50 protein-coding genes (1 of these 50 running past the window's edge) are annotated in these 57,137 nt (G+C 71.8%); 23 read left to right on the forward strand and 27 right to left on the reverse strand.

All coding sequences use genetic code 11. The features are described 5' to 3' along the window. Positions 1-681: 681 nt before the first annotated feature. The 3 genes from ACIBG4_RS23930 (at position 682) to holA (ending at position 5,301) form a co-directional block, all read left to right on the forward strand. Entirely contained in the window at positions 682-1,236 is a 555-nt protein-coding gene (locus tag ACIBG4_RS23930; RefSeq protein ID WP_397203664.1) for a helix-hairpin-helix domain-containing protein, read from the forward strand. A gap of 70 nt (positions 1,237-1,306) precedes the next feature. Then, positions 1,307-4,093: a ComEC/Rec2 family competence protein gene (locus tag ACIBG4_RS23935; RefSeq protein WP_397203665.1), complete on the forward strand. Its 2,787-nt coding sequence runs from the start codon at positions 1,307-1,309 to the stop codon at positions 4,091-4,093. Positions 4,094-4,317: 224 nt separating this feature from the next. Next, positions 4,318-5,301, forward strand: a complete 984-nt coding sequence (holA, locus tag ACIBG4_RS23940) for a DNA polymerase III subunit delta (protein ID WP_397203666.1) — start codon at positions 4,318-4,320, stop codon at positions 5,299-5,301. 199 nt (positions 5,302-5,500) lie between these two features. On the opposite strand, the gene ACIBG4_RS23945 is transcribed toward holA, so the two are convergent. Then, the gene (locus ACIBG4_RS23945; protein ID WP_397203667.1) at positions 5,501-5,998 is read right to left on the reverse strand and encodes a MarR family winged helix-turn-helix transcriptional regulator; all 498 of its coding nucleotides are present in this window, start codon (positions 5,996-5,998) and stop codon (positions 5,501-5,503) included. Between the two features lie 56 nt (positions 5,999-6,054). Between ACIBG4_RS23945 and ACIBG4_RS23950 the strand changes: the two genes are divergently transcribed. After that, complete coding sequence (locus tag ACIBG4_RS23950) at positions 6,055-7,278, forward strand: MFS transporter (RefSeq protein WP_397203668.1); 1,224 nt, start codon at positions 6,055-6,057, stop codon at positions 7,276-7,278. Here ACIBG4_RS23950 and ACIBG4_RS23955 read toward each other — a convergent pair. The 6 genes from ACIBG4_RS23955 to ACIBG4_RS23980 all read right to left on the reverse strand — a co-directional run bounded on the left by ACIBG4_RS23955 (position 7,208) and on the right by ACIBG4_RS23980 (position 16,206). After that, a complete protein-coding gene (locus ACIBG4_RS23955; RefSeq protein ID WP_355451107.1) occupies positions 7,208-7,906 on the reverse strand; it encodes an ABC transporter ATP-binding protein in 699 nt (232 codons plus the stop codon). The genes ACIBG4_RS23950 and ACIBG4_RS23955 overlap by 71 nt on opposite strands. Then, positions 7,896-8,819 carry an ABC transporter ATP-binding protein gene (locus ACIBG4_RS23960; RefSeq protein WP_397203669.1) on the reverse strand — a complete coding sequence of 308 codons (924 nt, stop codon included), beginning with the start codon at positions 8,817-8,819 and terminating at the stop codon, positions 7,896-7,898. Before ACIBG4_RS23960 ends, ACIBG4_RS23955 begins: the two co-directional genes overlap by 11 nt. A 76-nt stretch (positions 8,820-8,895) precedes the next feature. Next, the gene (locus ACIBG4_RS23965) at positions 8,896-11,508 is read right to left on the reverse strand and encodes an FtsX-like permease family protein (RefSeq protein WP_397203670.1); all 2,613 of its coding nucleotides are present in this window, start codon (positions 11,506-11,508) and stop codon (positions 8,896-8,898) included. Next, positions 11,505-14,597: an FtsX-like permease family protein gene (locus ACIBG4_RS23970; protein ID WP_397203671.1), complete on the reverse strand. Its 3,093-nt coding sequence runs from the start codon at positions 14,595-14,597 to the stop codon at positions 11,505-11,507. Before ACIBG4_RS23970 ends, ACIBG4_RS23965 begins: the two co-directional genes overlap by 4 nt. A 219-nt stretch (positions 14,598-14,816) precedes the next feature. Next, the gene (gene rpsT / locus ACIBG4_RS23975) at positions 14,817-15,086 is read right to left on the reverse strand and encodes a 30S ribosomal protein S20 (RefSeq protein ID WP_310710404.1); all 270 of its coding nucleotides are present in this window, start codon (positions 15,084-15,086) and stop codon (positions 14,817-14,819) included. A 130-nt stretch (positions 15,087-15,216) separates the two neighbouring features. Further along, a complete protein-coding gene (locus ACIBG4_RS23980; RefSeq protein ID WP_397203673.1) occupies positions 15,217-16,206 on the reverse strand; it encodes a hypothetical protein in 990 nt (329 codons plus the stop codon). Positions 16,207-16,261: 55 nt separating this feature from the next. On the opposite strand from ACIBG4_RS23980, the gene lepA reads away from it, so the two are divergent. Next, complete coding sequence (gene lepA / locus ACIBG4_RS23985) at positions 16,262-18,091, forward strand: translation elongation factor 4 (RefSeq protein ID WP_310710401.1); 1,830 nt, start codon at positions 16,262-16,264, stop codon at positions 18,089-18,091. 72 nt (positions 18,092-18,163) lie between these two features. Here the strand turns inward: lepA and ACIBG4_RS23990 are convergent, their stop codons facing one another. Beyond that, the gene (locus ACIBG4_RS23990; protein ID WP_397203674.1) at positions 18,164-19,804 is read right to left on the reverse strand and encodes a DUF6297 family protein; all 1,641 of its coding nucleotides are present in this window, start codon (positions 19,802-19,804) and stop codon (positions 18,164-18,166) included. Further along, on the reverse strand, positions 19,801-20,427 hold the full coding sequence (gene ccmA / locus ACIBG4_RS23995; protein WP_397203675.1) for a heme ABC exporter ATP-binding protein CcmA: 627 nt from the start codon (positions 20,425-20,427) through the stop codon (positions 19,801-19,803). The genes ACIBG4_RS23990 and ccmA overlap by 4 nt, the downstream gene beginning before the upstream one ends. Positions 20,428-20,551: 124 nt before the next feature. Here ccmA and ACIBG4_RS24000 point away from each other — a divergent pair, with 124 nt between their 5' ends. Further along, positions 20,552-20,926, forward strand: a complete 375-nt coding sequence (locus ACIBG4_RS24000; RefSeq protein WP_397203676.1) for a hypothetical protein — start codon at positions 20,552-20,554, stop codon at positions 20,924-20,926. A 40-nt stretch (positions 20,927-20,966) separates the two neighbouring features. Here the strand turns inward: ACIBG4_RS24000 and ACIBG4_RS24005 are convergent, their stop codons facing one another. After that, positions 20,967-21,626: a TetR/AcrR family transcriptional regulator gene (locus ACIBG4_RS24005; RefSeq protein ID WP_397203677.1), complete on the reverse strand. Its 660-nt coding sequence runs from the start codon at positions 21,624-21,626 to the stop codon at positions 20,967-20,969. 22 nt (positions 21,627-21,648) lie between these two features. Here ACIBG4_RS24005 and ACIBG4_RS24010 point away from each other — a divergent pair, with 22 nt between their 5' ends. The 3 genes from ACIBG4_RS24010 (at position 21,649) to hemW (ending at position 25,155) form a co-directional block, all read left to right on the forward strand. After that, positions 21,649-23,067, forward strand: a complete 1,419-nt coding sequence (locus ACIBG4_RS24010; RefSeq protein ID WP_397203678.1) for an MFS transporter — start codon at positions 21,649-21,651, stop codon at positions 23,065-23,067. A 105-nt stretch (positions 23,068-23,172) separates the two neighbouring features. Then, a complete protein-coding gene (locus ACIBG4_RS24015; RefSeq protein ID WP_397203679.1) occupies positions 23,173-23,805 on the forward strand; it encodes an MOSC domain-containing protein in 633 nt (210 codons plus the stop codon). A 129-nt stretch (positions 23,806-23,934) separates the two neighbouring features. Next, a complete protein-coding gene (gene hemW, locus ACIBG4_RS24020; protein WP_397203680.1) occupies positions 23,935-25,155 on the forward strand; it encodes a radical SAM family heme chaperone HemW in 1,221 nt (406 codons plus the stop codon). A gap of 159 nt (positions 25,156-25,314) precedes the next feature. Here the strand turns inward: hemW and ACIBG4_RS24025 are convergent, their stop codons facing one another. After that, a complete protein-coding gene (locus ACIBG4_RS24025; RefSeq protein WP_355437886.1) occupies positions 25,315-26,121 on the reverse strand; it encodes a DUF3097 domain-containing protein in 807 nt (268 codons plus the stop codon). Positions 26,122-26,139: 18 nt separating this feature from the next. After that, the gene (locus ACIBG4_RS24030) at positions 26,140-27,171 is read right to left on the reverse strand and encodes a hypothetical protein (RefSeq protein WP_397203681.1); all 1,032 of its coding nucleotides are present in this window, start codon (positions 27,169-27,171) and stop codon (positions 26,140-26,142) included. Positions 27,172-27,322: 151 nt separating this feature from the next. Between ACIBG4_RS24030 and hrcA the strand changes: the two genes are divergently transcribed. Genes hrcA through ACIBG4_RS24045 form a run of 3 tightly spaced genes read left to right on the forward strand, consistent with a single transcriptional unit; the run spans position 27,323 to position 30,241 of the window. Continuing rightward, on the forward strand, positions 27,323-28,336 hold the full coding sequence (gene hrcA, locus ACIBG4_RS24035; RefSeq protein WP_310710390.1) for a heat-inducible transcriptional repressor HrcA: 1,014 nt from the start codon (positions 27,323-27,325) through the stop codon (positions 28,334-28,336). Between the two features lie 11 nt (positions 28,337-28,347). Continuing rightward, on the forward strand, positions 28,348-29,487 hold the full coding sequence (gene dnaJ / locus ACIBG4_RS24040; protein ID WP_310710389.1) for a molecular chaperone DnaJ: 1,140 nt from the start codon (positions 28,348-28,350) through the stop codon (positions 29,485-29,487). 28 nt (positions 29,488-29,515) lie between these two features. After that, positions 29,516-30,241 (forward strand): 16S rRNA (uracil(1498)-N(3))-methyltransferase, encoded by a 726-nt coding sequence (locus ACIBG4_RS24045; protein ID WP_310710388.1) that lies wholly within the window; start codon positions 29,516-29,518, stop codon positions 30,239-30,241. 165 nt (positions 30,242-30,406) lie between these two features. Here ACIBG4_RS24045 and ACIBG4_RS24050 read toward each other — a convergent pair whose 3' ends face one another. Continuing rightward, the gene (locus ACIBG4_RS24050) at positions 30,407-31,168 is read right to left on the reverse strand and encodes a hypothetical protein (protein WP_397203682.1); all 762 of its coding nucleotides are present in this window, start codon (positions 31,166-31,168) and stop codon (positions 30,407-30,409) included. Then, positions 31,165-31,644, reverse strand: a complete 480-nt coding sequence (locus ACIBG4_RS24055; protein WP_175595049.1) for a SigE family RNA polymerase sigma factor — start codon at positions 31,642-31,644, stop codon at positions 31,165-31,167. The genes ACIBG4_RS24050 and ACIBG4_RS24055 overlap by 4 nt, the downstream gene beginning before the upstream one ends. Positions 31,645-31,994: 350 nt before the next feature. On the opposite strand from ACIBG4_RS24055, the gene ACIBG4_RS24060 reads away from it, so the two are divergent. The 8 genes from ACIBG4_RS24060 (at position 31,995) to era (ending at position 37,988) form a co-directional block, all read left to right on the forward strand. Next, the gene (locus tag ACIBG4_RS24060) at positions 31,995-32,339 is read left to right on the forward strand and encodes a histidine triad nucleotide-binding protein (protein ID WP_310710386.1); all 345 of its coding nucleotides are present in this window, start codon (positions 31,995-31,997) and stop codon (positions 32,337-32,339) included. A 91-nt stretch (positions 32,340-32,430) separates the two neighbouring features. Next, positions 32,431-33,471 carry a PhoH family protein gene (locus tag ACIBG4_RS24065; protein WP_397203683.1) on the forward strand — a complete coding sequence of 347 codons (1,041 nt, stop codon included), beginning with the start codon at positions 32,431-32,433 and terminating at the stop codon, positions 33,469-33,471. Then, entirely contained in the window at positions 33,468-33,944 is a 477-nt protein-coding gene (gene ybeY / locus ACIBG4_RS24070; RefSeq protein ID WP_310710383.1) for an rRNA maturation RNase YbeY, read from the forward strand. Before ACIBG4_RS24065 ends, ybeY begins: the two co-directional genes overlap by 4 nt. Next, positions 33,941-35,245 carry a hemolysin family protein gene (locus tag ACIBG4_RS24075; protein ID WP_310710382.1) on the forward strand — a complete coding sequence of 435 codons (1,305 nt, stop codon included), beginning with the start codon at positions 33,941-33,943 and terminating at the stop codon, positions 35,243-35,245. Before ybeY ends, ACIBG4_RS24075 begins: the two co-directional genes overlap by 4 nt. A 338-nt stretch (positions 35,246-35,583) precedes the next feature. Next, positions 35,584-36,252 (forward strand): hypothetical protein, encoded by a 669-nt coding sequence (locus ACIBG4_RS24080; RefSeq protein ID WP_397203684.1) that lies wholly within the window; start codon positions 35,584-35,586, stop codon positions 36,250-36,252. Between the two features lie 10 nt (positions 36,253-36,262). Continuing rightward, positions 36,263-36,583, forward strand: coding sequence for a cytidine deaminase (locus ACIBG4_RS24085; RefSeq protein WP_310710380.1), 321 nt, complete (start codon positions 36,263-36,265; stop codon positions 36,581-36,583). A gap of 1 nt (position 36,584) precedes the next feature. Further along, the gene (locus ACIBG4_RS24090; RefSeq protein ID WP_310710379.1) at positions 36,585-37,061 is read left to right on the forward strand and encodes an NUDIX domain-containing protein; all 477 of its coding nucleotides are present in this window, start codon (positions 36,585-36,587) and stop codon (positions 37,059-37,061) included. Between the two features lie 18 nt (positions 37,062-37,079). Further along, entirely contained in the window at positions 37,080-37,988 is a 909-nt protein-coding gene (gene era, locus ACIBG4_RS24095; protein ID WP_397203685.1) for a GTPase Era, read from the forward strand. 73 nt (positions 37,989-38,061) lie between these two features. Here era and ACIBG4_RS24100 read toward each other — a convergent pair whose 3' ends face one another. Both ACIBG4_RS24100 and ACIBG4_RS24105 read right to left on the reverse strand, forming a co-directional pair. After that, entirely contained in the window at positions 38,062-38,532 is a 471-nt protein-coding gene (locus tag ACIBG4_RS24100; RefSeq protein WP_397203686.1) for a hypothetical protein, read from the reverse strand. A 9-nt stretch (positions 38,533-38,541) separates the two neighbouring features. Continuing rightward, positions 38,542-39,288, reverse strand: coding sequence for a Mut7-C RNAse domain-containing protein (locus tag ACIBG4_RS24105; protein WP_397203687.1), 747 nt, complete (start codon positions 39,286-39,288; stop codon positions 38,542-38,544). Between the two features lie 41 nt (positions 39,289-39,329). Between ACIBG4_RS24105 and ACIBG4_RS24110 the strand changes: the two genes are divergently transcribed. After that, on the forward strand, positions 39,330-40,229 hold the full coding sequence (locus ACIBG4_RS24110) for a TAXI family TRAP transporter solute-binding subunit (protein ID WP_310710542.1): 900 nt from the start codon (positions 39,330-39,332) through the stop codon (positions 40,227-40,229). Positions 40,230-40,235: 6 nt separating this feature from the next. Here the strand turns inward: ACIBG4_RS24110 and ACIBG4_RS24115 are convergent, their stop codons facing one another. The 4 genes from ACIBG4_RS24115 to ACIBG4_RS24130 all read right to left on the reverse strand — a co-directional run bounded on the left by ACIBG4_RS24115 (position 40,236) and on the right by ACIBG4_RS24130 (position 43,971). Then, positions 40,236-41,573 carry a sensor histidine kinase gene (locus ACIBG4_RS24115; RefSeq protein ID WP_397203688.1) on the reverse strand — a complete coding sequence of 446 codons (1,338 nt, stop codon included), beginning with the start codon at positions 41,571-41,573 and terminating at the stop codon, positions 40,236-40,238. Next, positions 41,570-42,235, reverse strand: a complete 666-nt coding sequence (locus ACIBG4_RS24120; protein WP_397203689.1) for a response regulator transcription factor — start codon at positions 42,233-42,235, stop codon at positions 41,570-41,572. The genes ACIBG4_RS24115 and ACIBG4_RS24120 overlap by 4 nt, the downstream gene beginning before the upstream one ends. Positions 42,236-42,244: 9 nt before the next feature. Next, on the reverse strand, positions 42,245-43,570 hold the full coding sequence (locus tag ACIBG4_RS24125; protein ID WP_310710373.1) for an MFS transporter: 1,326 nt from the start codon (positions 43,568-43,570) through the stop codon (positions 42,245-42,247). Positions 43,571-43,725: 155 nt separating this feature from the next. Next, positions 43,726-43,971: a DUF2630 family protein gene (locus tag ACIBG4_RS24130; RefSeq protein WP_397203690.1), complete on the reverse strand. Its 246-nt coding sequence runs from the start codon at positions 43,969-43,971 to the stop codon at positions 43,726-43,728. 38 nt (positions 43,972-44,009) lie between these two features. On the opposite strand from ACIBG4_RS24130, the gene ddaH reads away from it, so the two are divergent. Beyond that, the gene (gene ddaH, locus ACIBG4_RS24135) at positions 44,010-44,753 is read left to right on the forward strand and encodes a dimethylargininase (protein ID WP_310710371.1); all 744 of its coding nucleotides are present in this window, start codon (positions 44,010-44,012) and stop codon (positions 44,751-44,753) included. A 202-nt stretch (positions 44,754-44,955) separates the two neighbouring features. After that, a complete protein-coding gene (leuA, locus tag ACIBG4_RS24140) occupies positions 44,956-46,662 on the forward strand; it encodes a 2-isopropylmalate synthase (RefSeq protein ID WP_397203691.1) in 1,707 nt (568 codons plus the stop codon). 177 nt (positions 46,663-46,839) lie between these two features. Here leuA and ACIBG4_RS24145 read toward each other — a convergent pair whose 3' ends face one another. From ACIBG4_RS24145 to ACIBG4_RS24175, 7 genes are all read right to left on the reverse strand, one after another. Beyond that, positions 46,840-47,823, reverse strand: coding sequence for a DUF664 domain-containing protein (locus tag ACIBG4_RS24145; RefSeq protein WP_397203692.1), 984 nt, complete (start codon positions 47,821-47,823; stop codon positions 46,840-46,842). A 166-nt stretch (positions 47,824-47,989) separates the two neighbouring features. After that, positions 47,990-48,553 carry a hypothetical protein gene (locus tag ACIBG4_RS24150; RefSeq protein WP_397203693.1) on the reverse strand — a complete coding sequence of 188 codons (564 nt, stop codon included), beginning with the start codon at positions 48,551-48,553 and terminating at the stop codon, positions 47,990-47,992. Between the two features lie 23 nt (positions 48,554-48,576). Continuing rightward, on the reverse strand, positions 48,577-50,676 hold the full coding sequence (locus ACIBG4_RS24155; protein ID WP_397203694.1) for a hypothetical protein: 2,100 nt from the start codon (positions 50,674-50,676) through the stop codon (positions 48,577-48,579). Next, on the reverse strand, positions 50,673-50,915 hold the full coding sequence (locus tag ACIBG4_RS24160; RefSeq protein ID WP_310710367.1) for a hypothetical protein: 243 nt from the start codon (positions 50,913-50,915) through the stop codon (positions 50,673-50,675). Before ACIBG4_RS24160 ends, ACIBG4_RS24155 begins: the two co-directional genes overlap by 4 nt. 416 nt (positions 50,916-51,331) lie before the next feature. Beyond that, positions 51,332-52,888, reverse strand: coding sequence for a serine/threonine-protein kinase (locus tag ACIBG4_RS24165; protein ID WP_397203696.1), 1,557 nt, complete (start codon positions 52,886-52,888; stop codon positions 51,332-51,334). A gap of 77 nt (positions 52,889-52,965) precedes the next feature. Then, complete coding sequence (locus ACIBG4_RS24170) at positions 52,966-56,112, reverse strand: type I restriction endonuclease subunit R (protein ID WP_397203697.1); 3,147 nt, start codon at positions 56,110-56,112, stop codon at positions 52,966-52,968. Further along, positions 56,112-57,137: the 3' portion of a restriction endonuclease subunit S gene (locus tag ACIBG4_RS24175; protein WP_397203698.1), read on the reverse strand. It continues 249 nt past the right edge of the window; the window shows 1,026 of its 1,275 coding nt (coding positions 250-1,275); its start codon lies beyond the right edge, outside the window; it ends in the stop codon at positions 56,112-56,114. Before ACIBG4_RS24175 ends, ACIBG4_RS24170 begins: the two co-directional genes overlap by 1 nt.

The following is a 57,137-nucleotide window of genomic DNA, read 5'->3' on the forward strand; positions in this document are numbered from 1 at the left end:
GCGGGCCACGGGAGACACCCTTACCCGCCCCTCGGCACCGGCGGCCCAGACCTTGGCGACGCCCCTCCCGGAGAGGCCCCCGCATTTGAGGGCCGCACACGAGACGCCCATGCCCATGAGGCCCGCGCACGTGACGCCGATGCCCAGGACGTCCACTCCCATGACGCCTACTCCCATGACGCCCATCGCGAAGACACCCGTTCCCATGGCACCCGCCCTCGCGACGTGCGTCCTGGTATCGCCCGCCCGCAGGACACCTACCTGCAGAGCGCCTACCCGACCCACTTGCAAGGTCTTCACGACCGAGACACCCACGCCCACCTCGTCGGTGAAGCGGGACTCTCCCATGACGCGGACCTTGCCGGCGACTCGGACTTTGCTCGTGCGGCGCCCCCTGCCCGTCCAGCGCGCCCTGCCCGTCACGCGGAGCTGGCCCGTGACGCGGAGCTAGCCCGTGACGCGGAGCTTGCCCGTGCAGCAGTCCCTGCCCGTGAACCGAACATCCTCGCCCGTGAAAGCAACGCCGACCCCATGGCGGACCTCACCCCAGGGACGGTTCGAACCCCGCTGGCCCCAACCTTGCCCCCCTCCTTCCAAGCATTCCGCGCCGCCGTCTCCACCAAGGCGCCCGCCCTGGACCCAGGCCGCCCAGGCCTACGCGTACTCCTGACCCTGGCCGTCATGGCAGCACTGGCCGCCGGCATCTTCCTCTGGCGCTCGGAGCCGACCCCCGAGCCGCTCCCTGTTGCGTCCCCCGTCGCGTCCCCGCCCGCCCATCCACCCCGTCCGGCGGCCCCATCGGCAGCCACCCCCACTGCCGAGATCACCATTCACATCACCGGCAAGGTACGTAAGCCCGGCATTTACACCCTCCCCATGGGCGCACGCGTGGCCGACGCGGTGAAGGCCGCCGGGGGAGTGCGCCGACCCGAGGCCGCCGCATCGGTCAACCTGGCGAGGCGCCTGGCCGACGGCGAACAGATCACCGTAGGCGCCGCCGGTCCTGGCAACGCCCCCGGCCCGCCCCTGACCGACCCGGCCACCACGGTGCTCGACCTCAACACGGCCACCCCCGACCAACTGGACCAACTGCCCGGCGTCGGCGAAGTCCTGGCAGCACGCATCGCCGACTTCCGCACCGCCCACGGCGGCTTCACCAACGTGGAGCAACTCCAGGAAATACCAGGCATCGGCGCCAAAAAGTATGAAGAAATCAAGGACAAGGTCCGCGTCTGACATGCCCGCGACCCCTGAAGGCACGGGACTCGACTCCGCGGCATCGGACTCCCCGGCGCCCGGAGTCCAAATGATCGGCGGCCATACGTGGATCCTCACCTGCCCTGCCCTGGCCGTCTGGGCCGTCACCCTGGCCCTCCTGAGCAGCCCGCCCACAGCCGGCCTGACAGTGTCGGCGTTGTCGGTGCTGGGAGCCTTCGGCACAGCGGTGCTCGCGCACCGTCACCACCGCTGGCGGCCCTGGCGGAACGTGATCATCGCCGCCCTGGCCTGTACGGCCGCCGCCTCGGCGTCGGTCGCCACCCGCGTCCACGCCGTCACCACCGCTCCCGTCGCCGACCTCGCGAGGCACGGTGCGACGATCACCGCCGAGATCACTCTCGCCGACGACCCCAAAATCAAGCTCGGCCGTTTCCACCAAGAACAGGTCGTCGTCCACGCCACTCTCGACACCTACCGGACGCCCCACCTCCGCGAAGCCGTAAGCCTCCCCGTCCTCGTCCTCGCCCACGGGCCCGAATGGCGCCCTCTCCTCCCCAGCCAACGCGTTCAGGTTGTCGCACGGCTGGCCGAGCCAACCCCGGGCGAGCTGACCGCCGCCGTCCTCCTCGTCCGCGGAAGTCCCAAGGTGCTGACATCCCCGAGCCGCCTCCAAGCGATCGCGGGCACGCTGAGGGCCGGTCTGCGGACGGCCACCGATGTTCTCCCACCGGATCAGCGCGGCCTCCTGCCCGGGCTCGTGGTGGGCGATGTCTCCCGCATGGACCCCCAAGTCAGCGCGGACCTCAAGGAATCCGGCCTCAACCATCTCAATGCCGTGAGCGGCACCAACTTGTCCATCGTGGCGGGCGCGGCGCTCGCCCTCTCCCGCGTGGCCGGACTCCCACTCGCCCTGCGTGCCGGCCTCGCCGCCGTGGCGATGATCGGCTTCGCCGTGGTCGCCAGACCGTCCCCGAGCGTGCTGAGGGCGCTTCTCATGGGCCTGGTCGCCGCCATCGCCCTCGGCACCGGCCGCCCCAAGGACGGAATGGCCGCCCTCTCGGCAGCCGTACTCCTACTGATCCTCTTCTCGCCCGACCTGGCCATCTCGTACGGCTTCGCGCTCTCGGTCTGCGCGACGGCCGGCATCCTCCTCCTAGCCCCGCGCTGGCGCGACCGCCTGACCCACCACCCCCGAACCACCGCCGACACCCGACCAGCGGCCACCTCCCAAGCCGACACCCGACCAGCGGCCACCTCCCAAGCCGACACCCGACCAGCGGCCACCTCCCAAGCCGACACCCGACCAGCGGCCACCTCCCAAGCCGACACCCGACCAGCGGCCACCTCCCAAGCCGACACCCGACCAGCGGTCACCACCCCCTACACCGGCACGTCTCAATCCGACACGCGCCCGCCCCCCGCCCACACCCGTGATTCCGCCCCCGGCCCGTCAGGCGGGTCGTGCTCTGGCTTGTCAGGCGGCTCGTCGTCCGGCCTGTCAGGGGGCTCGTGCTCCGGCCTGTCAGGGGGACCGCCCTCCGGCCCGTCAGGGGGACCGCCCTCCGGCCCGTCGGGGGACCCGCCCTCCGGCCCGTCAGGGGAGGCGTCGTCCACGCGGAGAGGCCGGCTGCCCAGGTGGGTGGCCGAGGCCGTCGCCGTGCCCGCCGCCGCGCAGGTCGCCGTGACACCGATCCTCGTACTGATGGCCGGTCAGGTTTCCCTGGCCGCGATCCCCGCCAACCTGCTCGCCGGCCCGGCGGTGGCGCCCGCGACACTGCTCGGGTTCGCCGCCGCCCTGGTGGCGCCGTTCTGGCCGGAAGCGGCCCGGATCATTGTCATCCCCGCCGGCTACGCGGTGGGCTGGATCATCATGGTGGCCCGCTGGGCCGTGAACCTTCCACTAGCGACCCTGCCATGGCCCGGCGGCATCGCGGGTCTCGCGCTGCTGGCCCTGGCCGCCGTCGCAGTGACGCTCCTGGTCAGGCGCCGGTCCTGGAGGGCGGTGGCGCTGGCGGTGGCGGCCGGGGTCCTGGTCGCGGTGCTGGTCGTACGGCCGGTCGTCGCCCCCTGGCCGCCCAGGGCGTGGCTGATGGTGGTGTGCGACGTAGGCCAGGGCGACGGCCTGGTGCTCGCCGCAGGCCCCGGCCGAGGTGTCGTGGTCGACACCGGTCCCGATTCCGTCACCATGGACCGCTGCCTGCGACGCTTGGACATCACCGACGTCCCGCTCGTCATCCTCACCCACCCGCACGCCGACCACATCGACGGGCTGTCCGGCGTCCTGCGGGGCAGGCGCGTGGGCGCCGTCGTCGTCAGCCCGCAGCGCAGTCTCGACAACCAGGCGTCCCGCCTGACTGCGGACCTCGCCCGGCAACGCATCCCGCAGTGGACGGCGCCACCCGGCACCCACTGGCGGCTGGGCCCCTCCGAGCTGACCGTCCTGGCCCCCGAACCCACCCGCGCCCCGCCCAGCGGCCAAGGAGAGGGCAGCGCCGCGAACAACTCCAGCGTCGTGGTCCACGTACGCTGGCGAGCCGGGTCGGCGCTGCTGAGCGGCGACATCGAGACCGAAGCCCAGGACGCCCTGCTGCGCGGAGGCCTGTTGCCACCGGCCGACATCCTCAAGGTGCCGCACCACGGCTCGCCCAGGCAGGACCCCGCGTTCTTCGGCGCGGTGGGTGCCCGTGCCGCGCTGATCAGCGTGGGGGAGGGCAACGACTACGGTCATCCGGCGCAACCCACGCTGTCGCTCCTCCGGCGCCTGGGCGCGCGGGTCTACCGCACGGACCGCTCGGGCGACCTGGCCGTGGTGGAACGGGAGGGACGCCTGGCGATCGTGACCCGTGGTTCGCAAGGAGGTGATCGGCCTCCCTGATACCGCGACTTCGCGGCGCTCGTCCCCTTGCGCCGCGCGGGGGTGCGTGCGCGTGTCCATGTGGGTGTGTCTGGTCGCCGAGTTGGAGCGGCGGGGTTCGCCCGTGGACAGGCGCTTCCCGGGATGCACGTGTGGCGTCCGCCTGTCTGCGGAGCTTCCACGAGTGATCTGACCGGTGACCGCCAGGAGACTCCGCGAGTACCGGGTTGTCGGTGGAGCGTGGGATGCTGCTCGACATGGCGGGAAGCGATCCAGCACTCGTGACCTTGGTCGTCGGCGACGAGGAGTTGCTGGCCGAGCGGGCGGTCGGCGCCGTCGTGGCGGCGGTGCGGGCCGGTGACCCCGGAGCCGAGGTTCATGATCTCGTGGGGTCCAGGATGGGGAAGGGAGAGCTGCTCCAGCTCACCTCGCCGTCGCTCTTCGGTGACCGTTCCGTGGTGGTGATCAGCTCCGCGCAGGATCTGCCCAAGGAGGTCGCCGCCGAGGTCGTGGCGTACGCCTCGCAGCCGTCGGGCGACACCGTGCTCGTGCTGGCGCATCCGGGTGGGGCGAAGGGCAAGGCGCTCGTCGACGGGCTCAAGAAGGCCAGGGCGAGCGTCGTCACGGTGGTCAAGCCGACCAAGGCGGGGGAGCGGCTCGACTTCATCAGGACCGAGTTCAAGCGGGGGGGCCGTTCGATCGCGTCCGACGCCGCGCAGGCGCTGCTCGACGCCGTGGGCAACGACCTGCGCGAGCTGGCGGCCGCGTGCAACCAGCTCATGTTCGACACCGAGGAGAAGACGGTCACCGTCGCCGCCGTGGCCCGCTATCACAAGGGGCGGGCCGAGGTCACGGGGTTCAACGTCGCGGACTCGGCGGTGGAGGGGCGGCTCGCCGAGGCTCTGGAGCAGCTGCGCTGGGCACTCGGCACCGGGGTCGCGCCCGTGCTGCTGGTGAGCGCGCTGGCGGGCGGGCTGCGGTCGATCGCCAAGGTGGCCGGGGCTCCGCGCGACCTCCGGGGCGGCCAGCTGGCAAGCCACCTCGGCATGCCGCCCTGGAAGATCGAGCGCGTCAAACGGCAGGTCAACGGCTGGGGGCCGCAGGGGCTGTCGCGGGCCATCCAGGCCGTGGCCGAGGCGGACGAGCAGGTCAAGGGCGGCGGCGCCGACCCGGCGTACGCGCTGGAGCACGCGGTCCAGGTCATCGTGGCGAGCCGCACGGGCCGCTAGCTCGTGCCGTGACCGGTCATGTTCACCCCGGTGCGAATCGGGCATCAGCCTCGATCCTCGATGCGGCGGGAGAGCTCGGCTTGCCGGGTCACGAGGGCGTCACGTAGGTCGAGCTCGAGGTCGCCGGCCATCCTCCGCAACGTTCCGGGCTCGTGCGATCGGCAGATCGACCTGCGGCGACACGATGCCGCCGCACGGTTCAGCGGTGGGTTTCGACGTGGTGGAGCAGGCGTTTGAGGAGGGCGTCCAACGTCTCCTGCTCCGCCGTGTCCAGGGCCGACAGCAGGTCCGCCTCCACCTCCCCCCGGATGGCCATCGCGTCGGTCCACAGCTCGTGCCCCTTGGAGGTGAGCTCCACGTCCACCCGGCGGCGGTCGCCTTCGCCGCGGACCCGCCGCACCAGGCCCGAGCGCTCCAGGGTGTCGAGGCGGCCCGTCATGCCCGCCGGTGACAGCAGCAGCTCCGCCGCCAGCTCCGACGGCGTGGCGGAGCCGCCGGCCGCGACCAGCCGGTGCAGCGTCTCGAACTCGAAGTCCTGCATGCCGACCTGCGCCAGCGCCGCCTCCTTGGTGTGCGCCAGGTGCTTCACCAGGTGCTGCATGCGCGTGACGACGCCCTCCACCCGCTCCTCGTAGGGCGCCTTGCCACGCCAGCGCGCCAGATGCCGATCGACCGAGTCCTCCACGGGCCTGATCATACGCAGGAAAGTATTTCGTTGACGAAAGATTCGCTGACGAAATAATGTACCGAGCCATGATGAGTCGTCTGCTGATCGGGCGCGGCCTCTCCGCCCTGGCCACCGCTCTGATCCCCACCACCCTCACCCTTGCCGTCCTGCGCGTCTCCGGGGGCGCCGACGGGCTCGGACTGGTGCTGGCGTGCGAGCTGGTCCCGCTGCTGGTGTTCCTCCCCGTCGGCGGGGTGCTGGCCGACCGGCTGCCACCCGCGCGGGTGATCCTGCTCGCCGATCTCGTACGCTGCCTGGCCCAGGTCGCCATCGGCGCCGAGCTGATCGCCGGGTCCGGGCGCCTGGCCGTGCTCGCCGTGCTGTCGGCGGTGTCCGGCGTGGCCATCGCCTTCGGCATGCCGGCGGTGCCGCGCCTGGTGGCGGCCGTGGTGCCCGGGCCCGACCGGTTGCGCGTGAACGCGCGGATCGGCGTCGTCACGAGTGTGTCCGCCGTGGCCGCCCCCGCGCTGGCCGGCGGGGTGGCGCTGGTGGCGGGGCCGGGCTGGGCGGCCGCGCTGACGGGCGTCCTGTTCGCCGGCTCGGCCCTCACCCTGGGAGGAGTCCGCGCCGGTGCGAGCACGGTCGACGTGGCGCGCCTCCAGGGCGAGACGAAGGGGTTCGGGCGCGAGCTGGCCGAGGGGTGGCGGGAGGTCAGGGTGCGGCCGTGGTTCCTGCGCGGGGTCCTCGGCCACGGGGTCTGGCATCTCACCGCCGGTCTCTTCCTCACCCTGGGCCCCATGGCCGCCGTCCGGAGCCTCGGCGGCGAGGGCGCGTGGGTGCTGATCGCCCAGTGCGGCACGGCCGGCCTGGTCGTGGGCGTGCTCGCCGCGCCGCGCCTGCCGGTCCGCCGGCCGATCGTCGCGGTGCAGGTCGCCGCCGCCCTGTACGCCCTGCCGTTGGCGGCCCTGGCCGTCCCGGCTCCCGCCTGGGCCGTCGCCGGCGCGTACTTCGTGGCGATGTGCGGTCTCGGCGTCCTCAGCCCGCTGTGGGAGACCGTCGTGGCGCAGGAGATCCCGGAGGCCGCGCTGGGCCGGGTGCGGGCGTTCGACCAGCTCATCTCGTTCGCGTCGCGGCCGTTCGGACTGGCCGTGGCGGCGCCGCTGGCGGGGCTCACGGGCGCGGCCGGGCTGCTGCTCGCGGGCGCCGCCCTCGTCGCCGCGGCGAACCTGGCGGCGATCGTCAGGACTCCTGGGGTACCACCTCGTGCAGCACTCCGTCGGCGATCTCCAGTACGCGATCCGCGAGGGTGATGAGTCCCGGGTCATGGGTGGCGACCAGCGCCGTCACGCCCTCGCCGCGTACCAGTGCCCGGATCAGCTCCATGATCTGCCGCCCGGTCTGCGAGTCGAGCTGCCCGGTCGGCTCGTCGGCCACCAGCAGCCGCGGCCGGTTGGCCAGGGCCCGGGCGATGGCCACGCGCTGCCGCTGCCCGCCCGACAGCTCGTACGGCCGCTGGTTGCCGTGCCGCTCCAGCCCCACGAGGGCGAGCAGCATCCGCACCCGCTCCTCCCGCTCGGCGGCGGGCGTGCGGGTGAGCCGCATCGGGACGCCGACGTTCTCCGCCGCCGACAGCACCGGCACCAGCCCGAACGACTGGAACACGAACCCGACCACGTCCCGGCGCAGCCCCACCAGGTCGTCCTCGGCCATCGCCGTGACCTCCTGCCCGGCCACGACCACCCGGCCGGCGTCGGGCCGGTCGAGGCCGCCGATCTGGTTGAGCAGCGTGGTCTTGCCGGACCCCGACCGCCCCCGGATCGCGATCAGCTCGCCGGGGAACGCCTCGAACGTCACCTCCCGCAGCGCCACGACCTCCTTCGGCCCGGTGCGGTAGACCTTGCGCAGCCCCTCGACCACGACCAAGGGCTCACTGCTCACCCGAGGGCTCCTCTCTCGCCGGCCATACGCCGATGTGGTCGGATTCGAGCTCCAGGCGTACCCGTCGCTCCATCTGCAGCGCGTTCATGAAGTCGCGCGGAAGCTGCAGCCGCCCGACCCGGTCGAGCACCGCGTACTCCTCGGCCACGACCTGGCCCTCCGCGCCCTCCCTGCGCAGCGTCTCGCTGCTGGTGCGGCCGTCGCGGATGCCGATCGTCCGGTCCACCTGCTCCGACACGAGCGGGTCGTGGGTCACGATGACCACGGTCACGCCCAGCTCCCTGTTGGCCTTGCGCAGGGCGTCGAACACCTCCTCGGAGGTGTCGCTGTCCAGCTCACCGGTCGGCTCGTCGGCCAGGATGAGCTGGGGGGAGTTGGCCAGCGCGACGGCGATGGCCACCCGCTGCTGCTCGCCGCCGGACAGCTCGCCGGGTGTGCGCCCGGCCCGGTCGCCGACGCCGAGCAGCTCCAGCAGCTCCATCGCCCGGCCGTGCTTGCGCCGGCCGGCCAGCCGTACCGGCAGCTCGGCGTTCTCGCGGGCGGTCAGGTACGGGAGCAGGTTGCGCGCCGTCTGCTGCCAGACGAAGCCGACCACCTCCCGCCGGTAGCGCAGCCGGTCCTTGGCCGTCATCGACAGCAGATCCATGCCCGCCACCCGGGCCACGCCCGCGGTGGGCACGTCCAGCCCGGACAGCACGTTCAGCAGCGTCGACTTCCCGGAGCCGGACGCGCCGACGACGGCGACCAGCTCCCCCTTGTCGACGAGGAGGTCCAGCCCCTGGAGGGCGACCACCTCGACGCCCTCGGTCTTGTAGATGCGGACGAGGTTGTCGCAGACGATGTGGGCGTCGCCGCCGAAGTCCGCCCTGGGCGCGCCGGCCCGGGCCTCCAGCTCGGACAGCGTGGTGTTCATGCCGGGATCACCTGCTCACGGAGAGGTTGTGGTCGGTCGTACGAGCACGGGTACGCCGGTCTCGTGGAACGCCGCGTCATGCGAGGTCGCCCCCTCGCAGGAGCGTCCCGGAGCCGCGCCGGCGGCCCGCCGCGGTGTGGACGTACGCGCCGAGCCCGGCGACGACGGCGAGCCCGGCCGCCAGCAGCAGTGGCACGGCCAGGTCGGGCGCGTACCCCTCGACGGCCACCCCGCCCGCGTACGACGACAGGTCGATGCCGGGCCCGAGCGCCGCGGGCAGCGCGAGCCCCAGCACCAGACCGGCCAGGGCGGTGACGAGCACGAGGGGCAGGATCTCCAGCGCGGTCAGCCCGCGCGCCTGCCGCTCCGACAGCCCGAGGGGGCGCAGGAACGCCAGCGCCCGCGTCCGGTCCGCCGCCCCGATCACCAGCATGACGACCACGGCGACCAGCGCGTACGCGGCCAGGGCGCCGGTGGTGACGCGCAGGACCACCCGCACGGTCCCGGTGAGCGGGGCGTCGCGGATCGCGGCCAGCTCGGCGGCCTGCGAGGTCACGACGGCCGTCGGCCGGCCGATGGCCCTGGTCACCGCCGCCGGGTCGGCGTCGCCCTTGATCAGCAACGTGTTCACGGAGGGCCGCGCGTTGACCTCCAGCGGCACCACGAGGAACTTGCCGCGCGTGAAGAAGCCGGGCACGGCCGTGACCACGCCTCGCTCGGTCAGCTTCGTCCGGGCCTGCCAGCCGATGTCCATCGTGCCGCGGCCGTGCAGCTCCGGGGACACCAGCGCGGGCACCCCGGATGCGGAGGTGGGCAGCGGGGGCAGGCTGACGGGGGAGTCGGCCAGCAGCCGCCGCCAGGCCGCCACGTCGACGGCGATGGCCTCGGCCCGCTCGCCCGTGTAGCCGAGCTGAACCTGCCCGGTCTGCGCGGGCAGCACCAGCTCCACACCGGGCACCGCCCGGACCCGGTCCACCACGCCGGCGGGCAGCTCGACCCGCGACGTCACCTTGATCGACGCGCCGGTGGCCTGCCAGGCGGCCAGCCGCTGCGCGGTCTCCACGCCACCGGCGATCACCGAGGCGAACACCGACACGGCCAGCGCCGGCAGCAGGATGAGCACCGGCAGCACGCTGGCGGGCCGCGCCCGCGCCGCCCGGGTCAGGCCGAGGTACGGCACGGCCGCCCGGCCGCGGGACGCCAGCCGTACGAGCAGGCGCAGGGGGTACGGGTAGCACCGGATCGTCACGAGGGCGGCGGCCACGGTCAGCGCCACCGGCACCACCAGCAGGAACGGGTCGTCGCCGGCCTCGCCCGCCAGGCTGCGGGAGCGCAGCAGGTACGCCCCGGCCAGCGCGAGCACGACGACCAGCGCCTCCAGCGTGACCCGGCGCAGCGGCGGCCGGGCGGCGGCCACGTCGTCGCGGCGCTCGCGCAGCGGCGCGCGGTGGGCGACGACCGGCCGCACGGCGGCGAACCCGACGGCCACGGCGAGCACCAGCGCCGGCCCGGCGTGGACGACGAACGTGGCGGGTCCGGGCACCAGCCACGACAAGGCGTACCCGGCGACGGCGGCCGGCACAGCGGCGAGCGCCACCGGCCCCGCCCCGGCGAAGGCCAGCTGCGGCAGCGACGCGCCGCGCGCCCGGGCGAGCGCCAGCGCCGGGTCGGCCCGTTCGGACAGCAGCCGCACGCCCAGCACGATCACGCCGGCGGACACGGCCAGCAACCCGCCGAGCACGAGGACCATCACGGTCCGCGCGGTGCCCTGCGCGGTGAGGAAGCCGTCGAGCAGCCCGGGCAGCCCGGTCACCAGCCGGTAGCGGCCGGAGGCCGGCGTCTCCACCGACACCGTCCGCTCGTAGTCGGCGACGGCGTCCTTCACCTCGGCGGCCCCGAGCGAGGTGGGCGCGGCCGGGTCCAGGCCGAGCACCCAGGTGTAGACGAGGTTGCGGTCGTCGCCGTTCAGCCGTGTCAGGCCGGCCTCGGAGATGAGGGCCGTGGCGCGCCGCTCCAGGTCGGTCTTGCCGGGCGGTTGCGTCTCGGTGACCCGCAGGACGTCGGCGTGGTGGGTCCAGTAGCGGTCGGCCGGGTCGTCCGCGGCGAACACGCCCACGACCTTGACGGCCGCGTAGTCGCTCTCGCCGAGGATCCGCGTGGCGCCGATCTCCAGCCCCATCTTGGCGCGGGCGTCCTCGGAGACGCCGACCTCGAACACGGGAATGCTCTCCCGCTCGTACGTCATGGAGCCCGGCGCGCCGGGCCGCCTGCCCTCGACCCAGCGCACCCGCCGGTCGGCGTCGGACAGCCAGCCGAGGTTGAGGTACCGCATGCCGCCGGTGCCGTGGACCGGCGTGTCGTACGTCGTGGCGCTGGCGTGGCTGGTGCCCCGGCCGGGCGGCAGCACGAGCGGCCGGAGCGGCGCGGGCAGGAGCGAGCGCAGCCGCTCCTCGCCGGCGGCGAACTGGGCGGGCTCGCGCAGGGTCGCCTCCGCCGAGGCCGGCTCCACCTGCGCGAGGAGGTCGGTCTGCAACGCCGCCGCGTCGCTCAGCGACGCGTGCAGGGCGTCGTCGAAGGACGCCTGGACGGCCCGCGGCAGCCCGCCGACCAGCAGGCAGGCGCTCAGCGTGAGCACGGCCAGCAGCGCCACAGGGCCGAGATGGACGCGCGCCGGCACCAAGGACTTCACTGGAGCTCCCCCAGGCGGGCGCCGCGCCCGCGCACCGCGCGCGCGAGCCCGGCGACGATGGCGAACAGCAGGGCCGTCACCAGCGCCAGCATGCCGGCGGTGGCGGCCCAGGGAACGTCGAGCACCACGTCCGGCGTGACGGCCGACGCCTGCCCGGTGAGCACGACGTGCGGCACGACGAGCACGTTCATGACGGCGGCGAGCGCGGTGCCCGCCACCAGCGACAGGCCGACGACGAACGCCTGCTCCACGGCCAGCAGCCCGAGCACCTGCCGCGAGCCGACCCCCAGCGCCCGCAGCACGGCGAACTCCGCGGCCCGCTCCCTGACCGCGACCGTGGCGTTGACCAGGAACCCGAGCACCGCGAACACCAGCGCCGCCACGAATCCGAGGATCAACGCCCCCTGCAGGCCGCCGGCGAGCGGGTCGTCGCGCAACGCGGTGGTCAGCTCGCGCCGGTCGACCGCGGTCACGTCCCACTCTGGTCGGCGGTCGAGGGCGGCGCGGGCGGGCGCGGTGTCGCCGCCGCGCACGGCCAGCCACCATTCGGTCGCGGGCCGCGGCTGCTGCCCGGCCGCCAGGGCGCGGGACTGGAGCGCCGCCCAGTCGGCGAGAACGGCCTGCTGGTCGCCGGCCGTCGTGGGCATCCGCTCGACGATGCCGGCCACCTCCACCTCGACGACGTCCCGGTCCAGCGTGACGCGCCCCCTCTGCCCGGCCCGCAGCTCGAGCGACTCGGCGAGCCCGGTCGTGAGCACCACGGGCAGCGGCCCGGCGGCCGGGACCGCGCCCGGCGTGAAGACGGCCGGCCGGATCCCGGTGGCCTCCAGCGGCCCGGAGCCGCCCGGCACGGCGAGTGGCCGGCCGCCGGCGCTCAGGCCGGTCAGCGTCACCTCGGCCCGGCCCTCCGCGACCGGCCCGGCGGTGACGCCGCGGATCCGCAGCGGGTAGGCGATCTTCCCGCCCCGCCCGGCCAGGCCGCTCAGGTCCGCCTCGAAGCGGTTGTCGCCGGCGCGCAGGGCGCCCAGGGGGAGGTCGCGCCACATGCCGAGCGCGTCGGAGACGGTCAGCCGCAGCGGCGCCGCGCCGTCCGACCGGACCTCGACCGTGAGCGTGGCGGGCCGGCCGGGGACCTCCAGGCCACCCGAGCCCGGCCCGGCGGGGCGCAGCGCGCGGGACAGCTCGCCCGCGTCCCGGTCCGACAGGTCCGGGCGCAGCCTGAACAGCTCGGCCAGCCGCGTGGCGTCGAGGCCGAGCAGCACGGCGTCGCCGCCGCCGAACTCGGCCTGTCCCCGGAACGCCGGGGAGATCGCCGTGACGCCCGGCAGCGCGGCGAAGGCCGTGCCCCGCCCGAGGGCTCCCAGCTCCGGCCCGTCGGGAGGCCCGGAGAGCCGCAGGTCGGCGCCCGCCCGGTGGTCCGCCTGGTCCTGCTGCGAGGTCCGCCAGGTGGCGGCTGTGGCCATCGACATGATCCCGATCGCGATGGCCATGGTCAGCAGCAGCGCGGGCCCGGAGTACCGCAGCGGGCGCCTGCTGACCTGCCAGGCGCCGAGCGCGGGGGCGAGCGCCCGGCGGCGCGCCGTCAGCCGCTCGGCGAGCCGGGACACGCGCGGCACCAGCCGCAGGCCCAGCATGCCGCCGGTGAGCAGCGCCAGCGCGGGCCCGGAGACGATCAGCGGGTCGACGCCCAGCTCGCCGGTGGCCGTGGCGGTGACGGGCGAGCCGTACCGGCGTAGCTGCCAGATGGCCAGCGCGGCGACCACGAGCAGCGCCACGTCGGCGCCCGCCCGCTCGACCAGGCCGCGCCCGACGCCGCGCCCGCGCGTCGCCTGCTCCTCGACGTACGTACGGCGGGCGCCCGCGAGCGCCGGCAGCACGAGCAGCCCGGCCGAGGCCAGCGCCACGCCCGTGGACACCAGGAACGTGCCCGCCCCGGCCTGCGGCGTCAGCCGCACGCCCGAGGCCGCGATCCACGGCAGCGACCCGATCAGCGACAACAGGGGCGGCCCGAGGAACGGCGCGACCGCCGCGCACGGCAACGCCACCAGCAGCGCCTCGCCGGCCGCCAGCGCGGCCAGCCGGGACGTGCCCGCGCCGCGCGAGCGCAGCAGAGCGACCTCCATCCGGCGGTGGTCGGCGAGCAGCCGCGCGGTGAGCATGAGCGCGTACGCGGCCAGCAGCAGAAGCTGGAGCACCGGGATGAGCATGGTGGAGCGGGCCACCAGCGCGGCCGTGCCGAGCTGGGACAGCAGCTCCGGCAGGCGGCTGGTGGCGGTGCAGGACCGGCAGCCGGCGTCCTGGAGGGCCTGGCGCAGCCCGGCCACCCGGCCGGCGAAGGGCCGCAGCGCCTCCGGGGTGAGGCCGCGCAGGTCGGGGACGGCGGTCCAGGTGGCGTTGACGCTGGTGGCGAAGCGGGTGAGGAACGTCTCACGGGCCACCATCAGCGGCCCGTACGTGGTGAACTGGCCGCTCTCCACGCCCCGGCTGAGCAGCTGCTCGCCGGTCCAGCGGTCGCCGAACGGGTCGTCGAGCTGGAAGACGCCGGTGAGCCGTACCCGTACCGGCCGGTGGTCGAGGCGGCCCTCGGTGGTGAACTCCTGCCCGGCCTTCCAACCGGCCGCCGACGCCGCCGACAGGGACACGGCCGCCTCGACCTGGCCGGCCCCGTCCGGCGCGGGCCGCGGCCAGGAGCCCGACACGAGCCTGGCGTGCCGGTCGAGCCCGTCGTGGGTGCCGAACCTGAGCAGGCCGGGCTGCTCGCGGCGCTCCTGGCCGGGCAGCACGTACGAGTCGGAGCGGATGCTGGTGGTGATCGTGACGGGGGTGCCGGTGTACGCGGCGCCGATCCGCTCACGCACGACCTTGTCCAGCCGGGGGAACGTCTCGGCCGTCACGGGCGTGGAGACGGCCGCGGCCACCTGGCCCAGCGGGGCGGTCTCCATCGCGCGCCGCAGGCCCGCCTCGGCCGTGGACGTGGCGTACATGGTGAGCGACACCAGCGTGGTCGTCGCCAGCAGGATCGACCCGAACGCCGCCAGCAGCAGCAACGGCTCGCTGAGCGCGCGCCTGACCACCCACGGCCCCCGCACGGTGCCCCCTTCCGCCGTCCTGTGTGAACTCTGGGGACTCACCGGGACGAGGGCAAGGGATCTTGGCAACGGTGACGCAGCCGATACGGTGCGGCGACGCCGATGTGATATCGAAACTGTGACACGGAACGGCTGGACATCGCCGTTCTCCGCGAATATGGGGCAGGGAACTGCAAACGCCGCACTTCACAGGTGAAGTGCGGCGCTCGAAGAACCAGGTTACTTGGCGGCCAGCGCGGCGGCCTGCTTGGCGATCGCCGACTTGCGGTTGGCGGCCTGGTTCTTGTGGATGACGCCCTTGCTGACGGCCTTGTCCAGCTGACGGGCGGCGATGCGCTGCGCCGCGGCGGCCTGCTCGAGGTCGCCCTGCTCGGCGGCCTCACGGAACTTGCGAACGGCCGTCTTCAGGGACGACTTGACCGCCTTGTTGCGCAGGCGGGCCTTCTCGTTCTGCTTGTTGCGCTTGATCTGGGACTTGATGTTCGCCACGAAGAAGCCTCGAAGTAAGTCTGGGTGATGGATGGGGCGCGCGGGCTCGAGAGAGGGCGCGCCACACGCAGTTGTACAGGATACCAATAACCCAGGTGGCTGCTCAAATCAACGACCTGGGTGTGCTCCGTCAAACGAGCCACTGTGCAGCGTACTCCCTCCAGTCCTCCGCCGTCGCCGCGAAGTCCACGTACAGTGCGAGGCCGAAATTCCGCCGCGGGCCGTGCTCCGACAGCGCCAGCTTGGCGGCGCGCGCCGCGTCCGCCACGCTCTCCGCGCCGTCGCTCCAGGAGACGCCGTGGTCGTGGTACGCGGGGGCGCCGATCAGCAGGTGGGTCCGCTCCGGGACCAGGCCGAGGGCCAGCTCGGCCTGGCGCGCGACGAATCCGCCGTAGAGCGACCCGGACGGCATGCCGGTGTCGTACGTCATGACCGCCACCTGGTCCACGCGCTCCGCGACCCGCCGGAAGTAGTCCTGCGACCAGTACTTGTCGTGGGAGATCGCCGCGCGGGCGGTCAGGCGCAGGAGCGGGTACGGCTCGACCTGCGGGGTCGAGGTGGACAGCAGCCTGGTGAGGGGCCTGGTCCGCGCCAGCAGGTCGAGGAACTCCTCGTCGCCGCTGCCGATGGGCTCGAAGTTGTAGTGGACGCCGTCGTAGCCGGCCGCGACCACGTCCCGGACGCCGTCGAGCACGTTGGCCCGGGACTCCGCGTCGTCGAGATCGAGGGTGCCGTCGACCTTCTGGCCGAGCCAGGCGGAGACGCGGACGCCGGGCAGGGCCTCGCGCACCCACGCCAGGAAGTCACGGGCGGCGGGGTACTTGGCGGGGTCCAGGCGGCCGTCGGCCGCGAACGGACCGGAATGGACGTACACGTCCTTGATGCCCGTGCCGCGAAGCCGTACCGCCAGATTCTGGACATCCTGCCGCGTACGGCGGCCATCCACCCACATGTGGCCCAGCCAGAGGGCGTCGTTGCCCGTGCTCTTCGCCCAGCCTGCCGGAGCGCCGGTAAACTGGACACGGAACGCGGCGGCCAGGAGGCCGACCAGCGCGACCACGACGACCAAGGCAAGCGCGAGCAGGCGCAGGCCGCGGCGGATGACGGTTCGGGGGATCACCCGGGCATGTCACCATGAAAGACGCTTGACCTCAACCCTGTCGAAACGGACTTCGGTGCGCACTCAGCCTGGCCAGACCGACCCCGCGTTGATCCGCAACTTCTGCATCATCGCGCACATCGACCACGGCAAGTCCACCCTTGCCGACCGGATGTTGCAGATCACCGGCGTGGTGGACGACCGCTCCATGCGCGCGCAGTACCTCGACCGGATGGACATCGAGCGCGAACGCGGCATCACGATCAAGTCCCAGGCCGTCCGGCTGCCGTGGGACGGTCACGTGCTCAACATGATCGACACGCCCGGCCACGTCGACTTCACCTACGAGGTGTCGCGCTCCCTCCAGGCGTGCGAGGGCGCGGTCCTGCTGGTCGACGCCGCCCAGGGCATCGAGGCCCAGACCCTGGCCAACCTCTACCTGGCCATGAACGCCGACCTGCACATCATCCCGGTGCTCAACAAGATCGACCTGCCCGCCGCGCAGCCCGAGAAGTTCGCCGAGGAGCTCGCCGGCCTCATCGGCTGCGAGCCCTCCGACGTGCTGCGCGTGTCCGGCAAGACCGGTGCGGGCGTGCGCGAGCTGCTCGACCACGTGGTCGCCTCCGTGCCGGCGCCGGTGGGCGACGCCGACGCCGCCGCCCGCGCGCTGATCTTCGACTCGGTGTACGACACCTACCGGGGCGTCGTCACGTACGTCCGGGTGATCGACGGCCACCTGAGCAAGCGCGAGCGCATCCTCATGATGTCCACCGCCGCCACCCACGAGACGCTGGAGATCGGCGTCATCTCGCCCGAGCCCAAGCCCGCCGAGCGCGGCCTGGGCGTCGGCGAGGTGGGCTACCTCATCACCGGCGTGAAGGACGTCCGCCAGTCACGTGTCGGCGACACCGTCACCTCCTCGGCCAAGCCGGCCGGCGAGATGCTGGCCGGCTACGAGCACCCCAAGCCCATGGTCTTCTCGGGCCTGTACCCGATCGACGGCGACGAGTACCCCGAGCTGCGCGAGGCGCTCGACAAGCTCCAGCTCAACGACGCCGCGCTGGTCTACGAGCCGGAGACGTCGGCCGCGCTCGGCTTCGGCTTCCGCGTCGGCTTCCTCGGCCTGCTGCACATGGAGATCGTGCGTGAGCGGCTGGAGCGCGAGTTCGGCCTGTCGCTGATCTCGACCGCCCCCAACGTCGTCTACCGCGTGGTCATGGAGGACGGCAGCGAGCTCACGGTCACCAACCCGTCGGAGTTCCCCACCGGCGGCAAGATCGCGCAGGTCTTCGAGCCGGTCACCAAGTCCACGATCCTCGCGCCGTCCGAGTTCATCGGCGCGATCATGGAGATCTGCCAGGGCCGTCGCGGGCAGCTCAAGGGCATGGACTACCTGTCGGAGGACCGCGTCGAGATCCGCTACACGCTTCCGCTCGGCGAGATCATCTTCGACTTCTTCGACCAGCTCAAGTCCCGCACCCGCGGCTACGCCTCGCTCGACTACGAGCCCGCCGGCGAGGAGGAGGCCGACCTGGTCAAGGTCGACATCCTGCTGCAGGGCGAGCCGGTCGACGCCTTCAGCGCGATCGTGCACAAGGACAAGGCGTACGCCTACGGGGTCGACATGGCCAAGAAGCTGCGCGAGCTGATCCCGAGGCAGCAGTTCGAGGTGCCCATCCAGGCGGCCATCGGCGCCCGCGTCATCGCCCGCGAGAACATCCGCGCCATCCGCAAGGACGTCCTCGCCAAGTGCTACGGCGGCGACATCTCCCGCAAGCGCAAGCTGCTGGAGAAGCAGAAGGAGGGCAAGAAGCGCATGAAGATGGTCGGCCGCGTGGAGGTTCCGCAGGAGGCGTTCGTCGCCGCCCTGTCGACCGACGCCGGCGCCGACAAGTCCAAGCGCTGACCCTCGCCCGCGTCCGACCATCGTCCGGCCATCGCCGCGCCCGGTTCCCCGGGCGCGGCTCTCCGCCGCTTCTCAGCTGATCGTCGGCTTCCGCGCCCTCAGCAGGTAGGTCGCGAGCATCAGCGGACCCGTGACGGCCTGCGCCACCAGCAACACGGCCAGGCCGTCCGGCGGGGCCAGGAGCGCGACGACAGCCGGCAGGCAGCCGGCCAAGGCGACGTCGACGCCGGTCAGCGCCCAGAGCAGCGGGCCCGTGGGGATGGCGCCGCCCGGGGTGTCGATGACCGGCATGGAGTGGTCGACAGGCCGCCTGCGTGCCATCCGGAGCGCCCCGGCGGCCACGGCGGGCGCGACTGCCGGGCCGAACGCCCACCACGCCCCGGCGGGCAACGCGCCCACCAGCGTCAGGCCGGTCAGCGCGGCGGCCGTCCAGGCGCCGGCGAGGAGCGCGGGCAGCATGGCCCGGGCGGCGAGTGCCGGTCGCAGGCCGACGGCGGCGAGCCTGGCCAGGGTGGGGTTGTCGCCGTCGCGGCGCGCCCCCGCCACAGCGGCCGCCGCCACGGCCACGGCCCCGGCCAGGACGGCCGCCGCCGTAGGCACTCCCGGTCCGCTGGTCGTGACGCCCAGGGCCTGGGCCAGGATGGCGGGGAGGGCGGCGGAGGCGGCCATCGCGATCAGGCGGCCCGGCCGGCGGGCGAGGCGGCGCCAGTCGTGCCAGGCCAGCGCCGCCGGCGCCGGAAGCGACGGCCACCTCCTGGACCGCAGCCTCCTGGCCTTCCAGTGGTTGTCCTCGGCGATCCAGGTCAGCGCCCCGGGATCGAGGAGCACGGCCGCCCGGGTGACGTGCGCGGCCCGCGTGGAGGCGGCCAGCACGGCTCCGGCCGGCATGCGGTCCAGGGTGGCCCACGCCTGCCGTACGAGGAGGGCGGCTGTCAGGGCGGCCGTCACAGCGACGCCGGCCACGACGGCGGGTGGAGCGGCGGCCACGGCGCCCACCGCTCCCAGGACCGCGTGGAGGACAGCAGGGACGAGCCCTGCCTCACCTCCCGTGACACCGCCGATCCCTGACACGTTTCCGGCACCCGTCATCAGGTCGGCTCCGGTGAGTGCGGGACGGGCTGTCCGGGCGCCCATCGCCGCCACGCTCAGCACCACGGCCAGCGTCACCAGCGCGCCCGTCGCGATGCCCAGCCAGCCGTCCCAGAGCCTGGACGCCTGCTCCAGAACGGCCAGGGCCATGGTGCTCACCGTCGCGCCCACGCCGACCACCAGGGCCCCGGCCAGCCGCCAGAGGAGCCGGTCCGGCGCGCCGAGCACGGCCAGCAGCGCCAGCCCGAGCAGCGCGCCCGCCATCACGGCGGCCACCAGCAGCAGGCGCGCCGTCCGGCCCAGGATCGCGCGCCGTCCCAGCGGCGCCGGCAGCAGCCATGACGCGTCGGGTGCGGACAGCGCCACGGGCCCGGCCGCCCGGGCGGCGGCGGTGAACCCGGCGAAGGCCAGCACGACCAGCGCCAGTCCCGCGCTCATGCGGGCCGTCGTGGTCGTCCCCGCCATGCTCGCGAGCAGCGAGGAGATGGGATGCGCGGCGATGACACCCACGAGGGCGACGCCGAACACGGTGACGTACCGGTCGAGCGCGCTCGTGGAGCCCTGCCGCCGCTGCCGCAGGAACCACCGCACCGCGGCGGGATCAGGGGAGTGCGGGGAGCTCATGCCGTCGCCTGGCCGGCGGGGGAGACCTGGCGTGCGCGGGCCGCCAGGACGGGGTCGTGCGTGGCCATGACGACGGTGCCGCCGCCGGCCGCGTACGCGTCGATCAGCTCGCCGAGCCGTACGCGGAAGGAGGCGTCCAGCCCGCGCTCGGGCTCGTCGAGAAGGAGCAGCCGGCTGGGCCGGAGGAAGGTGGCGGCCAGTGAGAGTCGCTGGCGCTGGCCGGTGGACAGGTTCTGCGGCGGCGCGTCGGCGCGCCCGGCCAGGGCGAAGACGCTCAGAGCCGCTTCGGCGGTCATGCGCGGCGCGCCGTGGACGGCCTGGACGAGTTCCAGGTGCTCGCGGCTGGTCAGGCCGGGGTACCAGGCGGGCTCGTCGGCCAGCAGCGCGACGTCCCGCCAGAACGCGGCGTCGTCGGCGGGTGGGGCCCCGAACACGGTGACTCGGCCCCCGCCGACCGGCTGGAGGCCGGCCAGGCAGCGGAGCAGCGTGGACTTGCCCGAACCGTTCTGGCCCACGACGGCGACGATCTCGCCGGGGGAGGCGCTCAGCGAGAACCCTTCGAGGACGGGGCCGTCACCAAGGGCGACATGGAGGTCTTCGGCGACGACGGTCTTTTCGTACACCGTTCGAGCCTAATCCGTAGATCGTCGCGCGCGGGTGGCTGATGTGCCTCCCGTGCAGCCGGATTCTGTCGGTGGCGCCGTCTAGCGTTGGTGTTCACGAACACCTGTGCGACTGGAGAGAGACATGCTTGCTGCTGAGAGGTTCGAGCGCGCGGCCGTGCTGGGGGTCGCGATGGCCGAGGAGATGCGGCGGCTGCTGCGGCTGCACCTGGTGCCGGCGGATCGGGCGAAGGACGGCGCCATTGTGATCGACGTGCCCTACCCCGACGCGGCCGTGGTCACGGCCGTGCTCGACGTCGCGGCCGACTGTTTCGGGGAGCGGGGCGCCACCCTGGAGGAGACCCGGCAGGCAGCGCTGGAAAAGCTGTTACAGCTCGCGGGCTTCGATGCCGAGTCGCAGCTCAACCTGGCAGGCGCGGTCGCACGTGACCGTGCCGGCAAGGCGACCCGCGACCGTGCGGACCGGTTCGCCGACCGGGCCGGCTGGAGCCGCCTGTGACCGTGACGGCACCAGGGGGTGAGGCCCCGCCGGGCGGAGCTCAGACCGGGGGAGGGCTCAGCAGGCCGCGCACCAGGGCCCGTACCCCTTTGGCGTAGGTGTCGCGGGCCGTCAGCTCCTCCCATCGGCCGCCCAGCGAGGCGATTCTGGGGAATTGCGCCGCGTCGAGGCTCTCGAACACCTGGCTCCGGTACGTCGGCCTGCCGTCCTCGCGCCGGCGCGCGGCGGCCGCGCGCGCGGCGATCTCGCCCGCCGTGTAGTGCCAGATGATCCGGTACGCGTCCACGGCGTCCTCCGCGGTCAGGCCTGCCTGGACGGCCGCGTCGATGATCTGCTCCGGGTACCACAGCGCGCGGGCCGACATCAGATCGTCGGCCCTGAGCACCTCGACGATCCACGGGACATCCATGAGCGCCACGCGCATGGCGACGGCGGCGGCCACGATCCGCTCGCCCGGATCCGCGGACCCCGCCTGCGGCTCGGGTCGCGGCACGCCGGCCGCGTAGTCGTCCAGAAGCAGCAGGAGCAGCTCGTCCTTGTCGCGCACGTGGTGGTAGAGGGCCATCGGCGTGGTGCCCACCTCGCGGGCCAGCCTGCGCATGGTCAGTGCCTGCGTGCCCTCCTCGTCGATGACGCGGTGGGCCGCGGAGACGATGTCCGCCTTGGAGATCTTGGGGGGTCTCCCCGTGCGCGCCGGCATCCTGCCATGTTACTTTCTATACATGTATAAAAAGTCGCCATGGGCGGCCGTGGGCGTGCTCGCGTTCGGCGTGGCCGTCGGCACCCTCCAGATGACGGCCGTGGTCCCGATGCTTCCCGTGCTGCAACGCGAGCTCCACGCGCCGCTGACCTCCGTCTCCTGGGTACTCACCGCCTCCCTGCTCTCCGGCGCGGTCACCATCCCGCTGTTGTCACGCCTCGGCGACCTGTACGGCAGGCGTCCCGTGGCCGTCGCCACCCTCCTGCTCCTGGTCGCCGGGTCGGTCATGGCCGCCCTGGCCGGCACGTTGTCCGTGGTCATCGCCGGCCGGGCGCTCCAGGGCGTGTCCGCAGCCCTCCTGCCCCTGGCCATGGGCATCGCCCGGCAGAAGGTGACGCGCGACCGGCTGCCCACGGCGATCGGCGTGCTGAGTGCCATGATCGGCGTCGGCAGCGGGGCCGGCATGATCCTCGCGGGCCTGGCCGGAGGCGGCTACCAGGCGCTGTTCTGGACCCTTGCGGGGCTCGGGGCCGCCGGAGTGGTGCTGATCATGCTGTTCGTCCGTGAACCCGGCCGTCCTCAGGCCGCCGGACGTCCGGACTACGCGGGCGCGGCGCTGGTGGCGTCCTGGCTGGTCTGCCTGCTGCTGGCCGTCAGCAAGGGCGCGGCCTGGGGCTGGACCTCGGCGGGCACACTGGGGCTGCTCGCGGCGAGCGTCGTGCTGTTCGCCCTCTGGGTGGTCTCGGCCCGGCGGGCCGCGTCTCCGCTCATCGAGATCCCGATGCTGCTGCACCGGGGGACCGTCGGGGCGACGGTGGCGTCGCTGCTGCTGGGGTTCGCACTGTTCGGCACCATCACCACGCTGTCGTCCGTGGCCCAGGTAAGGCTCGGCGCCTCGGTCCTCCAGGTCGGCCTGTACCTGCTGCCGGCGGCGCTGCTGATGCTGACGGTCTCGCTGCTCGCCGGCCGCCTGATGCGCCGGTTCGCGGCGGCGTCGCTGGTCGGCGCGGGGTCCGTGGTGGTGGCGGTCGCCGCCCTCTGGCTCAGCGTCTCGCACGGGTCGCCGGCGAGCCTGTACGGGGCGTCGGCCGTGCTCGGCGTGGGGATCGGGCTCGGGTACGCGGCGCTCGGCACGATGGCGGTCGAGCATGTCGAGCCGGCCAGGACGGCGGCGGCCGGAGGCGTGAACTCGCTGGTCAGGGTGGTGGGGAGCAGCCTGGCCGGCGCGGTCACGGGAGCGGTGCTGTCCGGCGCCGGGGCGGGGTGGAGCTTCGCCGTCTCGGCCATGGCGGCCCTGGTCTCGGCGATCTTCGGCTTCGTGCAGGGCGTGTACGGCGCCCGCCGTGCCGAGGACGTTCGCGGGGCCGCCGGCGACGGTGCGGCCGGTGCGGCCGGTGCGGACGGCCGGGCGACGGTGCTCGCGGTCGAGGAGCCGGTGTGATGGGCGAGGAGAACTGCCTCTCTCCCACGACCTCGGGTTCTGAAGCCGGGGAAGGGCCCGGAAAAGGGATCGCCGCCGGGGAACGGCTCGGTTACCGTCGGCGCTATGCGGGTCATCTCGGTAAATGTCGGGAAAGTAGTGGACGCCCCCTGGGCCGGTAAGACCGGGCGCACGGCGATCGACAAGGCACCGGTGCTCGACCGGGTGGAGGTACGCCCCGAAGGGGTCGCCGGTGACGGCCGGGGCGATCTGGTCAACCACGGCGGCGGTGACCACGCGGTCTACGCGTACGCGCGCGAGGACTACGACTGGTGGGAGGCCGAGCTGCGGCGTGGGCTGCGCGACGGCAGGTTCGGCGAGAATCTGACGACCGAGGGACTCGACGTCAACGGCGCGGTGCTGGGGGAGCGCTGGCGTGTCGGGTCGGCCGTGCTGGAGGTGAGCGGGCCACGGGTGCCGTGCGTGGTGTTCCGCAACTGGATGGACGAGCCGGGATGGGTGCGCCGGTTCACGGAGGCCGGGCGGCCGGGCGCGTACCTGAGGGTGGTGGAGACGGGCGAGCTGGGCGCCGGTGACGGAGTGCGGATCGTGCACCGGCCGCGCGACGGGGTGACGGTGGCCGAGGCGTTCCGGGCGTTCCACGGCGACAAGGAGCTGCTGCGGCGCGTGCTGGCCGTCCCGGGACGCTCCGCCTTCTGGGACGACGTGGCCGACCGGGTGCTCGGAGCGGCACGTTGACCTGAGCGAGCCGGCCCGTCGCGCCACCCGGCCTCCCCGGACCCGCACCGCCGTGGAGGGGAGCCGGGGAAGGCATGGTGCGGGTGGCCCGTGGTCAGGGTGGTCGGTGGTGGCGGGCAGACTGGAGGTGTGCCATCCACCCTGCCCGACGGCGAAGCCGCGCCCGCCTCGGGCGAGCTCCCCGAGAGCGCGCTGCGCAGCCTCGGCGAGCGCCCGTTCGGCTTCTACGTCCACGTGCCGTTCTGCGTGACGCGCTGCGGCTACTGCGACTTCAACACCTACACCGCCGCCGAGCTGGGCCCCGGCGCCTCGCAGCGCGACTACGCCGACACGGTCGTCGAGGAGGTGCGGCTGGCGCGGCGCGTCCTCGGCGACGCCGACCTCCCCGTCCAGACGGTGTTCTTCGGCGGCGGCACCCCCACGCTGCTGCCCCCGGCCGACCTGGTCCGCGTCCTCGCGGCCGTCAGGGACGAGTTCGGCCTCGCGCCGGGAGCCGAGGTCACCACCGAGGCCAACCCCGAGTCCGTCGGCCCCGCCTCGCTGGAGAGCCTGCGCGAGGGCGGCTTCACCCGCGTCAGCTTCGGCATGCAGAGCGCCCGCGAGCACGTGCTCAAGGTCCTCGACCGCCACCACACCCCCGGCCGGGCCGGGCAGGCCGTGAAGGAGGCGCGCGCGGCCGGGTTCGACCACGTCAACCTCGACCTCATCTACAGCACGCCGGGTGAGTCCGACGACGACTGGCGGGCCTCGCTCGCCGCCGCCATCGAGGCCGAGCCCGACCACGTCTCCGCGTACTCGCTCATCGTCGAGGACGGCACCCGCCTGGCGGCCCGCATCCGGCGCGGTGAGCTGCCCATGCCCGACGACGACGTGGCCGCCGACCGCTACCAGATCGCCGACGCGATGCTCGGCGAGGCCGGGTTCCGCTGGTACGAGGTGTCGAACTGGGCCACGTCCGACGCCGCCCGCTGCCGCCACAACCTGCTCTACTGGACCGGCGGCGACTGGTGGGCCGCCGGCCCCGGCGCCCACAGCCACGTCGGCGGCACCCGCTGGTGGAACGTCAAGCACCCCGCCGCCTACGCCCAGCGCCTGACCGCGGGCGTCTCGCCCGCCCACGCGCGGGAGGTGCTCACCGCCGACGACCGTGAGACCGAACGCCTCATGCTGGAGCTCCGGCTGGTGTCCGGCTACCCGCTGGCCGACGTCGCCCCCGGCGCGCGGACGGCCGTCGCCGCCGCGCTCGGTGGCGGGCTGCTGGAGCCGGAGGCGTTCAAGGGCGGCCTCATGGTCCTCACCCTGAAGGGCCGGCTGCTCGCCGACGCGCTGGTACGCGACCTGGTCAGCTGATCAGGCGGACGGAGACCGGAAGCGGTGGTGCGCGGCGGGCGCCGCCCGGACGTGGAGGGCCGGCGACACGATCCACACGATCGGGAACAGGACCGGCCGTGACCGCGGACCCGGTCACCCGACCGCGGGCCCGTGGCCGGTGATGCGGCGGGTCCCGGGTCAGGGTGCCTCCGTGACGAAGTCGATCAGTTCCTCCACCCGGCCGAGCAGTTCGGGCTCCAGATCCGCGAACGAGGAGACGGCCCCCAGGATGCGCCGCCACGCCTCGGCGGGCTCCACGCGCCACCCCAGGGCGGCGATCACGCCCTCCTTCCACGGCACCCCGCGCGGCACGTCCGGCCAGGCGGGGATGCGCAGCGCGGACGGCTTGACCGCCTGCCAGATGTCGACGAACGGGTGCCCGACCACCAGCACCTCCGGAGAGGTCACCCGGGCCGCGATGCGGCTCTCCTTGGAGCCGGGCACCAGATGGTCCACCAGGACCCCCAGCCGGCGCCCCGGCCCGGGGCCGAACTCCTCGACGATCGCGGGCAGGTCGTCGACGCCCTCCAGGTACTCGACGACCACCCCTTCCACGCGCAGGTCGTGACCCCAGATCTTCTCGACGAGGGCGGCGTCGTGCACCCCCTCGACGTAGATGCGGCTCTCCTTGGCGACCTTGGCGCGCAGCCCTTCGACCGCGATCGACCCCGACGCGCTGCGCCTCGGCCCGCTCGGCGCCGCGACCGGCCGCACCAGCGTCACGGGCCTGCCCTCCAGCAGGAACGCGGCCGGCGCCAGCGGGAACAGGCGCCGCCTGCCGAACCGGTCCTCCAGCGTGACGGCCTCCTTGTCGCAGGCCACGACCGCGCCGCAGAACCCGCTGTCGGCGTCCTCCACCACGAGGTCGGGTTCGGCGGGCACCTTCGGGATCGTGCCCTTGCCCGGCCGCCGCCAGTTGCCCGCGAGAACATCACCGTCATACACACCGGGGACCGTAGCAAATCACCCGCCTGCCGCGAGGCGCCTGCGGTGGCCGCTGCGCCGCGCCAGGACGACGACGGTCAGGACGACCGCGACCAGCACGCCCGCCCCGGGCAGCAGGAACAGCGCGGCCATGCCGCCCAGCAGCCCGCCGGCGTCCACGGCCGGGCCCACCGCGAAGCGCGCGCCCGATCCCGCGGCCGTGTCGCACTTGAGCTGGTAGCCGCCCGCCTTCGGCACGTTCAGGGCGAGGATGGCCCGCCAGGTGGTCGAGCCCTGCGTGACCGTCATGCTCCCGGGCATCCTGGCCAGCAGCGCCTTGCCGGCGCCGCCGCCGGCCGAGCAGGTGTACTGCACCGGCGAGGCGCTGGCCAGGTACACCACGGGCTCGTCGGCCGGGTCCACGTTCACGGTGACCGTCTCACCGGAGCCGAACGTCCTCGTCGGCAGCGCGCTCCGCGCCGTGTCCGCCACGCCGCTCGCGAACAGCGCCACCCCGGCCACCACGCACACCAGCGCGAGCCCCCAGGCGGCCCACACCCACCACAGCGGGGGCCGGAGCAGCTTGGGGTCCGCCCGGGGCGCGTACAGGGGGCCGCCGGCGTACATGCCGGACACCGGGAGGGGCCGGCTGCCGTACGGGCCCGTGAGCGGCTGGCCGCCGTAGGACCCCTGCTCGCCCGAAGGAGAGCCGTAGGGGCCCGGCTGGTACGGGACCTGCGGGTGGGCGGCCTGCTCGCCGGTCACCGGCCCCGGCCCGTACGACGGCCCGTACGGCGGCTGCGGGTACGGCGGCTGCGGGTACGGCGGCTGCGGGTACGGAGGCTGCGGGTACGGAGGCTGCCGCGAGTACGGGGCCTGCTGCGGCGGCATGCCGTGCGGCCCCGTCTGGTACGGCGGCTGCCCGTGCGGCGGCTGCTCGTACGGCGGCTGCCCGTGCGGCGGCTGCTCGTACGGCGGCTGCCCGTACGGCGGGGGAGGAGGGGGCTGACCGGGATGGGGGCCGGACCCGGGCGCCGGGTCGTTCGGCTGGGAGGGGGACTCGTCGGTCATGTCGGCAAGTCTGATCCCTGGAGGCGGGCCCGCGCCAGCGGCAGGATGGCCAGGTGTTATCGCACCTTGTGGGTGAGAGCCGTACACTTGGCACTCGGGAACACAGAGTGCTAGACGGTCGTTCCCCGAGGCAGACGCAGGAGGTGAGCACGTGCTCGACGAACGTAAGCTGGCGGTGCTCCGCGCCATTGTCGAAGACTACGTGTCCACCAACGAACCGGTGGGCTCCAAGGCGCTGGCCGAGCGCCACAATCTCAAGGTCTCCCCCGCCACCGTGCGCAACGACATGGCCGCGCTGGAGGAGGAGGGCTACATCACCCAGCCGCACACCAGTGCCGGCCGCGTGCCGACCGACAAGGGCTACCGGCTGTTCGTCGACAGGCTGTCACAGGTCAAGCCGCTGTCCGGGGCGGAGCGCCGGGCGATCGAGACGTTCCTGGCCGGGGCGGTCGACCTCGACGACGTGGTCACCCGCACCGTGCGGCTGCTCGCGCAGCTCACCCGGCAGGTCGCGGTCGTGCAGTACCCGACGCTGACCCGCTCGACCGTCCGGCACGTCGAGCTGGTGCCGCTCTCGGAGCGGCGCGTCATGCTGGTGCTCATCACCAACACCGGCCGCGTCGAGCAGCGCGTGGTCGAGCTGCCCGAGGTCGTGGAGGACACCCGCATCGCGCACCTGCGGGCCGTGCTCAACGCCTGTCTCGACGGGTGCGGCCTGAGCGCCGTGCCCGATCTCGTCGCCGACCTGCCCGAGCGGCTGCCCGCCGAGGACCGGCCGGCCGTGGCCACCATCCTGTCGGTGCTGCTGGAGACCCTCGTCGAACGCCACGACGAGAAGATCGTGTTCGCCGGGGCGGCCAACCTCGCCGGCGCCGACTTCACCGTCGGCCTGCGCGACGTGCTGGAGGCCCTGGAGGAGCAGGTCGTGCTCATGCGGTTGCTCGGCGAGACGTCCAGCGACATCCCGTCCGCGCTCACTGTGCGCATCGGCTCGGAAAACCCCTATCTGCACGGCACGTCCATCGTCGCGACCGGATACGGTTCTGGCGACAACCAACTGGCCCGGCTCGGCGTGCTGGGTCCCACGAGGATGGACTACCCCGTGACGATGGGCGCCGTACGCGCGGTGGCACGCTACGTCAGCCAGATCCTGGCTGCATCATAAGAGGTCGATAAGTGGCAAACAGCGACTACTACGCCACCCTCGGGGTGCGCCGTGACGCCAGTCAGGACGAGATCAAGAAGGCCTACCGCAGGCTGGCCCGGGAGCTCCACCCTGACGTGAACCCCGATCCTGAGACCCAGGAGCGGTTCAAGGAGATCACGCAGGCCTACGAGGTCCTGTCCGACGCGAACAAGCGCCAGATGTACGACCTGGGCGCGGACCCGTTCGGCGGCGGCGGGGCGGGCGCGGGAGCCGGCGGCTTCGGCGCGGGCTTCCCGTTCAGCGACATCATGGACGCGTTCTTCGGCCAGGCCGGCGGCGCGCGCGGGCCCCGCTCGCGCGCCCGCAGGGGCCGCAACGCGACCATCCGCGTCGAGCTGGACCTGCGCGAGACCGCGTTCGGCACGACCCGGGAGCTGGTCGTCGACACGGCCGTGCTGTGCGAGGTCTGCCAGGGCGCCGGCGCCGCGCCCGGCACCCACCCCGACACCTGCGACATGTGCAACGGCCGCGGCGAGATCTCCCAGGTCACCCGGTCGTTCCTGGGCCAGGTCATGACGTCCCGGCCGTGCCCCCAGTGCGGCGGCTTCGGGTCGATCATCCGGCATCCCTGCCAGGAGTGCTCCGGCGACGGCCGGGTCCGCACCCGCCGTACGATCAAGGTGCGCATCCCGGCGGGCGTCGAGGACGGCACCCACATCCAGCTCGCCGGCGAGGGCGAGGTCGGCCCCGGCGGCGGCCCGCCCGGCGACCTGTTCCTGGAGATCGTCGAGCGCCCGCACGAGATCTTCGAGCGGCGCGGCGACGACCTGCACTGCACGGTGCAGATCCCGATGACGGCCGCCGCGCTCGGCACGATCCTCACCGTCGAGACGCTCGACGGCTCCGAGGAGCTCGACGTGCGGCCGGGCACCCAGTCGGGGCAGGTCATCACGATGTACGGCCGGGGCGTGCAGCGGCTCAACGAGAGCGGCCGCGGCGACCTGCTGATCCACGTCAACGTCGAGACGCCGTCGCGGCTCGATCCGGCGCAGGAAGAACTGCTGCGGGAGCTGGCCAAGCTCCGGGGAGAGGAGCGCCCTCCGGGTAAGTTCGCACCGGGGCAGCAGGGTTTTTTCTCACGGCTGCGCGACGCGTTCAACGGGAGATGAGGCCGCCGCGGGGTAGAGACGGGCGGACGTGAGCGTCCCCGTCTTCCTGTCCGACGCCCTCGACGGGCCCGAGCTGCTGCTCGACGGGCCCGAGGGGCGTCACGCCGCCGCCGTGCGCCGGCTGCGCGCCGGTGAGCGGGTGGACGTGACCGACGGCGCCGGCGCGGTGGCCGAGTGCGTCGTGCGCGAGGCGCTGAAGGACTCCCTCCGGCTCGACGTGGTCGCCCGCCACGACGTGCCGGCGCCGCGGCCCCGGATCGTCGCCGTGCAGGGCCTGCCCAAGGGCGACCGGGGCGAGCTGGCCGTCGAGATGATGACCGAGGCGGGCGTGGACGTGATCGTCCCATGGTCCGCCTCGCGCAGCATCACCCAGTGGAAGGGCGACCGGGCGGCCAAGGCGCTGGCCCGCTGGCGCTCCACCGCGCGCGAGGCGGGCAAGCAGGCCCGCCGCTTCCACCTGCCCGAGGTGACCGAGCCAGCCTCCACGGCTCAGGTCGAGGCGCTGCTGCGCGGCGCGGCCCTCGGGCTGGTGCTGCACGAGGAGGCCGCCGAGCCGCTGTCGCGCCTGGAGACTCCGGCCGACGGCGACGTGGTCATGGTCGTGGGCCCCGAGGGCGGGGTGTCGGAGGAGGAGGTGGCCCGGTTCCGGGCGGCCGGAGCGGTGCCGGTGCTGCTCGGGTCCACGGTGCTGCGCACCTCGACGGCGGGGGTGGCGGCGGCCTCGGTCCTCATGGCCCGTACCGGCCGCTGGTGACCCGCTGAGAGGTCCGCACGGCCGTTGATGACCCGCCGAGAGGCTCGTACCGCGCGCTGGTGACCCGCCGGATGGCTCGTAGCGGGCGTTGATGACCCGCCGGATGGCTCGTGCCGGGCGCTGGTGACCCGCCGGCGCCGGGCCGCCTCGCGGGCGCCGGCGGCCCTACTGCGAGGAGAGCGGGCTGGCGTCCATGATGGTGGTGATGGTCTGGACGGTCTGGACGGGCTGCGTCGGGTCGGGGGCGTCGGCCGGGCAGTCGTCGGCGGGGCACGGCACGGCCGCCGGCGCCGTTTCGGTCACCGTGGGGGCCGGGGTGGGCGTCCGGGCCGGGGTCGGCGTCGCGCCGGGACAGTCGTCGCGCGGCTCGGCCGGCCCGCTCGTCGGCCCGCCCGTGGGCTCGTCCGTCTGGTCGGACGTCGGCCCGGGCGTCAGGTCGTCGGCCTGGCCGGTGGTCCGCCGGCCGGCCTGCTCGCCGGTCGGCGTGGGGCACGGGGTGGGGGAAGACGCCTTGGGCGTCGGCTTGCTGGTCGACCTGGCGGTCTCGGGGACGTGCCGCGGTGGCCGCGTCGTGGGATCGGGCAGCACCACGACCTCACGCTCCTCGCTGCGCTGCGGCGGATCGGGCGACACGGCCCGGTTGGTGGAGGACCCCGAGGGCGGGGTCGAGGTGGTGCGGACATCCTGCACGGTCTCCCGCAGCACCTGGTGGCGCAGCTCGGGGACCACCATCACGATCGTGCCGGCCACCAGCACCGCGCTCGCCGCGGCGGCACCCGCCCGCCACCAGAACAGGTTGCGGATACCGCGCCGCTCGATGCGGGCACGGATGATCTCCAGTCCGTCCGGCGAGGGCACGACCGTGTCCGCCTCCGCGCGGAGCACACGGCGCAGTACGTCGCCGTACTCGTCGGGGGGCTGGGTCATGACATCTTCTCCAGGACGGAACGCAAGGCGGCCATTCCACGCGCGGTGTGGCTCTTGACCGCTCCCTTGCTGATGCCCATGGCGTGGGCGATCTCAGCCTCGGACAGATCACCGTAGTAGCGAAGGACGAGTGCCTCTCTCTGACGTGCCGGCAGGGCCCGCAGCGCCTCGATCACGGCCGAGCGTTCGAGCTCGCCGATCGCGCCGTTCTCGGCGCTCGGGGCGTCGGGCAGACCCTTGGGAGCATACTTCTCGACGACCGCGCGGTGTCTCAGCACGGATCGGGAGCGGTTGACGACGGATTGACGCAGGTAGGCGAGTGCCTTGTCGGGGTCGCGCAGTCTCCGCCAGGCGCCGTGGATGGCGACGAACGCGTCCTGCACGACCTCCTCGGCGGTCGCCATGTCGCGTACCAGCAACACTGCGAGACGCACCAATGACCGAAAGTGCGCGCTGTACAGCGCGGTCACGGCCATGTCGGCGTCCCACCCGACCGGCACCGCCCCTAACGACCTGTCGGCCAGAAGGGTCTCGGTGGTCACCTCATGAGGACGCGCGGCCTTCCGAGAGGGTTTACGCTCTTCCGGTTCCTTAGGGGGCATTACCCAGTCGTGTCCTCGCCAGGCGGCCTTGCCCAGACCCTGATTGTCCTGTTGCGCCGAAGTGTCGCATACCCACCCTAACCGCGAGGATCTTCCTACGCACGGCGCGCTCGGTCACCGATTCGCAACAGGGGCAGGGAGTTCGGAACGTTCCAGGCGGGGCGGGAGCAGCATAGCGCGGTGATCACCGTGAGGAGGACGGAGTGTCTCGATAGGGTGGGCGCGTGACCGACTGCATCTTCTGCAAGATCGTCGCCAAGGAGATCCCGGCCGAGGTCGTCCTGGAGACCGACCGGGCGCTCGCGTTCCGCGACCGCAACCCGCAGGCCCCGACCCACGTGCTGGTGATCCCCAAGGAGCACCACGCCGACGCGGCGGCGCTGGCCGCTGCCGACGACGGCCTGGCCGACGACGTCCTCAAGGCCGCCCACGCGGTGGCCGTCCAGGAGGGCGTGGCGGACGCCGGCTACCGCGTCGTCCTCAACACCGGGCCCGCCGCGGGCCAGACGGTCTTCCACGTCCACGCGCACCTGCTGGGCGGCCGTGACCTGACGTGGCCGCCGGGGTGATATTGGCGAGAGCGATTCGCGTGGTCCCGGCTACCATGGGCGGAGAAGCACACACGAAGAGACCGGGAGGCATCAGGCCGCTGGCCTGCCCATGTCCGAACTACACGAATCCCGCCGGACCGCACCTCCGACGCGCACACAGGCCAAGGTGCTGATTCCGGACGAATACCCGATGGTCAGCCTCCTGGGCTCCCGTGACGAGCTGTTGCGTGTCATCGAGGGCGCCTTCCGGGCCGACATTCACGTCCGAGGGAACGAGATCACCGTCACCGGCAGCCCCGACGAGAGCGGGGCCGTGGTACGGCTGTTCGAAGAGCTCGTCGAAGTGCTGCGAAGCGGCGGCGAGCTCACGCCCGACGCGGTCGAGCGGAGCATCGCCATGCTGCGCATGACCTCCGACCGGCCGGCCGAGGTGCTCTCCCTCGACATCCTCTCCTCGCGCGGCCGGACGATCCGGCCCAAGACCGTCAACCAGAAGCGCTACGTCGACGCCATCGACCACCACACGGTCGTCTTCGGCATCGGCCCGGCCGGCACCGGCAAGACGTATCTCGCCATGGCCAAGGCCGTGCGGGCGCTCCAGGAGAAGCGGATCAACCGGATCATCCTCACCCGCCCGGCCGTCGAGGCTGGTGAGCGGCTCGGCTTTCTGCCGGGCACTCTGTACGAGAAGATCGACCCCTACCTCCGGCCGCTGTACGACGCGCTGCACGACATGGTCGACCCCGACTCCATCCCCAAGCTGATGGCGGCGGGCACGATCGAGGTCGCGCCGCTGGCGTACATGCGGGGCCGCACCCTCAACGACGCCTTCATCATCCTCGACGAGGCCCAGAACTCCTCGGCCGAGCAGATGAAGATGTTCCTCACCAGGCTCGGCTTCAACTCCAAGATCGTGGTGACCGGCGACGTGACCCAGGTCGACCTGCCGGCGGGCACCACGAGCGGGCTGCGCGTCGTGCAGGAGATCCTCGAGGGCATCGACGACATTCACTTCTCCCGCTTGACCAGCGCCGACGTGGTCCGTCACAAGCTGGTCAGCGAGATCGTGGACGCCTACGGGCGCTACGACGCGCTCCAGGAGGCGACGGAGCCCGCCAAGTCGATCCAGCACCGGGGTAAGCGGCGATGAGCATCGAGATCAACAACGAGTCGGGCGTCGAGGTGGACGAGGAGAACATCGTCCGCCTCGCCGCCCACGTGCTCGGCGAGATGGGCGTCAACCCGCTCGCCGAGATGTCCATCATGGTCGTCGACGAGAACGCCATGGCCGAGCTGCACGAGAAGTGGATGGGCGAGCCCGGCCCCACCGACGTCCTCGCCTTCCCCATGGACGAGCTGCGTCCGGGCGGCGGGGCGCGCGGCGACGTCGACGCGCCCACGGATCCGGCGCTCCTCGGCGACGTGGTGCTCTGCCCGCAGGTGGCGGCCCGGCAGGCCGAGGAGGCCGGCCACTCGGCCCGCGACGAGCTCGAACTGCTGTGCACGCACGGCATCCTGCACCTGCTCGGCTACGACCACGCCGAGCCGGAGGAGCACAAGGAGATGTTCGGGCTGCAGGCGAGGTTGCTGGAGGCGTGGCAGGAGGTGCGCGACCCGCGGTGAACGCCTGGTTGCCCCTGGCCGTCGCCCTCGTGGTGATCGGTGGGCTGATCGCCAGCGCGGAGACGGCTCTGACCCGCATCTCACGGGTGCGGGCGGAGGAGTTCGTGCGCGAGGGCAGGCGCGGCGCCGTGCGGCTGCAGGCCATCGTCACCGACCCGCCGCGCTACCTCAACCTGCTCCTGCTGCTCAGGCTGAGCTGCGAGCTGGTCGCCACGGTGATCGTGACGCTGCTCTGCATCGACCGGCTGGGCGACCAGGGGTGGGCGTACGTGACGGCCGCCGCCGTGATGATCGTGGTCAGCTACGTGATCGTCGGCGTCTCGCCGCGCACCCTCGGGCGCCAGCACGCCGAGCCCATCGCGCTGGCCGGGGCGCCGATCGTCTACGGGCTGACCCGTATCTTCGGCCCGCTGCCCAAGCTGCTCATCCTGCTCGGCAACGCGCTGACCCCCGGCAAGGGCTTCCGCGAGGGCCCGTTCACCTCCGAGGCCGAGCTGCGCGACCTGGTGGACCTCGCCGAGGAGCGCCGGGTGATCGAGCCGGACGAGCGCGAGATGATCCACTCGGTGTTCGAGCTGGGTGACACCCTGGTGCGCGAGGTCATGGTGCCGCGCACCGACATGGTCTTCATCGAGCGGGGCAAGACGCTCAGCCAGGCGCTCTCGCTGGCGCTGCGCAGCGGCTTCTCCCGCATCCCCGTCGTGGGGGAGAACGAGGACGACGTCGTCGGCATCGCCTACCTGAAGGACATCATCCGCCGGGTGCACGAGTCCGGCCAGGACGGCGGCACGGAGCGGATCGACTCCACCATGCGCCCGGCCACGTACGTGCCCGAGAGCAAGCCCATCGACCAGCTCCTGCGCGAGATGCAGGCGCGGCAGATCCACATGGCGATCGTCATCGACGAGTACGGCGGGACGGCCGGCCTCGTCACCATCGAGGACGTCCTGGAGGAGATCGTCGGTGAGATCACCGACGAGTACGACCAGGAGGCGCCCCGCGTCGAGTCCACGCCCGACGGGGCCCTGCGGGTGACCGCCCGGATGCCGGTGGACGAGCTGGGCGAGCTGTTCGACACGGAGATCGAGGTCGACGACGTGGAGACGGTCGGCGGGCTGCTGGCCCACGCGCTCGGCCGGGTGCCGATCGCCGGCTCGCAGGCGGAGGTGGCCGGGCTCCAGCTCACCGCCGAGAGCCTCGCGGGCCGCCGCAACCGCATCAGCACGGTCGTGGTCCGCCGGGTCACGCCACCGGAGGACGAGGCCGTCCCGGCCGCCGCCGAGCACCAGGACCGCTCCTGACGAGTGGTGCCTGATTGCAGGGATGCGTCATTTGTCAGCAGTTGTGGCAAGCGTTCTACAAGTCTTCTGCAAGCGAGGTGCCCCAGTCTTGTCTCGACGCCCAGTGCGGAGGGTGTCAACGAGGGAAGCGTCCGAACGCCGGGTGGGGTTCGCGGCCGGAGGGCGCTCCCGGGGGGCGGCAACGTCTCGATCATCACGATCGTGGCGTTGCTTGGCGTAAAGGGTGCTCTCGTCCGGAAGGCCGGACGAGAGCACCCTTTCGGCGTTTGAGGCTTTATTGGCGAGTGCAGTGGGTTGTCCGGTTACACCCCCGGGGAGATCCGCGTGCGGAGGTAATCATGCGACGCGGACTGCGGATCATCGGGCTCGTCACGGCGGCCGGGCTCCTGGCCGGATGCCTGGCGGCGTGCGAGGCCCGGAGGGGCCGGGAGGACAGAGGCACGCACACGAGCACGCACGCCGGCTCGCGGTCGGAGTCCCGGCTGCGCGTGCTGCTCGACGGGCCGAAAGGGTTGCCCGACGGCATCTCGCCCCGGCCCGGCGAGGCGTGGCGGGTGCCGTTCAGGGTGACCGACCGCGACTGCCGCGCCGCCCTCCAGCCCGCCGGCGGGCGGGCGCCCCAGCGGTCGCTGACCGCGCAGGCGGCGGCCAGCTACCTGGGGGACGGGGTCGGCGAGCAGGTGGCCGTGGGCCTGGCCCGCTACTCGGGCTCCGAGGCCGAGAGCCACCTCGACGCGCTCGCCGAGTCGCTGTCGCAGTGCCAGGCCCTGCGGGCGCCCGGCGGCACGCGGCTCAGGCTGCGCTCGCTGCCGGTCCAGGCGCCCGGCGACCAGGCCGTCAGCGCCCGGCTGCGGGGCAGGCTGCGCGGCTATCCGTACACGATGGACGTGGTGCTGGCCCGCTCGGGCGACACGCTCGTCTCCGTCGTCCACACCGGCATGGCCCGCGTCGAGCCGGGGAGCACCGAGAAGCTGGTCGGCGCCGTCATGAGGATGGCCGGCGCCTAACCTGGTCCTTGTGACTCTCGATCCCGAAGACAACAAGATCATCACCCTGGCCCGTGCCGCCCGCGCGCGCAACGGCTCCGCCGAGGGCGCGGCCGTGCGCGACGAGACCGGCCGCACGTACTCCGCGACCGACGTCGCGCTCTCCTCCCTGCGGCTGTCGGCCGTGCAGGTGGCCGTCGCGATGGCCGTCTCCAGCGGCGCTCGGTCGCTGGAGGCCGCGGCGCTGGTCACCGCCGGCGACGGGCCGGGCGCCGCCGACGAGGAGGTGGTCCGCGAGCTGGGCGTCAAGGCGCTGCTCGTGGCCGGTCCTGACGGCTCGCTGAGGAGCTGACATGCCGATGTCGCCGTACCTGGCCGGGCTGCGGGAGAAGGTCGGGACGGACCTGCTGCTGCTGCCGTCGGTGTGCGGGTGCGTGTTCGACGCGTCCGGGCGGCTGCTGGTGGCCCGCCACGGCGACGTCGGGGTGTGGGCCGCGCCGGGCGGCGGTGTCGACCCGGACGAGCGGCCCGAGGACGCCGTGGTCAGGGAGCTTCGGGAGGAGCTCGGCGTCGAGATCGAGGTGCGCGGCGTGATCGGCGTGTACGGCGGCCCCGAGTTCCGCACCGTCTACCCGAACGGGCACCGCTGCGCGTACGTGATCGCCGTCTACGGCTGCACGCTCGCGTCGGGCACTCCGGTGCCCGACGGGGACGAGATCACCGACGCCCGGTGGGTGAGCGAGGACGAGCTCGCGGGGCTGTCCATGACGCCGTGGTCGCCGCGGGTGCTGCCCGAGGTGTTCGCCTGGTGGCGCCAGCAGACCCGCTGATGGGACACAATGCACTATGTGACCTCGCCAGACAACCATCGCGCCGGATTCGCCTGCTTCGTGGGAAGGCCCAACGTCGGCAAGTCCACGTTGATGAACGCCCTGGTCGGCACCAAGGTGGCGATCACCTCGTCCAAGCCGCAGACCACCCGCCGGGTCATCCGCGGCATCGTGCACCGGCCCGAGGCGCAGATCGTCATCGTGGACACGCCCGGCCTGCACCGGCCGCGCACCCTGCTCGGCGAGCGGCTGGACAGCCTGGTGCTGTCGACGCTGACCGAGGTGGACGTCATCGGGTTCTGTCTGCCGGCCAACGAGCCGGTCGGCAAGGGCGACCGGTTCATCGCCGACAAGCTCGCCGCCGTCAAGCGCACCCCGGTCGTCGCCGTGGTCACCAAGTGCGACCTGGCGACCAAGGAGCAGATCGCCCAGCAACTGCTGGCGGTGTCGCAGATCGCGGAGTTCGCCGCGATCGTGCCCGTGTCGGCCGAGCGGGGCGACCAGCTCGACGTGCTGGGCGACGTGCTGATCCAGCACCTGCCCGAGTCGCCGCCGTTGTACGAGGGCGGGCAGCTCACCGACGAGCCGGAGCAGGTGCTGGTGGGCGAGCTGATCAGGGAGGCGGCGCTGGAGGGCGTCCGTGACGAGCTGCCGCACTCGATCGCGGTGGTGGTCGACGAGATGCTGCCGCGCGAGGGGCGCGACGACCTGCTCGACATCTACGCGCACATGTTCGTCGAACGGCCGTCGCAGAAGGCCATCGTCATCGGGCACAAGGGCGAGCGGTTGCGCGACGTGGGCACGCGGGCCCGCAAGCAGATCGAGGCCCTGCTGGGCACCCGCGTCTACCTCGACCTGCGCATCAGCGTCGCCAAGGACTGGCAGCGCGACCCCAAGCAGCTGCGCCGCCTCGGCTTCTTCGACTGACCGCCTCCGCCGGCCGGCCGCTCCCGCCGAGTGATCGCTTCCGCCGACCGACCGCTTCCGTCGGCTGGCCGCTTCAGCGGCGGCGGAACACCGTCAGCACGGCGAACAGGATCAGCGCCAGTGAGCTGGCCAGCGCCGCGAACCACCCGTACCTGATGACCGGGCTCACCGACAGCAGCCCGCCCAGGTCGAGCGAGACCCGGTCCGTGACGCCGCCCGGGTCGGCCACGAACATCACCAGCAGCACGGTCGCGAACGCCCCCGGCAGCGCGGCCAGCGCGGCCACCCACGGGCGGCGGCCCAGCAGCCCCGCCACCCCGAGCGCCAGCGCCGCCAGCCCGGCCAGCAGCGTGTAGACGCCCACGGCGGCGTCGATGCCGCGAACGTCGCTGGTGAGACCGCCGCCGATGACGTCGCTCCTGGCCTCGATGCCCGCCCACGGCAGGACGGCGCAGAGGACGAGCAGCGCCGCGGCGACGCTGACGGCCAGCGCGTAACCGCGCCTCCCGCGCCCGGCGGGGCCTTGCTGAAGGTGGTCGGCCACACGGTCACCTTAGGACGGCCGCGCCGCCCCGGCCAGAGCACGCGCGCGGGACTCCTCCGCCGTGCGGACGATCTCCTCCAGGTGATCGCTGTGCGCGCCGTGCCAGTACACCTGGCCGCACACCCGGCACTGCCCGTACGCGTCGTAGCTGCGCCGTGTCCCAGCCTCCAGCCGGGCGGCGACCGCGCCCTTGTCGGCGGCCGTGAGCTCGCCGTTGCAGGCGGTGCAGCGCGTCCACGGCCGCAGCGGCGGGGCGAAGCGCTCCATCAGGTCGCGGAGCTGATCCTGCGGCCGGGAGCCGTGCACGTACGCGCCGAGCCACAGGGCACGGCGGCGCAGCAGGCCGCGGTCCTGGGTGAGCAGGACCCGCCGCTCCTCGTTGGCCTGCACCACCAGCGCGGGGTCGTCCATGTCGTTGTGGTAGGCGGCGTCGATGCCGAGCAGCCGCAGCCGCCGTGCCAGCGTGCCGAGGTGGACGTCCAGCAGGAAGCGCGGCTCGCGGGGGAGCTGCTGGGGCCGGGGCACCGGGCCGACCTCGACGACGTCCCCGGCCGCGAGCTGGCGGGAGGGCCCGACCCCGTACCCGCCGATGGTCATGGGGCCGACCTCGGTCAGGGGGATGCCGGCCGATTCGACGTGGTGCCCGAGGGTGGAGGTGCCGTCGGGCGTCACCCGTTGCCACTCCTGGCGGCGGCTCACGGGCAGGAACATCCTCAGCTCCGGGGCGATCCAGAGAAGTGCGTCCCGTTGGGTCATATCTCTCATTCTGCGTGATTCGGTAGCGTGAGCTCGTGCCCATGTCCCGCCGCGTCTTCCTCGCGCTCACCGCGCTGGCGGCCACCGGCTGCTCGCCGGCCGAGGACGCGGAGCACGCGATCCGGCTGGCCACCGGGCTGGCGGGCGGGCCGTACGAGGTGCTCGGCGACAGGTTCGCCGCCGAGCTGCGGCGCGACGGCGTCGCGGTCCAGGTGATCAAGACCGCGGCCAGCGTACAGAACCTGATGATGCTCACCGACGGCCGCGCCGACGTCGGCTTCTCGCTCGCCGACAGCGCCGACGACGCGGTACGGGTACGCCACCAGCCCGTCGCGGCGCTGGCCAGGATGTACATGAACTACGTCCACCTGGTCGTCCGCCGCGACTCCTCGATCCTCGAACCGAAGGACCTGGCCGGGCGGGTCGTGTCCATCGGCGCCGAGGGGTCCGGCACCGCGGTGACCGCCGCGCGGGTGCTGTCGGCCGCGGGCCTGCCGAGCGGCGGCGCGCTGCGGCTCGGCCTGGACGCCTCCATCCTGGCGTTGCGCGAGCGGGACGTCGACGCGTTCTTCTGGTCGGGCGGCGTGCCCACCCCGGCGCTCGCCGCGACGGAGGGCATCAGGCTCGTCCCGCTGGAGTCGCTGGTCCCGGTGCTGCGCCGCACGTACGGGCCGGTCTACGAGCCGGCGGACGTCCCGGCCGGCGTGTACGCGGGGACGGTGCCGGTGCCCACCGTCGGCACCCCGAGCTACCTGATGTGCCGGCGCGACCTCGGCGAGGACGCCGCCTTCACCGTCACGGAGACCCTCTTCCGCGCCCGCGACCGGCTCCAGGCCCCGTCGGCCCCCGGCGGCCGGCTCGACAAGAGGTACGCCATCGGGACCGGCATCGTCCCCCTCCACCCGGGCGCCGCCCGCTACTACCGCTCCGTGTACGGCTGAGGCGGCCTACGCCTTCGCGTACGGCCCGGGCAGGCGGATCTCGACCACCAGCCCGTGCGGGTCGGCGGGCAGCAGCGACAGCGTCGCCCCGCACATCTTGGCCAGCTCGGCGGCGATGGCCAGCCCGAGCCCGCTGCCCGGCACGTTGGCGTGGCCCCCCGACCGCCAGAAGCGGCCCAGCGCGTCGGCCCGCTCCTCCTCGGACAGCCCCGGCCCGTCGTCGGCCACCCGCAGCACCCCGTCCCGCAGCGTGACCGTCACCGTGCCGCCCGCCGGCACGAACTTCTGGGCGTTGTCCAGCGCGATGTCCGCGATCCGGGCCACCGCCTCCGGCACGACCGACATCTCCGGCACGTCCATGTCCAAGGTGAGGCCCTGCGCCGCGTACACCTCGCGCCACACCCCGAGCCGGGCCGGCAGCTCGGCCTCCCTGTCGTCGGGGACCGCCCCCGCCTCCACCCGGGCCAGCGCCAGCAGGTCCTCGACCAGCACGGCCAGCCGGTCGAGCTCGGCCATGGCCTCCTCGAACTCGGCCGATCCGTCGTCGGTCAGATGCGGCTCCAGGTTCTCCAGCCGCAGGCCGAGCACGGTGAGCGGGGTGCGCAGCTCGTGGGAGGCGTCGGCGACGAACGCCCGCTGCCGCTCCATCGCCCCCGACAGCGCGTCGGCCATGGCGTTGAACCGCTCCTCCAGCCGCCGCAGCTCCGTCGGGCCACCGCCCGGGTGGGCGCGGGCGTCGAGGTGGCCCTCGGCGATGGCCCGCGTCGTACGGTCCAGCTCGGTGACCGGCCGCAGGACCCAGCGGGCCAGCCGGCGCGCCGCCAGCACCCCGTAGCCGAGCGCGATCAGCGACCCGAGCGCCAGCGCGCCCCACACCAGCCCGACGTCCTGCCGGGCCTGGTCGGTGCGGGCCTGGAGCAGCACCGCGCCCGAGAGCTGGGCGTCGCGGCCCGCCGGCTCGGCCAGCAGCACGGTGGCCGGGCCGAACGGGCCGACCGTCGGCAGATCCTCGGTGGTGCGGCCGGACAGCGCGAGGCGGGTGGGCTCGGTGTCGTCGGCCTCGAACCGGCCGTCCGTGACGAGGACGCGGCCGGCCCGGTCGCGCACCCGCACCGCCGCGCCGTACAGCTCGGCGTAGCGCACCACCTCGGAGGTCAGGCCCGTGTGGTCGCCGTCGCGGGCGGCCTGGTCGGCCAGCTCCGCGAAGCGGGTGGCGTCGGCGCGCCGGTCCAGCAGCAGGCGGTTGGTGCGGTGGGAGGCGTAGGAGAGGGCCAGGGGCACGGCCAGCGCCGTGATGAGGAAGGCGATCAGCGTGGTGAACGTGATCACCAGGCGGGAGTTCACGCCGGGGAGCCCAGGCGGTAGCCGGTGCCGCGCAGCGTCTCCACCAGGCCGGGCCGGCCCGTCTTCGAGCGCAGTCCCGCGACGTGGACGTCGAGCGAGCGCGACGCCGACAGCAGCGGGTCGCCCCACACCTCGTCGAGGATCTCCTCGCGGCTGCGCACCACGCCCGGCTCGCGGGCCAGCAACGCCAGCACGTCGAACTCACGCCGCGTCAGCGTCACCACCGCCCCCGCCACGGTGACCTGCCGGGCGACGAGGTCGATGCGGACGTCGCCGACGCTGACCACCTGGCCCCGGTCCGGCATCGGCCGCGTCCCGCGCCGCACCACGGCCTCCATCCTGGCCATCAGCTCCACCGTGCGGAACGGCTTGACCAGGTAGTCGTCGGCCCCCGAGCGCAGACCGCGCAGCACTTCACGCTCCTCGGTCCGCGCGGTCACCACGATCACCGGCACCGCCGACACGCGGCGCAGGCGGCGCAGCACGTCGAGGCCGTCCATGTCGGGCAGGCCGAGGTCCAGCAGGACGAAGTCGACGCCCCCCGCAAGGCGGAGGGCGTCGACGGCCAGCCCCGCCCGCGCGACCTGGTGGCCGTGGCGGGCGAGGGCCGTGGTGAGCGCTGAGGCGAGCCGATCGTCGTCCTCGACCAGGAGAACTCGCATGTCGCCAGACTAGAGGCGAACGGGGAGCGATTCCGCTTCGCCCGGCTTCTGCTCGGCCCGGCTCAGGGCCGCGTCGCGGGTTTCCCGCATGGTCAGGTAGACGGCCAGGGACACCGCGGCGCAACCGGAGACGTACCAGTAGAAGCCGGACTCGATGCCCGCGTCCTTGAACCACAGCGCCACGTACTCGGCGGTGCCGCCGAACAGGGCGTTGGCGATCGCGTACGGCAGGGCCACGCCGAGCGCCCGGATGTTCGTCGGGAACAGCTCCGCCTTGACCACCGCGTTGATGGAGGTGTAGCCGGTGATGATGATCAGACCGATCAGCGACAGGACGAACCCGCCCAGGAAGCCGTCCACGCTGCCCAGCGCGGTCATCAGCGGCACGGTGCCGAGCAGCGAGCCGATGCCGAACGTGATCAGCAGCGGCCGGCGGCCGATCCGGTCCGACAGCGACCCGGCGAGCGGCTGCAGGAGCATGAAGACGAACAGCGCGCAGAAGCTGATCAGGGTGGCGGTCTGCTTGGGCAGGCCCGCGGTGTTGGCCAGGTACTTCGTCAGGTAGGTCGTGTAGGTGTAGTACGCGACCGTGCCGCCCATGGTGAGGGCGATGACGAGCAGGGCCTCCTTCTTGTGCGCCATCAGCGCCTTGATGGTGCCGCGCTGCTGGTCGCCGCCCGCGACCTCGCGCTCCTCCTCGTCGTACGCCTCGGTCTCCAGGAGGCTGCGCCGCAGGTAGAACACCACCGCCGCGCCGAGCGCGCCGACGACGAACGGGATGCGCCAGCCGTACGACTTCAGCACCTCCTCCGACATGGTGTTCTGCAGGATGATCTGCAGGCCCAGGCCGACGAGCTGACCGGCCGTCATCGAGACGTACTGGAAGCTGGAGGCCAGGCCGCGGCGGCCGGGAGGGGTGGCCTCGGTGAGGTAGGTGGCGCTGGCGGCGTACTCGCCGCCGACCGACAGACCCTGCAGGAGGCGGGCCACCAGCAGGACGACGGCGCCGAAGTAGCCGACGGCCTCGTACGTCGGTGCGATGGCGATCAGCAGCGCGCTGGCCGACATCAGCGTGACCGTGAGCGTGAGCGCGGCCTTGCGGCCCTTCCGGTCGGCGTAGCGACCGAGCAGCCAGCCGCCGACCGGCCGCATGAAGAAGCCCACGGCGAAGATGCCGGCCGTGTTCAGCAGCTTGGCGGTCGTGTCGCCTTCGGGGAAGAAGGAGGCGGCGAAGTAGATCGCGAAGCTGCTGTAGACGAACCAGTCGTACCACTCGACCAGATTGCCTACGGAGCCGCCGACGACCGCCTTCCACGGCACTTTGGGTGTGCTCACTGACGTACCTCCTGGGGGAGAAGTTCCAGGCCAGAGCCTCTCCGCAGAAGGTTGTTCGGAACAAGGGGAGGGGGCTGATATCTAACGCGCGCTTAACATCGAGGCAACGCGCGGGTGGCACGCTGCCCCCTCACACCTGCTCCTGCGGGCGGTCCCTACTGGCGGTAGTTCTCGACCTCGGAGGCGGGGCGGGCGGCGGCGGAGTCCGGGTCCTCGCCGATGCCGCGGCGGGCACGGCGCTGCCTGAGCAGGTCCCAGCACTGGTCGAGGGCGACCTCCAGCTCCTTGACGCGTTCGTTCTCCTCTTCGGAGGTGACCTCGCCCGCCGACAATCTGCCGCGCAGCTCGTGCTCCTCGGTCACGAGGTCGTTGATCCGGCTCAGAATCTCGTTGTCACGCATGCCCGAGACTCTACTGATTACGTGATAGAAAGCGCCCTATGTCTGGTATCGCGCTGGTAAGAAAGCCCGGGCCGCGGATCGCCGACGGCCTCGTCACCCACATCGAGCGCGAACCCGTCGACCCCGAGCGCGCCCTCGTCCAGCACGAGGCGTACGTGGCCGCCCTGGCCGCGGCCGGCTGGCGCCCCGTCCACGTCGAGCCGGCCGACGACCTGCCCGACGCGCCGTTCGTCGAGGACGCCGTCGTGGTCTCGGGACGGCTCGCCGTACTGACGCGACCCGGCGCCTCGGAGCGACGGCCCGAGGTGCCGTCGGTGGAGAAGGCGGTGCGGGCGCTCGGCCTCAGCGCCGTGCGCGTCACCCGTCCCGGCACGCTGGACGGCGGCGACGTCCTCCAGGTGGGCGCCACCGTGTACGTCGGCAGGTCGGCCCGGACCAACGACGAGGGCATCGCCCAGCTGACCGCGCTGCTGCCCGAGCGCCGGATCGAGCCCGTGGGCCTCGACGGCGTGCTGCACCTCAAGTCGGCCGTCACCGCGCTGCCCGACGGCACCCTGATCGGCGACCCCGCCCGCGTCGACCTGCCCGGCCTGCTCGAACCCGAGGAGGAGTCCGGCGCGCACGTGGTGCTGCTCGGCGGCGACCGCGTCCTCATGGCCGCCTCCGCCCCCCGCACCGCCGCCAGGCTGGCCGGGCGCGGGCTCGACGTGACGACCGTGGACATTTCCGAGTTCGAGAAGCTGGAGGGCTGCGTCACCTGCCTGTCCGTCCTCGTCCCCTGACCGTTTCCGCTGGCGGTTCGTCTGATATCTCAGCATCCGAGACCCTGGACGGCGCACGGCGAGACGTCTGGTAGCGTGCAGGACATGCTGCGCGGACTCCTTCTTAGCCGCCGCGGCGGGGGCCTCTGAGGCCGGCTCCCTCGCCGCGGGGCGAGTCATGCGCGTCGGCCGTTCGCATCGACCGACGAGGAGACCCGACATCATGACAGCTCAGCAGCCCAGCCCCATGCCGTTCCATCGCTACCAGCCCTTCCAGCCGGTACGCCTGACCGACCGCACGTGGCCCGACCAGGTGATCACCAAGGCGCCCCGCTGGTGCGCGGTCGACCTGCGCGACGGCAACCAGGCGCTCATCGACCCGATGGACTCCCACCGCAAGCTGCAGATGTTCGACCTGCTGGTACGCCTGGGCTTCAAGGAGATCGAGGTCGGCTTCCCGGCCGCCAGCCAGACCGACTTCGACTTCGTCCGGCAGATCATCGACGAGGGCCGCGTCCCCGACGACGTCGTCATCCAGGTGCTGACCCAGGCCCGGCCCGAGCTCATCGAGCGCACCTTCGAGGCGATCGAGGGCGCGAAGCAGGCCATCGTCCACCTCTACAACTCCACCTCCACCCTGCAACGCCGGGTCGTCTTCGGGCAGGACAGGGACGGCATCACGGCCATCGCCGTCGAGGGCGCCAAGCTGGTCAAGAAGCTCGCCGACGCCACCGACGTGGACGTGTACTTCCAGTACTCTCCCGAGTCCTTCACCGGCACCGAGCTGGAGTACGCGGTCGAGGTGTGCGACGCCGTCAACGACGTGTGGCAGCCCACCCCCGACCGCAAGGTCATCGTCAACCTGCCCGCCACCGTCGAGATGGCCACCCCCAACATCTACGCCGACCAGATCGAGTGGATGCACCGCAACCTCAGGCACCGCGACTCGATCGTGCTGTCGCTGCACCCGCACAACGACCGGGGCAGCGCCGTGGCCGCCGCCGAGCTGGGCTACATGGCGGGCGCCGACCGCATCGAGGGCTGCCTGTTCGGCAACGGCGAGCGCACCGGCAACGTCTGCCTGGTCACGCTGGGCATGAACCTGTTCTCCCAGGGCGTCGACCCCGAGCTCGACTTCAGTGACATCGACGAGATCCGCCGCGTCACCGAGTACTGCAACCAGCTGCCCGTGCACCCGCGCCACCCGTGGGGCGGCGAGCTGGTCTACACCGCCTTCTCCGGCTCCCACCAGGACGCCATCAAGAAGGGCTTCGAGCACCTGGAGAAGGACGCCCAGGAGGCGGGCGTGCCCGTCGAGGAGTTCACCTGGGCCGTGCCGTACCTCCCGATCGACCCCAAGGACATCGGCCGCACCTACGAGGCCGTCATCCGGGTCAACAGCCAGTCCGGCAAGGGCGGCGTCGCCTACATCATGAAGGCCGACCACCAGCTCGACCTGCCGCGGCGGCTGCAGATCGAGTTCTCCAAGGTCGTGCAGGCGCGCACCGACAGCGAGGGCGGCGAGATCAGCCCGGCCGCCATGTACGAGATCTTCCAGGACGAGTACCTCCCCACCCCCGCCCACCGCTGGGGCCGGCTCGGCCTCATGGCCCACCGCCACGAGTCGGTGGCCGACGACGTGGACCGCATCAGCGCCGACGTACGGGTGGACGGGGAGATCCGCGAGGTCGCGGGCACCGGCAACGGCCCCATCTCGGCCTTCATCGACGCGATCGCCAAGGTCGGCGTCCAGGTGCGGGTCCTCGACTACGTGGAGCACGCGCTGAGCGCCGGCTCCGACGCCAAGGCCGCCTCATACGTGGAGTGCGACGTCGACGGCCAGGTGCTGTGGGGCGTCGGCATCGACGCCAGCACCACGACGGCCTCCCTCAAGGCGGTCATCTCCGCGGTCAACCGCGCCACCCGCTGACCGCCGCTCCCCAGGCCCCGGATCCCGCACGACCTGCGGTGATCCGGTAACCGGCACACGCCCACAAGGCAGCGTACCGACCCCACTCGACCGCGTTCCCCGACCAGGGGGAGACGCGGTCGAGTCGTGTCCGGCCCTGTGTCGTCCGGCCCTGTGTCGTCCGGTGCGGTGCCGTCCTCACACGCCGATCGTGCCGTCGATCCGCTCCCGGAGCAGGTCGGCATGGCCGTTGTGCCGGGCGTACTCCTCGATCAGGTGGATGAGCACCCAGCGCAGCGACACCCTCCCGCGCCACGCGTCATCGCCCTCGACGTCGAGATCGGGCGCGTCGGCGACGAACCCGTCGGCGAACGCCACCTCGGCGCGCCACGCCTCCCATGCCGCCGCGACGACCGCCGGATCGGCCACCGCCCCGTCGAAGTCCCCATCAGGGTCCGCCGGCGACGAGAACAGCGGCTGCGCGTCCTGGCCCCCCAGCACGTGCCGGAACCAGCGGCGCTCCACGTCGGTGAGGTGCCGGACCAGCCCCAGCAGCGAGAGCGTGGAAGGCTGCACCGACCGGCGGGACAGCTCCGCGTCCAGGCCCGAGCATTTCATCTCCAGCGTCGCGCGCTGAGCCCGCAGGACGTCCATGAGCATCCACCGCTCGTCACCGGTGGCGGGAGTGCTGAACCGCCGGTCATCGGCCGTCGGGAACAGCCCGCCCCTTCTCCGCCTGCCGCCCGCAGCCTCATGCCGCTCAGGGGCCGGCCCGTGGAGGGGCAGCCGTTTGGTCAGTGCCGTGACACGGTTGCGCGGACCGAACACCGCGACGGCGACATGGTCGATCTTGTCGCCTGGTGTCACGGCCAGCGCTGCGAGATAGTCGTCGTAGTCGCGCGCCCGCCGGGCCACCTCATTGAAGCCCACGGTGACCAGGCCCTCGCCGGCGCTCGCCTTCGCGTACAGCTCACGCAACTGCTCCGGTGTGGCACTCAGCACGGGCACCGGATGAGGATTCAGCCCGGCGTGCAGGCCGCCCGAGGCATCCTTGGCATCGGCCGCCGGCGCGACGGGCAACCGCCCGCCCATGCTCAACCCGAGCACAGCCGCGGCGTTCACCGCCGAGGCGGCAGGCAGATCGGCACGGACGACCAGAACCAGCTTCGTGGGCAGGGCCATGAGGACGCACTCCAACGCTCGTCAATACGGACATCGGAGAAGGTAGCCACAGCGGCGTCGGGACGGTGGCGCAGGCGAACGATCGGCCGGAACGGAGGGCGATTCCGGGCCCTGGCTGAACGCCGGCGCACGATCGGCGAGGGCCTTCGATCAGATGATCGGTGCCTTAGCGGCCGGGAGTGCAGTGGTAGAGGACGCCGTAGCGTTTCTGGGCGATGCGCATGAGGTCGGTCAGGTCCTTGATGGCATCTCGGCCCTTGGCGACGCGGGCGAGGTAGATGTCGATGATCCGGTCTATGCCGCCGCAGGGGAACTTCGCGCTCACCCGGTACGGCTGGGCCTCGAACGGAAAGGCTGGCACATAGGCCGCGAGGCCGTCGCCGAGATCGGCAGGTAGTTTGAGCCCGTCATACCTGCCGTACACCTGACGCCTATCCTCCATGGTGAAGTCCAGGCCCTCCTGGGTCGTCCCGTTGCCTACCCGGAGCCAGCCCACCTCCAGAGGTCGGGGAGCTGTGTCGGGAGCCCAGCATTCGCCGCTCCCTTCGCTGCCGTCCGTTCTCTCCGCCAGAGGACCCGTCACCCCGCTGACCATGCGGAATGCCTGCTCAGGGATGAGCTTGCAGACGTAGGGCGCGGCATCCACGACCGGCTGAGCAGGGGGCGCCGGCGTGGTGGCGAGGTCGCTCTCGGGGGTACAGGCTGTGGCGAGCACGACGAGAGCAGCCACGGCGACGGGCAGCCGACTGTGTGTCATTTATCGCCTCCGGTCGGGATCTGGAGACCGAGAGAGCTGTTCACGTCCTTGGTGCTGTCAAAGGTCGTGCCGAAACGATTGAGCAGATCACTGCTTCCGGCTTTGCCCCGAACCCACGCGAGGAAGTCGCTGTACTCCTGCGGAGTCATCTCGGAGAAGGTCTTGATCGCAGGAGGGGATCCAGTCGCGAATGTCCGGCCTGTCAGTCCTTGATCGTCGATCATGTTTTTGTTCAGCATCGCCGTGGCCAGCATCTGCTCCGCCAGCCTCTCCACAGCCGACCGGTTGTCTTCCAACGTGCGATACGTCTCGTCCAACCCCTTCCCATGCTCGGACATCCGCTGCGCCACCTGCTCGGCCAGTTGGTCGTACGCGGCCCCCGCCAGTTTGTCGTACCCCGAGCTGACCAGGTCGCCGAACGCCCCGGTCGCCAGCTCGCCCACCCGCCTTGCCCCCGGCACCGGCAGCAGCCCGATGGCGTCGCCCACCATGGACTTGAGCGCCTCGTCGGCCTTCTTGTCGTCCAGCCCCTGAGCGATGAGCACCTGGCGGCGGATCTCCACGAGGTGGCCGAAGGGGCGTGCCTCCTCCACGGTCCGGTCCGTGAGGAACTGCTTGATGTCCGTGCCGGGCGGGAGCGTGGCGCCGAGGGCCGCGCGCATGTGCTCGGTCTGGGCTCTCACCAGAGCCTCGAAGGCGTCGTCGTCGGAGGTGGCCAGAGCCAGCGCGTACGACATGTCCTTGGCCGCCACCTCGCCGAAGGTCGCGTGGTTCAGGAGGAGGCGCGACAGCTCATCCACGTTGGCCGCGAGTGCGAGGCCCAAGGGCCGGCGCAGGGGAGCGTAACGGTCGAACAGGTCCCTGTCCTTGATCTCCAGGTTGCCGCTGTCGTCCTTGCCGAAGGCGCCGCGGACCTCGTCGGAGAGGATCTTGGTCATCTGGGCGGCCAGCTTTTTAGAGGTCTCGTCCCGGCCGGTCGTCGCGGTCACCAGCATGTCGTTGAACGGCTGGTAGTCGCCCAGGTAGCGCGAAGCCTCCCATCTTGTCGTCAGCAGGTAGTGCAGCGCGGACTCCTTCGATCCGGCCGGCGTGTGGTTCAGCAGCACCTGGGACGCTTCCCGGCTCGACTTCGCCGCGTGGAACAGGTCGTCCACCACCGATGACCGGCCCCCCGCGCCGGGAGCGCCGACTTGCGGTCCGGGTCTCAGCGCGGTGCCGAGGCCGAGTGCAGCCGCCAGGTCGATGATGGGCGCCTGGATGCCCCAGAGGGTTTGGCCCACCTCCCACTCGTCCTTGCGCCGCTCGTACTCGTACGCGATCACGTCCCGCCCGACGACCTCCATGAACTCCTCCGAGAACGGGGTCCGCCCGTCGTGGGCCGCCCAGACGAGCGCCAGGGCCTGATAGCCGGAATAGGCCGCGTTGCCGACCCGATGGTCGGCGCGGCCCTCCTTCACCAGGTCCGTGAGGAAGGTTTCGCCCAGGTACGCGGGACTCTTGGGGTCGGTTCCCCTGGCCAGGGCCGTGGCGAGCATGCGCAGGACCTTCGCGCCCTCCGCCGAGAGCCGCGCCGCGCCCTCAGGATCATCGTGCACCTTGGCCTCGCGGACCCGGTCGGCGAGTGAGCCGGGCAGCCGCGTAGCGCCTGTGGCGCCGAGCGCGCCCAGGAATGCCTTGACGAACTCCGCGTCCCCGGTCCGGGAGGCGTACCTCTCCAGCCCGGGCAGCGCCGCCTCGTCCCCGTCGGCCGCCTTGAGCGCGGCGCGGGCCGCCAGCGTGCCGTCCAGCAGGCCCTGGGCGGCCCCCAGGGCGTCGGGCATCTCCAGGAAGCTCCCGGCCGGCGTGCTCCGGCCGAACGTGACCTTCTGCCGCTGCAGCTCGCGGACCAGTTGCTGCCGCCGCCGCAGGTCCGCGGCCTGCGCGGTGACCCGTCCGGCGAGCTGCCGCAGCCGCGCCGCCGGAGCTGTGTCGAGCCCCGCGCTCTGCAGCTCGCCGTGCAGGGCCGCCGCCAGCTCCTCCAGCCGTCCGGCCGCCTCGGTGTGCTTGCCCGCCATCGTGTCGAACTCCGGCTGCTTGACCCCGGTGAACTCGGTCATCGCCGGTCCGGAAGCGAGGCCAGCTTCTCGTCGGCGCTGTGCACGGCCTGGGTGAGCGCGGCCCGCAGCTCCCGCTGGTCGGCGTGGATCTGGGCGTCGAACCTGGCGCCCGTCGGCCCCACCCACGCGTCGTTCTCCATCAGGCGGCAGGAGGGGTCGAGCGCCCACCAGTGCTCGTCCGACAACCGCTGGATCCGCTCCGCCACGGCCCGCATCGCCTCGCGATCGAGATCAGCCACGATGATCCCCTCGTACGGCTCGCTGCTCAAGAACCAGATCAGGGAGGCGGCGTCCCCCGGTTTTCACACCGTAATCAACATCACGTCAACAGAACAAGCTCAACGTCGGTGAAAGGCATAGCTCGTTCGACTTTTGTTCGTGAATAGGTGGTTTTGCCCGACTTGGGCAAGGCGCCGCTGATACGCCTGCTACAGGCTGGTCTCGCCGATCGCGCCCAAGCCGTGCGCGGCATCTGCCGACACCTTGAGGGGAAGGTCCTCGATCGGCTGGGCTCGTTTGCCCACGACGGGAAACTTCAACTCGGTTCTATTTTCGCGTCGCGTACTGCACGAAACTAAAAGCGACCTGTAGTTGTCGGGGACCGAGGGCGCATGCTGACCAACCGGTCCAGCATCTGTGGCTCCAGGGCGCGCGCTTACCCGTTTGTGAGGTATCTGAGGATCTCTGCTATTTCCTGTGTTTCTTCGTGGTTTGGTCCGTAGAGGACGCAGAGGTCGTCGAACAGCGGGTTCAGTACCTCGCGTGCCGCCGTGACATCACCCTCGCTGGCGAGGAGCGTTCCGATGCTGCGCCGGAGCTCGATGGCGATCTGGGAGATGTCGCTCTCCTTCGCGCGAACCAGACGCAGAACCTCGCGGTACTGCTGGAGCGCGCGGGTGCCGTGACCCAGCTCAGCGCGGCAGTCGGCTGCGTGGCGACGGCAATGGATGACGTTGTTGCCGGTCGGTCCCTCGGTGACTTCATAGGCCCGGGTGAGGTCGTCGAACTCTGGCAGCGATCGGCGATAATCGCCGCCGACGAACAGGATCGCTGCCCTCTTCTTGCGCAGGGCGAGCACTGCCGGATGGCGGGCTCCGAGGTCGGCCGAGCCCGAGTCGATCACGTCTTGGAGGGCGTCTGCGGCCTGGACGTAGCGCTCGTCGACAAGAAGGTCGTCGACCTTACGGTTGGCGTCGGCGACGGCATGCTTGAAGCTGGTGTCGGCCATCCCACCTGGAGAAAGAACAGGTGCTGGCGCGGATGCTTTGGAAAGGACGTCGGGCGGGCGTGGAGCGTTCGGGCGGCGATACATCTGGGTGGGATCCGGGCACCCGGCGAGCTGAGGGCCGCTCCGCGGTGCCGATGATCCCGGTGGAGGCAGGAACGGCAGAAGGCCGAGGTAGGCCGCGTAGGCGTCTGACGGGCGCTGCTCGGGCTTCTTGGCCAGCAGTTCGAGGACGAGCTTCTCCAGATCCTCGGGGACTTCGGGGCGCAGCACGCGAACCAGCGTCGGTCGGGAATGGCGATGCTGCTCGACGAAGTCGTCCTCGGTGGGGCCGGCGAAGGCCGGCCGGCCGGTGAGCAGCTCGTGGAGGAGACAGCCAAGGGCGTAGAGGTCGCTCTGCGGGGTGACCTGACGGGCCCGGGTCTGCTCGGGCGACATGTACTGGTAGGTCCCCATCGGGATACCGAGCCTGGTCAGTTGCGGGACATCGGGGCGGAGGATCGCGGCGATGCCGAAGTCGAGCACCTTGACCGTGCCGTCCGCGCTGACCAGCACGTTGTCGGGTTTGAGGTCGCGGTGGACGACGGGAATGGCGTGGGCATGGGAGAGCACGGTGGCGATCTGTGCGGCCATCGCCGCCGCCCAGGGGATCGGTAGCAGATCGCTCGGCCGGATGTAGGAGCGCAGGCTGGTGCCGTGGATGTACTCCATGACCAGGTAGAGCTGGTCGTAGGGCTCTTCGAGGACGGCGTCGTAGACCTGGGGCACGCCGTGGTGGCGGATGCGCGCGGTGATGCGCGCTTCGCGGCGGAAGCGGTCGGCGAGTTCCTTGGCGTCCCGGGCAGACGTGATCACATCCGTCCGGATCACTTTCACAGCGACTTCGCGGTCGAGTACCGCGTCGTAGCCGCGCCAGACCGTGCCCATGCCGCCGGTACTAATCTTTTCGGTCAGTTCATATCGCCCGGCGACGGGTTCAATCGGCACGTTGTCTCCACGAGTCACAATGAGCACCTTTGTGATCAGTGTGCTCGTGGAGAAGCCCGGCTGTCCAACAGAAGGGATCAGGCCACGTCGTCGAGACCCTCCTGTTCGCGGATGAGCCGCCAGGCCGCTCGGCGCGCGGTCTTGGTAAGCGCGACTTTGAAGGTGGGATCCTTGTCGAAGAATCTGTCGCCGAGCGTCTTCAGGTTGTCGACGTGGTCGGCGACCTTTTCCTCGAAGACCTTGTTGAAGACGTGCCCGAAGTTGTCCGGGTCGACATTGGCAACAGCAGCCTGCCGCACCTCGGGGTCGGCGACGGTCTCGTTGAATGGGACGATCATGTCCTGTTCCGTGAAACTGGTGCCGAACTTCTCGTTGAACTTCTCGATGAGCTCGGACAACAGCGACTTCTCCTCCTCCTTGGATCGGCCGGAACCGTCACCGAAGCCCTTGAGGGTGGAGGCGCCTTCAGGGTCGAGGCCGAGGTCGTGGTCGCCGGTTTTCTCGGTCTTGACGTGAGTGAGATCGATCTCGCCCAGATCAACATCACCCCTGGCGCCGTGCGGGAGACGGGCCAGCAGATAGCGGCCGTAGACGTAGAGCAGCTCCAGGTCCTCGTCCTGATAGGGGATGACCTGGGAGAGGAACCCGTACTTGCTGACGTAGGCGTCCAGGTCGGACCGGAAGTCCTCGGCTTTCTTCTGGTCGTCCTCGTCTTCGCCGTCCAGCAGGTCCTTGAAGCGGCTGACCGCCGGAGCGAGCAGCCGGTAGAGCTCCGCGTGGAGCTTCTCGTGAGAGATCATGGCCTCGTCGGCCGCGAAGAGCGCTGCGGCGAAGGCGAGCATCTCCTGCTTGTAGAGCACCTGGTGACCCATGACCTTGCTCAGCGCCGTGTACAGCAGGTTCGGGTCCGAGGGGAGCGTCTCCGCCTCTTCGAAGTACGGGCGGAACGATTCTCTGATCTGCTCGGCGTCGTTGACGAAGTCGATGACGGCCAGGTCCGCTTGTGACTTGCGCTCGGCGGTCCGATTCAGCCGCGACAGGGTCTGTACGGCGGCGATCCCCGACAGCTTCTTGTTGACATACATCGTGGTCAGCAGCGGCTCGTCGAAGCCGGTCTGGTACTTCTCGGCTACGACCAGAATCCGATACTCGGCACGGCCCCTGCCGCCGGCCTTCACCACCTTGTCGTCGGCGCGGGTGTAGGCGAACGCCTTGGGCAGGCCGTCCTCGCCGAGGCCGCCGTTCTCCTTGACCTCGGTGATGTCCTTGTCGCCGTCGTGGTCGAGGCTGCCGGAGAAGGCGACCAGTACGCCGATGTCGCTGCCGCGGATCTCCAGCTCCTCCTTGATGGCACGCGACATCTGCACCGCGCTGACCCGGGAAGAAGTGACGACCATCGCCTTGGCCCGTCCACCCATCCTGCCTCGGGTGTGGGCCAGGAAGTGCTCGACGATGACGACCGCCTGCTGCTTGACGGTCGCGTCATGGGTGAGCGCGTACCGGGCCAGAAGCGGGCTGGCCTTGGACTTGTCCACTTCCCGGTCGTCGGGGTTGTTGCTGACGAGCTTCCAGAAGGTGTCGTAAGTCGCGTAGGTGCGGAGCGGGTCGAGGATGAAGCCCTCCTCGATCGCCTGCCGCATCGCGTAGGTATGGAACGGCTTGTACTTCTCCTCGCCGTCGACCTTCGCCAGCTTGCCGAACAGCTCCAGGGTCTTGGCCTTCGGCGTGGCCGTGAAGGCGAAGTAGGAGATGTTGGAGGCCATGCTGCGCTCGGCGGCGCTCTGCTTCAGCATGGCTTCCACACTGGTGGCGCCCTGGGCTTCGTCCTCGGCGTCCAGACCGAGATCACGCAACGCGGCGCGGACCGCCTTGGCGGCCTCGCCGGTCTGGGAGGAGTGCGCCTCGTCCACGACGATCGCGAACGTTCGGCCCTTGATCTCGGTCGGGTTGTCCTTGAGATACTCCACCAGCACCGGGAAGGTGGCCAGGGTCACCGTGATGATCTTCCCGCTCTCACTGGAGAGCGCCTGTGCCAGCTGTGCCGACTTCGCTCCCCGCCGCTCATCGATCTTGACGACGAGCCCGGCGGTCTGCTCGAAGCTACCGACCGTCTCACGGAGCTGTGCATCCAGGTTGCGCCGGTCGGTGATGATGATCGTCTTGTCGAAGACCGGGATGCCGGGCTTGAGTCCGTTGGCAACTGCTTCCGGATCGAGCTCCTGGGCATCGGTCGCCGTGTGAAGTGCACTTAACCGGTGCGCCAGCCAGGCGATCGTGTTCGACTTGCCGGACCCCGCCGAGTGCATGACGAGGTAGTTGTGACCGGCCCCATGCTGTACGGCATGCGCCGTCAGTTTCTTGACGGCGTCCCACTGGTGGAATCGGGGGAAGATCGCCGAGCGTCCACTGCCCTTCTTGTCCTTGGGCTGGTGGACGAAGCGCTCCAACAGGTCCAGCCAGTTGTCGCGCTCCCACACCTGCTCCCACAGGAAGGATGTCGGATACTTTCCCGGGACCGTCGGCAGCGGGTTTCCGGCGCCGCCGGACTCGCCAGCGCCTTCCGAACCGGTGTTGAAGGGAAGGAACGGCGTGGGCTTACCGCGCAGCCTCGGGGCGACGAAGACCTGATCCGGGTCGACGGCGAAATTCGCCACCGCCTTCTGGGCGAAGATCGGCTCGGTGGGGTCGCGCTCTTCCCGGTACTGCTTCTTGGCCTGCTCCACACCCTGCCCGGTGAGCGGGTTCTTCAGCTCGGCGGTGGCGACCGGGATACCGTTGACGAACAGCACCAGGTCAAGGCGGTGCCCCTTGTCTGCCGCTTTGGTCGCGTAGGCGATCTCCCGGATGACCGTCAGCCGGTTGGCTCGGTAATTGGTCAACACGGCGTCGGATTCGACCAGGTTCGGCTTGAAGTAGGCCAGCCTGATGCGGACGCCGCGATCTTTCACACCGTTCCGCAGCACGTCGAGGACGCCTTCGGTGGCGATCGCCTGGTTCAGTCGTTTGACGAACCCCTGCTGGGCGGCGTCGGCGTCGTTGCCGTAGAGGGCGAGGAGCTGGTTCCACTCGTCGATCTGGGTCGCCCCGATGAAGGTGAACAGCTCGGCGGTGGCCAGGCCAACGTCGACCCGGTAGTCCGAGTGGTGGCCCACCTCCCAGCCGCGCTGCTGCATTTCGGCGAGGATCGCGCTCCGGAAGGCTTCCTCGTTGTGGTTCGCAGCCATCACTCCTCCACTCCACGTCCGCTCGCCGAGGACACATCGAACTGCCCGTTCACCGCCGCCGTGATCAGCGCCTGTCGCCGCTCGCTGATCAAGTCGAGCTTTCGCGTAATCGCATCGACAAGCCGATCGATGCGGTTGTTCTGCTCACGAATCTGCTCGACAATCTGTCGTTGCTCCTCGATCGGTGGAACGGGAATTCGTAGCATCTGGAGATCCGGCACGTAAATCGTCTTATGGGTGGAGCCCATAGCCAGGCGCCCCAAAAGATCAGGACGCATGGCTCGGAGACACCAGAGTAGGTAGAACGAGTCAAGCTTAGGACCGCAGTTCCATGTGACAAAGTCCTGGCTCGTCGCCATATCCCTCCCCATGACTGCGGAATAGCCGGCTGATGCAGTGCGGCAGAGGACGACAGTTCCGGCCGGATGTATCTCAGCCGACGAGTTGGCAAGACCCAGCTCACTAATCATCTCTCGAGTGTCGGAAATTACCTCCACACGGTCATCGCGGACTTGCTTGACCTCGCCAGTGGTGATCCACGGAATGGTGCAATCCATCCACCATTCGGGCCGGGAGCGGCTCGGTGTATGCCCGCTCCCCATTCTGGCCAGCAAGCCGAGGCGAACTTCCTGCCAGCTCTCCGGAACGCTCTGCAGCCATGCGAGGCTTGAGCTTCTCCGCGAGGAGTGCGTGTGTCCAGACACCATTGCTGTTACGCCGGCAACCCGCCGCTCCGCCAGACGGTCAAGGAGCCGTTGCTGGACGGAAACCAGGCTGTCGATGCGGGCGGTCTCGGTGTCGAGGAAGTCCGCGATCCGCCGCTGCTCATCCAGTGCTGGAAGCGAGACGGGTATCGCGGCAATCTCGCTGGGATTTATGGCTGGATAACTGACCCCGGCCGATCGCGCGACGATTTCATCGACAAATTGCTGAGAGCGGCAGTAGTAAGCAAGGAAGCGGGAATCGATGCATCCTTTGGCCTCCAGAATGGCAAACCCGGTGGAGAACACCAGCGGATCACTGGA

It is taken from the genome of Nonomuraea sp. NPDC050383, from assembly GCF_044459125.1.
Lineage (GTDB): Bacteria > Actinomycetota > Actinomycetes > Streptosporangiales > Streptosporangiaceae > Nonomuraea.

Excerpts from the sequence above, each read along its gene's own strand:
- ACIBG4_RS23930 (WP_397203664.1), top strand. The coding sequence starts at position 682 with ATGGCAGCACTGGCCGCCGGCATCTTCCTCTGGCGCTCGGAGCCGACC.
- ACIBG4_RS23935 (WP_397203665.1), top strand. The coding sequence starts at position 1,307 with ATGATCGGCGGCCATACGTGGATCCTCACCTGCCCTGCCCTGGCCGTC.
- holA (WP_397203666.1), top strand. The coding sequence starts at position 4,318 with ATGCTGCTCGACATGGCGGGAAGCGATCCAGCACTCGTGACCTTGGTC.
- ACIBG4_RS23945 (WP_397203667.1), bottom strand. The coding sequence starts at position 5,998 with ATGATCAGGCCCGTGGAGGACTCGGTCGATCGGCATCTGGCGCGCTGG.
- ACIBG4_RS23950 (WP_397203668.1), top strand. The coding sequence starts at position 6,055 with ATGATGAGTCGTCTGCTGATCGGGCGCGGCCTCTCCGCCCTGGCCACC.
- ACIBG4_RS23960 (WP_397203669.1), bottom strand. The coding sequence starts at position 8,819 with ATGAACACCACGCTGTCCGAGCTGGAGGCCCGGGCCGGCGCGCCCAGG.
- ACIBG4_RS23990 (WP_397203674.1), bottom strand. The coding sequence starts at position 19,804 with ATGAGCTCCCCGCACTCCCCTGATCCCGCCGCGGTGCGGTGGTTCCTG.
- ACIBG4_RS24000 (WP_397203676.1), top strand. The coding sequence starts at position 20,552 with ATGCTTGCTGCTGAGAGGTTCGAGCGCGCGGCCGTGCTGGGGGTCGCG.
- ACIBG4_RS24005 (WP_397203677.1), bottom strand. The coding sequence starts at position 21,626 with ATGCCGGCGCGCACGGGGAGACCCCCCAAGATCTCCAAGGCGGACATC.
- ACIBG4_RS24010 (WP_397203678.1), top strand. The coding sequence starts at position 21,649 with ATGTATAAAAAGTCGCCATGGGCGGCCGTGGGCGTGCTCGCGTTCGGC.
- ACIBG4_RS24015 (WP_397203679.1), top strand. The coding sequence starts at position 23,173 with ATGCGGGTCATCTCGGTAAATGTCGGGAAAGTAGTGGACGCCCCCTGG.
- ACIBG4_RS24030 (WP_397203681.1), bottom strand. The coding sequence starts at position 27,171 with ATGACCGACGAGTCCCCCTCCCAGCCGAACGACCCGGCGCCCGGGTCC.
- ACIBG4_RS24050 (WP_397203682.1), bottom strand. The coding sequence starts at position 31,168 with ATGACCCAGCCCCCCGACGAGTACGGCGACGTACTGCGCCGTGTGCTC.
- ACIBG4_RS24055 (WP_175595049.1), bottom strand. The coding sequence starts at position 31,644 with ATGGCCGTGACCGCGCTGTACAGCGCGCACTTTCGGTCATTGGTGCGT.
- ACIBG4_RS24065 (WP_397203683.1), top strand. The coding sequence starts at position 32,431 with ATGTCCGAACTACACGAATCCCGCCGGACCGCACCTCCGACGCGCACA.
- ybeY (WP_310710383.1), top strand. The coding sequence starts at position 33,468 with ATGAGCATCGAGATCAACAACGAGTCGGGCGTCGAGGTGGACGAGGAG.
- ACIBG4_RS24080 (WP_397203684.1), top strand. The coding sequence starts at position 35,584 with ATGCGACGCGGACTGCGGATCATCGGGCTCGTCACGGCGGCCGGGCTC.
- ACIBG4_RS24090 (WP_310710379.1), top strand. The coding sequence starts at position 36,585 with ATGCCGATGTCGCCGTACCTGGCCGGGCTGCGGGAGAAGGTCGGGACG.
- ACIBG4_RS24105 (WP_397203687.1), bottom strand. The coding sequence starts at position 39,288 with ATGACCCAACGGGACGCACTTCTCTGGATCGCCCCGGAGCTGAGGATG.
- ACIBG4_RS24110 (WP_310710542.1), top strand. The coding sequence starts at position 39,330 with ATGTCCCGCCGCGTCTTCCTCGCGCTCACCGCGCTGGCGGCCACCGGC.
- ACIBG4_RS24120 (WP_397203689.1), bottom strand. The coding sequence starts at position 42,235 with ATGCGAGTTCTCCTGGTCGAGGACGACGATCGGCTCGCCTCAGCGCTC.
- ACIBG4_RS24130 (WP_397203690.1), bottom strand. The coding sequence starts at position 43,971 with ATGCGTGACAACGAGATTCTGAGCCGGATCAACGACCTCGTGACCGAG.
- ddaH (WP_310710371.1), top strand. The coding sequence starts at position 44,010 with ATGTCTGGTATCGCGCTGGTAAGAAAGCCCGGGCCGCGGATCGCCGAC.
- leuA (WP_397203691.1), top strand. The coding sequence starts at position 44,956 with ATGACAGCTCAGCAGCCCAGCCCCATGCCGTTCCATCGCTACCAGCCC.
- ACIBG4_RS24145 (WP_397203692.1), bottom strand. The coding sequence starts at position 47,823 with ATGGCCCTGCCCACGAAGCTGGTTCTGGTCGTCCGTGCCGATCTGCCT.
- ACIBG4_RS24155 (WP_397203694.1), bottom strand. The coding sequence starts at position 50,676 with ATGACCGAGTTCACCGGGGTCAAGCAGCCGGAGTTCGACACGATGGCG.
- ACIBG4_RS24170 (WP_397203697.1), bottom strand. The coding sequence starts at position 56,112 with ATGGCTGCGAACCACAACGAGGAAGCCTTCCGGAGCGCGATCCTCGCC.